Raw genomic sequence first — 50,079 nt, 5'->3', positions numbered from 1 at the left:
CGGCCGGGCTGCGCGCCGCCCGCACGGCCCGGCCCCGCGCGGTTGTCGCCGTCTGGCCGCGGCCAAGCGCGCAGGATCCGGACAAAGCCGGAAACAAATTACGGGAAGCGGGTGGAGTGCGACGGGCCTGCGACGGGCGTGCGACGGGCGCGCAACGCCGGCGCGGCCAGGGTGCGGGCCTTCGGGGACACCAGGACGCCGATGGTCGCCCGGGGTCCGGAGCGGCGGTGCCGGCTCAGCGCGCCTGCAGGAATTCGGTGAACTTGTCCGCCGACATGGGCCGGCCATAGAGGTAGCCCTGCACCTCGTGGCAGCCGTTCTCGATGAGGAAATCGCGCTGCTCGGCGGTCTCCACGCCCTCCGCCACCACGCCGATGCCCAGGCTGCCGCCCACGTTGACCATGGCGCGCACGATGGCGGCATCGACCGGGCTCTGCGTGACGTTGCGGATAAAGGACTGGTCGATCTTGATGCGGTCGACCGGGAAGGTCTTGAGGAAGCTCAGCGATGCATAGCCGGTGCCGAAGTCGTCGCAGGTCAGGGTCACGCCGTCGCGGCGCAGGGTCTGCAGCTGGCCGGAGAAGTCGTCGCCCTGCTGCAGGGCGATGGTCTCGGTGATTTCCAGCTCCAGCCGCTCGGGCGCCAGCGCCAGTTCGCGCAGCACGTGGCGCACCTCGGTCAGCAGCCGGCTTTCGCTGAGCTGCGCGGCGAACAGGTTGATGGCCACGCGCGGCGCGTCGGGAAACGCCAGCGACCACATGCGCGCCTGCGCGCAGGCGGTATGGAGCAGCCACACGCCCACGTCGGCCGCCACGCTGCTGGCGGCCAGTGCGTCGATGAAGCTCGCCGGCGTGAGCAGGCCCTGGGTGGGATGGCGCCAGCGCATGAGCGCCTCGGCACCGACCACGCGGCCGTCGCTCAGGTCGATCTGCGGCTGGTAGAGCAATTCGAACTGGCGTTGCGCGTAGGCGTCGCGCAGCGCCTGCACCAGCGACAGGCGGGTCGTCACGTCGGTGCGCATCTGCGGCTTGAAGAAGCGGATGGTACGGCCGCCGTCACGCTTGGCCCGGCCCAGTGCCAGGCTGGCCGAAGCCAGCGCGTCGGAGGCATTGTCGCCGCCGGCGGGCATGACGCAGGCGCCCAGGCTTGCCAGCACATGATGGCGCCGGCTGCCGTACTCGTGCGGCTCGGACTGCAGCGACAGGATGGCGGCGCTGACGTGGCGCACCAGGGTGGGATCGGCGATGGAGGGCAGCAGCACGGCGAACTCGTCGCCGCCGATCCGCCCGAGCACGGCATCGCGCGGCGAGGCGTCGCGCAGGCGACGGGCCACCCGGCGCAGGATCTCGTCGCCTTCGGCATGGCCGTGCATATCGTTGAAGGCCCGGAAATCGTCGATGCCGAGCAGCAATAGCGCGCAGCGCGGGGCAGCCTCCGTGCGCAGGCGGCCTTCCAGCATACTCAAGAATGCCTGGCGCGAAGCAACGCCGGTCAGCGGGTCGAGGTCCGCGTTCGGCGAGGCGCCGGCCTTCGCCTCTGACCTAGCCACCATCCCTGCCCTGTTTGTGATTGTCGACATCGATCCGATCTGTCAATTTGGCAAGTGTGACTAAAACCAGGAAAAAATCAAGCCGCGTCAAACCATGATATTGCGATATGTTGCGGGACGGCAAATAACATAATCACAAAACGCTAGCCCGCGCCCGCGCCATTGAAATGACAGAAACCTTCCAGTACCCTACGCCGCTATAAGGCGGGCGGGCACCCCGGGGCGCCAGTCTCCGCCTGCGGACCCGCCGCTCATGGCGTCGCCGTGCCAGGTTCACCGCGTCCGGACGCCGCCCGCCACCCTTCCTGCAAGAAAATACAAGAACATCGAATGGGCAACCGCACCGCGACCCTCTGGACCATCCGCACGCGCATCCTGGCAAGCTTTGCCATGATCCTGGCTGTCATATTGCTGACCTTCGTGGTCGCCTACGGCCGGCTGTCGACGATTGAATCCCACACCGTCGCGTTACGCGACGATTCGCTGCCCGGACTCTACTACAGCACCGCGATGCGCGGCGCATGGGGTGAAACCTACGTGCTGGCCTGGCAGAGCATTACCGCGGGCAGCGACGCGGAGCGCCGCACCTATGCCGAGGCCAACACAGCCCTGCGCAAGCGGCTGGATACGCTCGAGCATAAATACGCCGACTCGATCGTCCGCCCGGACGACCGCCAGCGCTTCGAGAAATACAAGGAACTTCGCCGCAACTATGACGAAGTCTCGGCCATGGTGTTCGCCGCCGGCAGCGCCGAGGCCGGCGCCATGGAGGCCCGGCTGCGCGGCCCGATCCATGCCGTTTGGGATGACGGCCGCGCGGCCCTGCAGGCCCTGCTGGAAGACAACAACAAGGTGTCGGAAACCGGCGCCACCAGCATCAGCAACGCCGTAGAGACCGCCAAGATCAGTATCGAAGTCTCGCTGATCGCTGCCTTGCTGGGATCGCTGGTGGCCGGCTACCTGCTGTTCCGCTCCATCACCGTGCCGATGCGCTCGATCGTGACACTGCTGTCCGGCATGCGCGGCGGCGACCTGCGCCAGCGCCTGTCGCTTGAACGCCAGGACGAATTCCTCGAGGTCGAGCAAGGCTTCAACCAGATGACCGGCGAGCTGACCGGGCTGGTCGGCCAGGCCCAGCGCTCGGCCATCCAGGTCACCACCTCGGTCAACGAGATCGCGGCCACCGCCCGCCAGCAGCAGGCCACCGCGACCGAGACGGCGGCCACCACCACCGAGATCGGCGCCACCTCGCGCGAGATCTCCGCCACCTCGCGCGACCTGGTGCGCACCATGATCGAGGTGTCGAGCGCCGCCGAGCAGACCGCCGGACTGGCCGGCACCGGCCAGGTCGGCCTGTCGCGCATGGAAACCACCATGCACCATGTGATGGAAGCCGCCGGCTCGGTCAACGCCAAGCTGGCCACCCTGAACGAGAAGGCCGGCAATATCAACCAGGTGGTCACCACCATCGCCAAGGTGGCGGACCAGACCAACCTGCTCTCGCTCAACGCGGCGATCGAGGCCGAGAAAGCCGGCGAGTACGGTCGCGGCTTCTCGGTGGTGGCCACCGAGATCCGCCGCCTGGCCGACCAGACCGCGGTCGCCACGTACGACATCGAGCAGATGGTGCGGGAGATCCAGTCGGCGGTGGCCGCCGGGGTGATGGGCATGGACAAGTTCGCCGAGGAAGTGCGGCGCGGCATGTCCGAGGTGACCCAGGTGGGCGACCAGCTGTCCCAGATCATCGGCCAGGTGCAGTCGCTGGCGCCGCGCGTGCAGATGGTCAACGAGGGCATGCAGGCCCAGGCTGGCGGCGCGGAGCAGATCAACCAGGCGCTGATGCAGCTCTCCGAGGCGGCCCAGCAGACGGTGGAATCGCTGCGCCAGTCCAGCCAGGCCATCGACGAGCTGACGCTGGTCGCCAACGACCTGCGCACCGGCGTGTCCCGCTTCAAGGTCTGAGCCTTGCGGGCCCGGACCACTTCCCATGAAGCTCTTCCTGCTGTTCCGCATCGGCCCTGACCACTACGCGCTCGACGCCAGCGAGATCGAGGAAGTGCTGCCGCTGACCACGCTCAAGCAACTGCCCGAGGCGCCGCCCTGGGTGAGCGGGCTGCTGGCGCGCGGCGGCGAGGTGGTGCCGGTCATCGACGTCAACGCACTGGCCACCGGCACGCCCGTCGCCCACCGCACCAGTACGCGCACGGTCCTTGTGCACTACCGCCGTGGCGCGGATGCGCCGGCGCGCCTGCTCGGGCTGCGCCTGGAATACGCCACCGAAACCTTGCGCTGCGCCCCCGGCGAGTTCACCGACAGTGGCGTGGACTCCGCGCCGGCGCGCTACCTGGGCCCGGTGCGCGGCGGCGCGCAGGGACTGGTGCAGTGGGTCAAGGTCGACGCGCTGCTGCCCGACGAGGTGCACGCCCGCCTGTTCCCCGGCCTCGCGGCACCATGACCACGGCCAGCCATATCGAAGCGCTGCTCAAGGAGCGCATCGGCCTGGACGCCTGCACGGTGGGCGCCGGCATGATCGAGCGCGCGGTGCGCGAGCGCCTGGCGACGGCCGCGGTGCCCGACCACGATGCCTACTGGAACCTGCTGCACTCGCACCCGGAAGAGCTGCAGGCCCTGATCGAGGCCGTGGTGGTGCCGGAAACCTGGTTCTTCCGCCACCGCGAGGCGCTGCTGGCGCTTGGCCGCTTCGCCGCCATGCGCGTGTTCGGCGGCGCACGCCTGCATGACGGCGAGGGCCCGCTGCGCATCCTCAGCGTGCCCTGCTCCACGGGCGAGGAACCGTATTCGATCGTCATGGCGCTGCTCGATGCCGGGGTGCCCGAGAACCGTTTCCAGGTCGACGCCATCGATATCAGCGCGCGCGCCCTGGAGCGCGCGCGTATCGGCCACTACGGCAGCAATTCGTTCCGCGGCAGCCCGCTGGATTTCCGCGACCGGCATTTCACCGCCGCGCCGGGCGGCTATGCGCTCAACGCCAATGTGCGCGCCAAGGTGCGGCTACTGCGCGGCAACCTGCTGGACCCCATGCTGATGGCGGGCGAGGCGCCTTACCATTTCGTGTTCTGCCGCAACCTGCTGATCTATTTCGATGCGCCCACGCAGCAGCGCTCGCTGCGTGTGCTGGAGCGGGTGAGCCGGCCCGACGCCACGCTCTTCGTGGGGCCGGCCGAAGCCAGCCTGCTGACACGGCACGGCTTTGTCTCGGCCGGCGTGCCGCTCGCCTTTGCGTTCACGCGGCGCGCCCCGCGCCAGGCGGCCCCGCCCAATGAACCCTCGGACGGTGGCGCAGTCCATGCCGCCCCGGCGCCCCGCCTGCCGCATGCGCCGCCTCCGGCGCCGTCCTTCCGCACCTACCAGGCCTCGCTGACGCCGGCCCCCGAGCGGGCGGCCCAGCCGCGGCCGGCGCCCGCCACCAAGGCGCCGGGCAGCGCCGACCCGCTGGCGAAGATCTCGCGGCTGGCAGATCGCGGCGACCTGGCCGCGGCCATCGCGTCGTGCGAGGCATACCTCGATGCGCAGGCGCCGTCGGCCGCCGGCTACTGCCTGCTGGGCGTGCTGTACGATGCCACCGGCCGCCCCGCCGACGCACGCGAGGCCTATCGCCGCGCGCTATACCTCGACCCGGGCCACCAGGAGGCGCTTTACCATATGGCTGCCATCCTCGAGGCGCAAGGCGACGGCGCGGCCGCGGCCCGCCTGAGAAACCGCGCCCAGCGCAATCAACCGACCCGCCATGGCTGAGCCCGCACCGCTCGCGACATCCCACCCCGGCGCCAGCCACGGCACGCATGGCGTCGTCGTCGACGACTGCTGGCGCCGCATCGGCGTACTGGGCGACGGCAGCTGCCCGCTGCTGCCCACGCATATCCACTGCCGCAACTGCCCGACCTACTCGCGCGCCGCGCTGACGCTGCTCGACAACCTGCCCACGGGCGAGGTGAGCCTGCCCGCGGCCGATGCCGCCCGGGCCGGCACCGCCGCGCAGGGCCCGGCCGTTTCCTGCCTGGTGTTCCGCATCGGCGAGGAGTGGCTGGCGCTGCCGGCCGAGGCGCTGGCCGAGGTCACCGCGCCCTGCCCCCTGCACTCGCTGCCGCACCGGCGGCACGCCGCGGTGCTGGGCCTGGTCAGCGTGCGCGGCAACCTGCTGGTGTGCATCTCGCTGGCACGCCTGCTCGGGCAGGACTCGCCCGCGCCCGCCCAGGGCGCCGGCGCGCGCAGCGATGCTGCGTTCGACGCGGCGCACGACACGACCAGCAGCGCAGGACATGGCGCACGCCTGCTGGTGCTGGGCCAGGGCCGCAACGCCTTCGCGCTGCCGGTCGAGGAGATTGCCGGCATCGAGCGCATTGCCGAATCCGCCCTGCAGCCGCTGCCGACCACGTTGTCGCGCACGTCCTCGCGCTATGCCCGCGCGCTGCTGCAAAGCGGCGGGCGCACCGTGGGGCTGCTCGACGCGGCCTCGCTGCAGCAAGCCCTGACGCGGAGCCTGGCATGAATCCCGACCAGTTGCGCGACGCCTCCCTGCTCGAACTGTTCGCGCTCGAAGCGCAATCGCAGGCGGATGTCCTCAATGCCGGCCTGCTCGCGCTGGAGCGCAATCCCGCCGCCAGCGAGCAGCTCGAGGCGTGCATGCGCGCCGCCCATTCGCTCAAGGGCGCGGCGCGCATCGTCGGCCTCGACGGCGGCGTGCGCGTGGCCCATGTGATGGAAGACTGCCTGGTCGCGGCCCAGCACGACGAACTGCTGTTGCGGCCCGTGCATATCGATGCCCTGCTGCACGGCACCGACCTGCTGCTGCGCCTGGGCAGCCCGCCCGGCGGCGATCTCGGCTGGGCCGATCACGCCGGCAAGGCCGAGATCGATGCACTGGTGGCGCGCCTGGAGGCGCTGCTGGCCGGCAAGGCGGTCGACGCCGCGCCGTGGGCAAGCGCGCACGTCCTGCAACAGACGATGCCGGAGCAGGCCGCCAGCGCGGCCGAGCCGCCCGCGGCGCCGGCGCAAGCCACGGCCGAAGCCATGCCGGTGACAACGGCCGCCAGCGCGGACGCGCCGGCCGTGCCGCCGGCCGATGCGCCCATGGACAGGCCCGCCGATGCGCCCCCCGGCATCTTGCCCGCCCACGTCCGGCCCGCCGACCCGGCCGGCGAGGCCGGCGCGCTGCCGGAGACCCAGGAGCGCATGCTGCGCGTGAGCGCCGACACGCTAGACCAGTTGCTGGCATTGTCCGGCGCGGCGATGATCGAGGCCAACTGGCTCAAGCCCTTCGGCAACGCCCTGCAGCAGACCCGGCGCCTGCAGATGCGCGCGCTGCAGGCGCTGGACGCCCTGCAGGCGGCGCTGGCCGGCGGCCAGGGCGGCAACGCAGCCGAAGGCGCCGCCCAGGCCCGGCTGGCCGACGCGCAGCACCTGCTTGCCGAAAGCCACCGGCAGCTCTCGCAGCGCGTCAGCGACCTCGAACAATACGACCACCGCACCGGCCGCCTGTCGCGCCAGCTCTACGACCGCGCGCTGGCAAGCCGCATGCGGCCGCTGGCCGACGGCCTCGCCGGCTACTCCCGCATGGTGCGCGACCTCGGCCGCGCGCTTGGCAAGGCGGTGCACCTCGAGCTGATCGGCGAGAGCACCAAGGTCGATCGCGACATCCTCGAACAGCTCGAGGCCCCGCTGGCGCACCTGCTGCGCAATGCGGTGGACCACGGCATCGAGATGCCCGACGTGCGCCGCGCCGCCGGCAAGCCCGTCGAAGGCCGCATCACGCTCAATGCGCGCCACAACGCCGGGCGGCTGGTCATCGTGATCTCCGACGACGGCGCCGGCGTGGACCTGGATGCCCTGCGCCGCGCCATCGTGCGGCGCAATCTGGCGCCCGAGGAAACCGTCGCCCGGCTGTCGCAGGCGGAGTTGCTCGACTTCCTGCTGCTGCCCGGCTTCAGCATGCGCGAGACCGTGAGCGAAGTATCCGGGCGCGGGGTCGGGCTCGATGCCGTGCAGGACATGATCCGCCAGGTGCGCGGCAGCATCCGCCTGGTGCAGGAAAGCGGGCGCGGCATGCAGTTCCACCTCGAGCTGCCGCTCACGCTGTCGGTGGTGCGCGCGTTGCTGGTGGAGGTGTCGGGCGAAGCCTATGCCTTCCCGCTGGCCTACGTGATGCAGGCCCTCCACCTCGAGCGCCGCGACATCGAGCAATTGCAGAACCGCCAGCACTTCCGCTTCGGCAATCGCCAGGTGGGCCTGGTCAGCACGGCCCAGGTGTTGCAGCGACCGGAGGCCCGGCGCGACGAGGACACCGTGCCGGTGGTGGTGCTGGGCGATCACGAGCGCACATACGGCGTGGCGGTGGACCGCCTGCTGGGAGAGCGTATCCTGGTGGTCCAGCCGCTGGCGGCCTGCCTCGGGAAGATCAAGGATATTGCCGCCGGCAGCATCACCGAGGACGGCACGCCGGTGCTGATCTTCGACGTGGAAGACATGATCCGGTCGGTGGAGAAACTGCTGTCCGAAGGCAAGATCGACCGCATCCGCCGCGGCGGCGCCGTAGCCGCCCCGGTACGGCGCAAGCGCGTGCTGGTGGTGGACGATTCGCTCACGGTGCGTGAACTGGAGCGCAAGCTGCTGGCCAACCGAGGCTACGATGTCACCGTGGCGGTGGACGGCATGGACGCCTGGAACGTGCTGCGCGCGGAATCCTTCGACCTGGTCATCACCGACATCGACATGCCGCGCATGGACGGCATCGAGCTGGTCACGCGCATCAAGCGCGAGCCGCGCCTGCAGCAGGTGCCGGTGATGGTGGTCTCGTACAAGGACAGGGAGCAGGATCGCCAGCGCGGCCTGGAGGCCGGCGCGGACTACTATCTGGCCAAGGGAAGCTTCCAGGATGCCGCGTTGCTCGATGCGGTACAGGACCTGATCGGAGAGGCGCGCGCATGAAGATCGGCATCGTCAACGACTCGCAGCTGGCCGTGGTGGCGCTGCGACGTGTCATCGCACTGGATCCCGAACTGGAAGTGGCGTGGGTGGCCGAGGACGGCGAGAGCGCCGTGCGCATGGCCGCCGCACGCACGCCGGACCTGATCCTGATGGACCTGCTGATGCCGGGGATCGACGGCGTCGAGGCCACCCGCCGCATCATGGCCGCCACGCCATGCGCCATCGTGGTGGTGACCATGGACCTGGGCCGCAACGCCAGCCAGGTGTTCGATGCCATGGGCCACGGCGCGATCGACGCGGTCGACACACCCACGCTGGCGCAGCCGGATTCGCAACTGGCCAGCGGGCCGCTGCTGCGCAAGATCCGCAATATCGGCCGCCTGATCGAAGGGCGCGTCGCGCCCGCGCGCGCGAACGCGACGCTTGCGCGCAGGGCCGGCGCCGAACGGCTGGTGGCGCTGGGTGCGTCGGCCGGGGGCCCGGCCGCACTGGCCGCGGTGCTGGGCGCGCTGCCGGACGGCTTCAATGCCGCCGTGATCGCCGTCCAGCACGTGGACGAAGCCTTTGCCGCCGGCATGGCGGACTGGCTCGACGCGCAATGCCCGCTGCCGGTGCGGCTGGCCCGCGAAGGCGAGGCGCCCCAGCCCGGCACCGTGCTGCTCGCCGGCAGCAACGACCACCTGCGCCTGCTCAGTCCCGCGAAAATGGTCTATACCGAGGAGCCGAGCGACTACCTTTACCGGCCGTCGATCGACGTTTTTTTTGAAAGCGTGGCCCAGCACTGGCGCGGCGATGCGGTGGGCGTGCTGCTCACCGGCATGGGCCGCGACGGCGCGCTGGGCCTCAAGGCCATGCGCGAGCGTGGCTACCTGACCATTGCCCAGGACCAGGCCACCAGCGCCGTCTACGGCATGCCCAAGGCTGCCGCCGCCATCGGCGCAGCCGGCGAAATCCTGCCATTGCGGCAGATCGCGGCCCGCATCGTACGGGCCTGCAACACCAATCCCGGCAACAAGCAGGGTTAGGGAACAGGGCCGCAGCGCACGAGGAACACAATGTCGACAGATACAGAACAGAACTACAGTCAGCGCCCCGAGGAATACCTGGCCATGGTGCTGCTGGTGGATGACCAGGCCATGGTCGGCGAAGCCGTGCGGCGCGAACTCGAGCCCGAGCAGGACATCGATTTCCACTACTGCTCCAAGCCCGACGAAGCCGTGGCGGTGGCCGAGCGCACGCGCCCCACGGTCATCCTGCAGGACCTGGTGATGCCCGGCATCGACGGCCTGACGCTGGTGCGCCGCTACCGCGCCAACCCCGCCACGCGCGATATCCCCATCATCGTGCTGTCCACCAAGGAAGAGCCGATCATGAAGAGCGCGGCTTTCGCCGCCGGCGCCAACGACTACCTGGTCAAGCTGCCCGACACCATCGAACTGGTGGCGCGCATCCGCTATCACTCGCGCTCGTACCTCAACCTGCAGCAGCGCGACGAAGCCTACCGCGCGCTGCGCCAGAGCCAGCAGCAACTGCTGGAGACCAACCTGGAGTTGCAGCGGCTGACCAACTCCGACGGGCTCACCGGGCTGTCCAACCGGCGCTATTTCGACGAGTATCTCGGCGCGGAATGGAGGCGCGCCGGGCGCGAGCAGAGCCAGCTGGCATTGCTGATGATCGACGTGGACGTCTTCAAGGCCTACAACGACACGTACGGCCACGTGGCCGGCGACGAGGTGCTGCGCCGCGTCGCCGGCGTGATCCGCGAGAACTGTGCGCGCCCGGCCGACCTGCCCGCGCGCTTCGGCGGCGAAGAGTTCGCCATGATCCTGCCATCCACCTCGCCCGGCGGCGCCCGCCTGCTGGCCGAGAAGGTCCGCCGCGCCATCGAGTCCATGCAGGTGCCGCACAGTGGCTCGCCGGTAGGACAGTGCGTGACGGTGAGCATCGGGGGCGCGTCCGTCGTGCCCGACGAGAACACGCCGTTCAGCCGCCTGGTGGAGATCGCCGACGCCGGGCTCTACCAGGCCAAGCGCAACGGCCGCAACCAGGCCGTGATGACCGCCTGAGCGTACCGCTCCGGGCGCTGCCGGCGGCCGCGCCCGCTCCCGCTTTCCCTCCCCCTCCACCTCCCCCTCCCCAGCTCTCCCGCACGCCGCGGCATGGCCCGGCCTGCCGCCGCGCCGTCGTCGCGCCGTCGTCGCGATGCCGGCCGCATGTGGAGAATTCGTCCTGTGGGAATTGTCCGACACGCGTTTCGGAGACGGGTCAATTTGCCGGCCCGCATGCCCTGCCTATCGTTGCATTACGGCAGGCGCCGTTGCGCATCCCCTCACAGGGCCGCGGTCCGAGCGGCAGCAAGCCTGACAACGAGCGTGGCAAAGGATGGCCATCCCGTCGCGGGACGGCACGCGCCGGCCACCGGATGATTCACTCACCGGCAAGAAGAGGGCACTCATGAAGCTTTCCAAATCAGGCCTGGTATTAGGCCTTGCACTGGCCGCGGCGGCCGTACTCTCGGCATGTGGCGGCGGCGGCGACGACGGCATCGATGACCGCATCGGCATCAGCAAGCCTTCCGTGCGCGTGATCCATGCCATCCCGGGCGGACCCAATGTCGACGTGCTGCAGAACGGCACCAAGACGTCGTTCCTCAACGAGCCCTACAAGTTCGTCTCGAACTATTTCGACGTCGGAACCGGGGCGCAGCTGTTTGCCTTCAACGTGGCCGGCACCGCAACGCAGATCGGCAGCGCCACCGTCGATGCCCACACCGGCCACAAGTACACCGTGGTCGCGCTGCCCGGCTCCACCGCTGCCGACGTGCTCACCATCGACGACCCGTATGGCAAGGGCCTGCTGTCGGACAAGGCCCGCGTGCGCGGCCTGAATGCCTCGTTCAACGCGCAGAACATCGATATTTACATTACCGTGCCGGCCGCCGATCTCACCGTGGCCACGCCGACGATGGCGGCGATCGGCTACAAGACGGCGAACCCGGCCTCCGGCCAGGACTCGCTCTATCTCGACGGCGGCACCTATCGCCTGCGTATCACCACCGCCGGCACCAAGACCGTGATCTTCGACTCGGGCACGCTGACGCTGGGCAACAATGCCGACTGGCTCATCACGACGATCCCGGTCGACGGCATCGGCGCGCTGGTACCGAACAAGATCAAGGTGCTGGTGGCGCAGTCGAGCACGGGTACCGGCAACGCACAGGAGCTGGTCACGCAGTAACGGCAGCCGGCGACAGGCTTGCGCGCCCAGGGCGCAATGGCGGACTCGTGCGAGGGCCCATGCGGCGGGAAGATCCGGCAGGCGGGTCTTCTCGCCGTTGCTTTGCCTTTGCTTTGCTTTGCCTTGCCTTGGCCTTTGGGCCAGGGAGCCACTTCGATGCGTGCGCCGGGTCATCCGGCGCGCGGGGATGCCGGGGACTATGGCGTCTGTGCGATATCGCTTTGCAGGACATCCAGGTGGGAGAGGTATTTATCCAACTCGTCCTTGCCGCTGTCGGTGATGCAGTAGACGCGGCCACTGCCCTCGACCAGTTCCGCCGTGATCGCGCGCGCGATCATCAGGCTGCGCAGGATCGGCCGCAGCGAGCGGATATTGTTCTCGACTCCGTGGTCGCGCAGGCGCTCGACCAGGGTCAGTACCGTCGACGGGCTCGACTGGACGAACTTGAGGATGTATAGCCGCGAAACGAAGCGGTCCAGCGTTGGAGTTCTCATGCGGCTCCTGTGACGCGCCAGCGGGTGGCGCGATAGAGCTGATCATCATGCGCAGCCCTGCGCTGCGAGCACAGCCGGGCGGGGTTCACTGCGTGCGTGCCAGCCTGGACCGGAACGCGTCTTGCCAAAGAAAACGGGGTGCGCGAGGCACCCCGGATCTTGCGTCTTGCATTGTGCGTGCCGGCACATGGCCGCGCCGGCACGGGGGCTTCTTCGGTACTACTCTTCCTGGAACGCTTCTTCGCGCTTGGCCTTGATCGACGGCAGTGCAACGACGGCGACCAGTGCGGCAGCGGCGATCAGCAGGCCCATCGACAGCGGACGCGTCACGAACACGGTGAACTCGCCACGCGACAGCAGCAGGGAGCGGCGGAAGTTTTCTTCCATCATCGGTCCGAGCACGAAGCCCAGCAGCAGCGGCGCCGGCTCGCACTTGAGCTTCAGGAACAGGTAGCCGATGATGCCGAAGCCGGCTGCCATGAACACGTCGAAGGTCTGGTTGTTGACCGAGTACACGCCGATACCGCAGAACACCAGGATGGCCGGGTACAGGAAGCGGTAAGGCACGGTCAGCAGCTTCACCCAGATGCCGATCATCGGCAGGTTCAGGATGATGAGCATCAGGTTGCCGATCCACATCGAGGCGATCAGGCCCCAGAACAGCGCGGGGTTGCTGGTCATGACCTGCGGGCCCGGCTGGATGTTGTGGATGGTCATCGCACCCACCATCAGCGCCATCACGGCGTTGGGCGGAATGCCCAGCGTCAGCAGCGGGATGAAGGAGGTCTGTGCCGCGGCGTTGTTGGCCGATTCCGGACCTGCCACGCCTTCGATGGCGCCCTTGCCGAACTCATGCGAGTACTTCGAGGTCTTCTTTTCCAGCGAGTACGCTGCGAACGAAGCCAGCGCCGCACCGCCGCCCGGCAGGATACCCAGTGCCGAACCCAGCAGCGTGCCGCGCAGCACCGCGGGTGCCATGCGCCTGAAGTCTTCCTTGGTCGGCCAGAGGTTGGTCACGCGGTCGGTGAAGGTCTCGCGGTCTTCCTTCTGCTCCAGGTTCGCCACGATCTCGGCGAAGCCGAACATACCCATGGCCAGCGCGACGAAGTCGATGCCGTCGGTCAGTTCGGGGATGTCGAACGAGAAGCGCGCGGCGCCAGAGTTCACGTCGGTGCCGATCAGGCCGAGCAGCAGGCCCAGCACGATCATCGCAACCGCCTTCGGCAGCGAACCCGAAGCCAGCACCACGGCGCCGATCAGGCCCAGCACCATCAGCGAGAAGTACTCGGCGGGGCCGAACTTGAACGCCAGTTCCGACAGCGGCGTGGCGAACGCAGCCAGGATCAGGGTAGCCACGCAGCCGGCGAAGAACGAGCCCAGGCCGGATGTGGCAAGCGCCACCCCCGCTCGCCCTCGCCGCGCCATCTGGTAGCCGTCGATGGTGGTCACCACCGACGACGATTCACCAGGCAGGTTGACCAGGATGGCGGTGGTCGAGCCACCGTACTGCGCGCCGTAGTAGATACCGGCCAGCATGATCAGCGCGGCCACCGGGGGCAGCGTGTAGGTGACCGGCAGCAGCATGGCGATGGTGGCCAGAGGCCCCAGGCCCGGCAGCACGCCGATCAGGGTACCCAGCACGCAGCCCAGGAAGGCGTATGCGAGGTTCTGCAGTGTCAGTGCCGTGGAGAAACCCAGCGACAAGTGTTCAAACAATTCCATCTGGCCGACTCCTTAACCAGTAATGAAAGCAGGCCAGACCGGCATCTGCAGATTGATACCGTAGACGAAGGCGCCCATGCTGATCAGCACGAGCACCACGGCGTTGGCCAAGGCACCCTTCCAGCTGAACTCGTGGCTGGCCATCGACGACACCAGCACCAGCACGAACACCGACAGCACCATGCCGAGCGGCTTGAGCAGCAGGCCGAACAGCACCACCGAACCCAGGATCCACAACAGCGTCTTCAGGTCCCAGCGGGCGAGCTGGTCCGCTTCACCCTTTTTCGACACCGAACCGATCAACACGAATGCTCCAAGCAAGGCGAGTACCAGGCCTAGCAGGAACGGAAAATATCCGGGGCCCATCTTTGCGGCAGTTCCCATGGAATAGCCGCGAGCGACCCAGGAAAAGCCCAGACCGACCAGAACGAACATCAGGCCGGAGGCAAAGTCCTTTTGGCTGCGTATGCGCAAAACGATTCTCCTCAAAGTACGTGAAAGCATTCGGCTTCGCAGGCAGGCTCTCGCTTGCGAAGACGGTTGGATCGGCAGGTTTGAACGGCATCTCCTGCAGGATGGATGCAACCTTAGAGAGGCGATCTTTCAGCTTGCTTTCATTTGTCCTGACTTAGGGGTAATCACCGATACGCATCGGATTGTGTCGAATCGAATAAATATCATGTTGTGATGTATTTGCGAAAAACAGGCAAAAACACCCGCGAAAACAGCAGGGAATGACCGGAGGTACGAGGAACGCGTGCGCGTCGCCGACAGCGCATCTGGCTGTGAGGCAGGAAATGCGGGCGCGCAAGAACGCCGCGCGGCAGACAGCGCAGCATCGGCGGGAACGCATCGCGGGACGGCATCGGCGCCGGCCCCGAAGGAACACAGAAGGAGGCACCCAAGGCACCCAGAGGGGCACCGAAAGGCAATTGAAAGGCAACGCCTGGAATCGCTGCCTTGGCCACGGACCGCACGATGCCAGACGGATCTTTCGATTGCCTTTCAGGCCGGCATCCCAGGGCACGCCGCGCGCACCGGGTGCCACGACACCGCCACCCGCGGCCGCGACGCTCAGGGCTCGCGCGGGCGCGCGGGTGCGCCGGCGGTGGCCTCCGCCAGCATGTCTTCTTCGACCGCGGCACCCGCCGTGGTCAGGGCCTCTTCGCATGGCGTGCCCATGCTGGTGTCCGGCGCCTGCGGCGCGAACTCCTGCTCCGGAGGCGCCCCCGCGGGGGTGGCCGGCAGGATATGGCTGGTGCGCCAGTTGCCGAGGCGGTAGTAGGCCACCGCCAGCGTCACCGATACCACCGAGCCCAGCGGAAAGCTCCACCAGATCGCATCGGCGCCGAGGGTACGTTCCAGCACCCAGGCAAATGGCAGCCGCACCACCCACATCGACAGGAACAGGATCACCAGCGGCGCCATCACCGCGCCGGTGGCGCGCACGGTGCCGAACAGCACGATGGTGAAGCCGAACAGGATGAAGGACCACAGCACGATGGCATTGATATGCTGCGCAATGCCGATCGCCGTGCCATCGTCGGGCAGGAACAGGCCCAGCGAATGACGGTTGAACAGGTAGATCAGGCCCACCAGGGCCCCGGTCATCAGCAGGTTGAACAGCAGCCCCACGCGCGTGATGCGCGTCACCCGCTCCCACAGTCCCGCGCCAACGTTCTGCGCGACCATCGACGACACGCTCGCGCCGACCGCCAGCGCGGGCATCTGCACGTAGGTCCACAACTGCGACGCCACGCCGTAAGCGGCCGTGGTCTGCGAGCCATGGCGATTGACCAGCGACATCATCACGATCGCCGACGACGAGATCACCACCATCTGCAGGCCCATCGGCAGGCCCTTGGCCACCAGCGCGCGCAGGATGGCGGCATTAGGACGCAGGTAGCCGAGCTGGCGCCGGCGCAGCGCGAGGAAATGGCGGCGGCGGTAGAGCAGCGCCAGCATCGCCGCCAGGCTTGCGAGCTGCGCGATCAGCGTCGACAGCGCCGAGCCCGCGATGCCGAGTTCGGGGAACGGCCCGATGCCGAAGATCAGCAGCGGGTTGAGCGCCACATCCAGGCCCACCGACAACAGCATGAAATAGAACGGCGTGCGCGAATCCCCCGCGCCGCGCAGCGTCATCATCACGAAGTTGTAGAAATACATGAAAGGCAGCGCCAGGAAAATGATGCGCAGGTAGCTGATTGCCAGCGGCCTGGCGTCGGCCGGCGTATCCATGGCGGCGAGGATGGCCGGGGTGAAGGCGTAGCCCAGCGCCGCCGCCAGCACCGAAAGCAGGACGAAGAACGTCGTGCTGGTCCCCACCACGCGGCGTGCTTCGCCCAGGTCGCGCGCGCCCACCGCCTGCCCGATCATGATGGTGTTGGCCATGCTGATGCCGAACACCACCCCAAGCAGGAAGAACAAGATGATGTTGGCGTTGGAGGTTGCCGTGAGCGCCGCCTCGCCGAGGAAGTGGCCCACCCACACCGAGTTCACCGAGGCGTTGAGCGACTGCAGGATGTTACTGCCCAGCACAGGCAGCGAGAACGTCAGCAAGGTGCGCCCGATCGGGCCGGTGGTCAGCTGCGCTTTGGATTTCGTTGGCATGTCGAGTGCTTGTCTGGTTCTTCTCATTGCGCCCGAAGCAGCTTGCGCAGGCGGGGCGGAACTCCCCCGGGAGCCACTATCCCACAACCCGCCGACGGGTCATGTCGGTAGCCGTCTGTCAGACAGAAAGCCAATTGTAAGCAGTTGTCTGGATCGGGGCACGCGGCGCAAAGCGGGCCGGTCAAACAATGGCGAAATGCGCAACGCCAATGCGCAACACAAGTGGCCCTCGGCACCCCGCAGTCCAGCCGTCGCAACGCCGCCGCGCGGGATCCGAAGGGCCGTACCGATCCATCAACAGTGAGGTCCGATATGTCGCAGAACAAGCCCGTTCACTTCTTGCAAGCTTCCACCGCCCTGGCCGCCGGCCTGCTTTGTGCCGCTGCCTTCGCGCAAACCCCGGCCGCGCCCGCCGATGCCGGCAACACCGCCGTACCCGCCGGCATGACCCAGGTCGAGCCGCCGAAGGATCCCCTGGTGCAGCGCCGCGACGCCAACAAGCAGGCGTCGGACGAATACAAGACCAGGAAGAAGGCCGCCCAGAGCGAGTACAAGCACGATGTGAAGGCCGCCAAGCAGGACAAGAAGGCGGACAAGAAAGCCAACAACGAGGCGATGAAGCAGGAGATGTCTTCCGCCGGCACGGCGCCGAACTGATCCGCGCAAAGGATCTCGCCATACATCCGCCAATGGATACGCCCCGGGCCGGCACCGTCGATCGATGGTGCCGGCCCGGGGCGTATCCGCTCTGGCGATTCTGGCGGTTCTGTCGATTGAGGCGCTGCGCGAAGCTCAGCTTGCGGCCGCAGCGCGATAGGCCGCAATCCGGGCCTTGATCCCCGGCCGCGCCGCGGAGCGGACCAGGTCGGCGAGCTGCCGTGATGCTGCCTCGGCGCCGCCGTCGCGGGTGGCATCGTGAATGGCCGCCAGCGTGCGCATGTCCAGGCGCCGCGCACGCCCGGCAAGCGATGCCACGACGGCGTCGCGCGCCGCCGTGGCATCGCTCTGCGGGTCGGCCTCCAGCAGGCCCGAGGCAAGGCCGCCCGCTATCGCCGCGCCGGCGTCGAACGAGCGCCCGCCGGTGATCCATTCGCGTGCCCGCGAAATACCTGCCAGTTGCGCCAGGCGGGCGCTTCCAAGCACCAGCCCGAAAGCCGCGCCGGGGAAAGCGAAGCTGCTGCCTGCCTCCACCCAGCGCTGCTCGCACGCGGCGACGAGATCGGCCCCCGCGCCCATCGCCCGCCCTTGCACCAGGGCCGCCGTGGCGAACGGCGCCGCATATACGCTCTGCAGCAGCAACTCCACGCGCACGAAGCGCGCGAGCAGGGAATCGTCGCTCTCGGCATCGAGGTCGCCCAGGTCGAAGCCGGTGCAGAAGTGCTTGCCTGCGCCTTCGATGACAAGCAGGCGCGTACCGTCACGATGGCAATCGTCGACTGCTTCCGTCAGCGCCGTCACCAGTTCGCGCGACAGCGCGTTGCCGCGCGCGGGCCGGTTGAGCGTGAGCCGGGTGACGTCGCCCTCCTTGCGCACCAGCAGGATGATGTCCTGGTCCACGCTCACTCCTTCGCCGCCGCAGCCCACAGGTTGGGCACCAGCGCATTCGAGTATCCCGACACGAACGGCTTGGTGGCGCCGCTCGCGGGATCATAGACATGCCGCTGGATGCGGCCGATATTGCCGCCGTACAAGTGCACGCTGACCGAGACACGGTCATCGTATGCATTGCGCACGCGGTGTACATCGCCAAGCGACGGCGACACGGCCGCCACCTGGCCGGCGTGCAGCAGGACTTCGTCGCCATCGGCCACCAGCTGTCCGCCTTCCACGCGATAGTGCTGGTCGATTTCCGCGCCGCGCAGCATGCCGATCAGCCCCCACACCGTGTGATCGTGCACCGGCGTCTGCTGGCCCGGCCCCCAGACGAAGCTGACCAGCGAGAAGCGGTCCAGCGGATCGCCATAGAGCAGGTGCTGCTGGTAGTAGACCGGGTGCGGCCGCGCCATCTCTTCGGGCAGCCAGTCATCCTGCGCCACCAGCCGGGCAAGCGCGGGCGAGGCCTGCGCCAGCACGGCCGCCTCGTCGCTGCCGTCGCGCTCCGCCTGCGTGACCACCCTGCTGATGGTGGCGACGAACTCGCGCAGCCGTTCTATCTTGTCGCTCATATTCGTGTCCTCTCGGCGCTTCATGCGTCCGTGCCGGCGGCGGGCGCGGCGTAGCGCGCCCGCACCGCGGCGTTATGCTCGCCCAGCGCCGGCGGATCGCGGCGGATCGGCAGGCCATGCCCGTCGAAGCGCAGTGGCGAAGCAAAGGTGCGCGTCTGGTGGCCACCCGGCAGCGTCAGCGGGCGGACCCACTCCATATGCTCGACCTGCGGGTCGTCCAGCGCGGCGGCATAGTCGTTGATGCGGGCGTGGGGCACGCCGGCCGCATTGAAGGCAGCGATCCAGTGGTCCACGCCGGCTTCGGCGAAGCGTTCTTCCAGCAATACCTTGAGCGCCGACTGGTTGGCGGCGCGGTCGCGCGTGGTGGCGAAGCGGCCGTCCTGCGCCAGTGCCGGCAATGCCACCACGCGCACCACCTCCAGCCACAGCTTCTGGTTGCCGGCGGCAATGGCGAAGTAGCCGTCGGCCGCGCGGAACGCCTGGTAGGGCGCGTTGCGCGGATGGGCCGAGCCGAGCTTGGCCGGGCTCTTGCCGTTACCGAAGTACTCGCTGGTCTGCAGCGCGGCGATGCCCAGCGTACAGCCGTACATGGGCACGTCGATATGCGCACCCGGCCCGCCGGCGCGCACGCGCGCCAGCGCGCTGGAGATGGCAAAGGCGCCATAGAGGCCCGAGGCGAAATCGGCGAGCGGCACGCCGCATTTCACGGGCGCGCCGTCGGGCTCGCCGGTCACGCTCATCACGCCGGCGGCGGCCTGGATGGTCAGGTCGAAACCGCCCTCGCCCGCGCGCGGGCCGCTCTGCCCGTAGGCCGACACCGAGCAGTACACCAGCCCTGGCTTTGCCTCGCGGAAGCTGGCGTAGCCGAGGCCGAGCCGCTCCATCACCCCGGGACGGTTGTTCTCGATCAGCACATCGGCGTCGAGGACCAGGCTGCGCGCCAGCGCCAGGTCCGCCGGATCCTTGAGATTCAGCGCCACTGACTGCTTGTTGCGGTTGAGCGAGGCAAAGTTCTCCGAGTAGCCATCCGACAGTGGCGGCCATTGCCGCAAGGTGTCGCCGTCGGGCGCCTCCACCTTGACCACCTCGGCGCCCATGTCGGCCAGCAGCATGCCGCAGAAGGGCCCGGCTGCGACGGTACAGAATTCCACCACCCTGACGCCTTGCAGCGGCAGGTCGTGTTGTGCGAGATCACTCATCGGAAAATCCACGGAAAAGGCAAAGCGTTGGCGGCGGGGGCGCGTTGCTGGAATTATAGAAAGGTTGCCAAATACGATACTACTGTTCCACATTTGAGAACAGCAGCACCAGGCAAAGCGGGACGAACCACCGTGGCATCGGCCAGCTTGCGGGGACAGCCTGCGCGGCGCAGCCACGCCGCGCCCGGAGCGCGCCGGGTGCTGCAGATAACCGCCCGACGCGTTAAGCTTGCGGCTTCGTCCAAGAATTCCTGGCCCGGGAAGCAATCGCCCTGGCCTATCTGCGGCACAGGCAGCCCCGAAGTGCCGCGCTCACAACAATCAGGAGAAAGGCATGTACCAGGATCTCGCCCTCTATATCGATGGAGAATTCGTCAAGGGAGGGGACCGGCGCGAGCAGGACGTCATCAACCCGGCCACCCAGGAACTGCTGGGCAAGCTGCCGCACGCCAGCCGTGCCGACCTGGACCGCGCGCTGGCCGCCGCGCAGCGTGCCTTCGAAAGCTGGAAGAAGACCTCGCCGCTGGAGCGCTCGAAGATACTGCGCCGCGTGGCCGAGCTGACCCGCGAGCGCGCCAAGGACATCGGCCGCAATATCACGCTGGACCAGGGCAAGCCGCTGGCCGAGGCGGTGGGCGAGGTCATGATCTGTGCCGAGCATGCCGAATGGCACGCCGAGGAATGCCGCCGCATCTACGGCCGCGTGATCCCCCCGCGCCAGCCCAACGTGCGCCAGATCGTGGTGCGCGAGCCGATCGGCGTGTGCGCCGCCTTCACGCCGTGGAACTTCCCCTTCAACCAGGCCATCCGCAAGATCGTCTCGGCCGTCGGCGCCGGCTGCACGCTGATCCTCAAGGGTCCGGAAGACTCGCCCAGCGCGGTGGTCGCGCTGGCTCAGCTGTTCCACGACGCAGGCCTGCCCCCGGGCGTGCTGAACATCGTGTGGGGCGTGCCGGGCGAGATTTCCACCTACCTGATCGAATCGCCGATCGTGCGCAAGATTTCCTTCACCGGCTCGGTGCCGGTGGGCAAGCAGCTGGCCGCGCTGGCTGGCGCGCACATGAAGCGCGTGACGATGGAGCTGGGCGGCCACTCGCCGGTGCTGGTGTTCGACGACGCCGACATCGAGCCGGCGGCCGAGATGCTGGCCCGCTTCAAGCTGCGCAATGCCGGCCAGGTGTGCGTATCGCCCACGCGCTTCTACGTACAGGAAAAGGCCTATGACAAGTTCCTGGCGCGCTTCACCGAAGTGATCGGCTCGATCAAGGTCGGCGACGGCCTGGACGACGGCACCCAGATGGGCCCACTCGCACATGAGCGCCGCATTGCCTCGATGGAGCAGTTCCTGGACGACGCCAGCCAGCGCGGCGGCAAGGTCGTCGCCGGCGGCTCGCGCATCGGCGACAAGGGCTTCTTCTTTGCCCCCACCGTGGTCACCGACCTGCCCGACGACGCCAAGCTGATGGTGGACGAGCCGTTCGGCCCGGTCGCGCCGGTCACCCGCTTCAAGGACGCCGAGGAAGTGCTGCGCCGCGCCAACAGCCTGCCGTTCGGCCTGGCCTCGTATGTGTTCACCAACTCGCTGAAGACCGCCACGCTGGTGTCCAACGGCCTGGAAGCCGGCATGGTCAACATCAACCATTTCGGCATGGCCCTGGCCGAAACGCCGTTCGGCGGCATCAAGGATTCCGGCATCGGCAGCGAAGGCGGCCAGGAAACCTTCGATGGCTATCTCGTGACCAAGTTCATCACGCAGATCTGAGCCAGGCGGCCCGCGGCCACGCGGGCGCCTCCCCCGCCCGGCGCCGTCAGCGCGCCGGGCTGTCCTTCTTCCCCGCCCCCTTCGTCCCCTTCGCCCCCCTCGTCTCGCTGGCGCCCCGCGCTTGCCGGTAGTCCTGCGCAAACGCCTTCCATTGCGCCTGCGCCACCTCGCACCCATGCCGTGCCAGGCGCAGCACCGGCGCCCGCCAGCGCGCGGCCGCGGCGAATTCCTGCAGCTGCTCGATGCGGTCCGCGGCCTCGTGCCCGCAGCCGCGCAGGTGCGCCCAGGCGGCAACGCGCGCCATCGTCAGCAACACCTCGCGCAGATCGGCGCGTGCGGTGCGCGGCCCGATGTTGACGCGGTCCGCGGTGGGCTGGAGGCCCTTGACGATGTAGGAGGCGGACTCCATGGCCACGGCCGACAGCAACGCCGGCGACGCCGCCTGCATGGCATGCTGGATCTGCACCACGCGCGCGGCTTCGCTGTGCCAGCCCGGCTGTGCCCGCAGCGGCATGCTCTTCCACGCGCTGGGGGCGGCCCGCTTGATATCGACCAGGCGCTGGGCACCGAGGTTGCCGTCCGCATGGGCAAGCACCACGTAGCGCTCCAGGCCGAGGCTGCCCACGCCCGCGATACGGCGCGCGGTGTCGTCGGCAACCAGCCGCCCATGCACGGATTGCCGGTCGAATTCGCCAAGGATGGCGGCCGCGCGCTTGCGCTCGCCTTTGAGCGGCGCCAGGGCGCGCCTGCCGTCGACCAGCAGGCGGCGCTTGCCGCCGCTGCGCACGGTGCGCTCGGCCAGCAGTTCGCCGCGGCGCCGGCGCCGGACCCGGCGCAGCAGCGTGGCGACCATGCCGGTGGCGGTGGCGCGCTCGACCCAGCGCGGCTTGCCGGCGGCCAGTACGCCGGCGTAGGCGTCGAGCATGCCTTCAGCGCCGGCGCGCGCGTCGGCGTCCGACAGGCCAAGCTGGGGCGCAGCGATCATCAGGCTGGAAAGCAGGCGCACCAGGTCCACCGTGAGCGGCGCCACCAGCGCATCGTCGAAGTCGTTGAGATCGAAGTAGACCAGGCCGTTATCGCCCTTGAAGCTGCCGAGGTTTTCCAGGTGGAGGTCACCGCAGACGTAGGTGACAGGCGCTTCGATCAAGGCGGCCTCGCCGCCCACGGCGGCGGCATACAGATGGTTGGTGCCGCGCAGGAAGGCGAAGGGATCGGCGGCAATGGCGGCCAGCTTGCGCGTGAGCCGCTCGGGATCGCGGCCGTGGTTGTAGATCAGGATGGCTTCCGTGGCTGGGTGCATGACGTCCTCTTGGTGACCGGCAACCCGCCAAGTGTACCGCCGGCGCGCCGCGCCGGGCCCCCTAGCGGAAGAACATGCCCCGTAGCAGGAAGGTGTAGTCCGCCTCGGTGGCCATCAGGCCGACCAGCACCAGCAGGCACAGCGGTGGCACCAGAATGGCGCAGATCAGCGCCATGCGCTCCCACGCCATATGCATGAAGACCGCCACGATCAGGCCCGCCTTCATCGCCATGAACAGCAGGATGAGGGTCCAGCGCAGGTAGCCCTCGAAATGGAAATAGTCCACCAGGTAGGACAGCGTGGACAGCACGAACAGCAAGCCCCAGATCTTCAGGTACAGGCCGATGGGATGCTGCTGCCCATGCTGGGCGCCATGGCCCGCGGGCGCGGGATTGGCGGAAGACGGCGTCGACGTAGCCATGACATGCCTTACCAGAGATAGAACAGCGCGAAGATGAACACCCACACCAGGTCCACGAAGTGCCAGTAGAGCCCGGCGATCTCCACGATCTGGTAGTTGCCGCTGGCCTCGTAGCGCCCACGCAGGACCTTGGTGGCCACCACCAGCAGGTAGATCACGCCACAGCTCACGTGCAGGCCGTGGAAGCCGGTGATCATGAAGAAGGTCGAGCCGAACTGCGCCGCGCCCATCGGATTGCCCCAGGGACGCACGCCTTCCTGCACGATCAGCTTGGTCCATTCGAAGGCCTGCATGGAGACGAAGGCCACGCCGAACAGCGCGGTGAGGAACATCAGCGTCGCGCATCTGACGCGGTCGCGCCGGTAGGCGAAGTTCACCGCCATCGCCATGGTGCCGCTGCTGCTGATGAGCACGAACGTCATGATGGCAATCAGCAGCAACGGCACTTCGGTGCCGCCGATGCTCAGGCCAAAGACCTCGCTCGGGTTCGGCCACGGCGCCGTGTTGGCGATCCGCACCGTCATGTAGCCGGTCAGGAAGCAACTGAAGATAAAGGTGTCGGACAGCAGGAAAATCCACATCATGGCCTTGCCCCACGACACCTTGAAGGCCTGCTGGTCCGACGACCAGTCTGCCACCAGCCCGCGCAAGCCGGCCGCCGCGGGGGCAGCCATGGCCGCCTGCGCGGGTGCGGAGGAAACGGGTTGCGATGACATCGGCTCACCTCCTTCGGTGTTGGCCATGACCACTCAGCCGCGGCCGCAGATGAAGCGCACGAGCTCCGGCGTGAGCCAGCCGAGCGCGGCCAGCAGCACCAGCCACACCGCCAGCAGGAAATGCCAGTAGCGCGCGCACAGCGAGATGCGCAGCGTCATGCGCGCCCCGCCCGGCGCCGCGTGCATCGCCAGGGCCCACCCGGCCAGCCCGCCCAGCACATGCAGCCCGTGCATCGCGGTGAGCAGGTAGAAGAAGCTGCCGGCCGGATTGTTGGCCGGCATCACGTGGATGGCGAGCAAGGCCTGCCACGCCCATAGCTGCGAGCAGACAAAGGCGGCCGCCGCTAGGCCGCCCCAGCGCAGCGCGCGATGCGCCAGCGAGAAGCGCCCCGCGCGCGCGGCACGCGCCGCCACCAGCATGGCCGCGCTGCCCGCCGCCAGCAGCGCGGTGGACATCCACACCTGCCAGGGCAGCGCAACCGGGTGCCAGTCCGGTGAATCCATGCGCATGGCGTATGCGGTGATGAACAGCGCGAACAGCGAAGTCACCACCCCCATGAACAGCCACAGGCCGATACTGGCCGGAGCCGGGCCGGTGCGCTGCCGGCCCACATCGCCGGGGCCGGGGCCGCCGCCGCGCTCGCCGCCGCCATCGCTGCGGAAAATCAGGTTCGCGTTCATGCCACGGCTCCGTGACTCGGATGCGGCTCGGGTTCGTTGCCGCCCGCCTCGGGCGGCGCGTTCTGCGCGATGAAATCCTCGCTCGCGCCGGGCACGCTGTAGGCGTAGGCCCAGCGATGCACCACCGGAAGCTCAGGCCCCCAGTTGCCGTGCACGGGCGGCGTCTGCGGCGTCTGCCATTCGAGCGAGGCGGCGCGCCACGGATTAGCGCCCGCCGACCTGCCGTGCCGCACGCTCCATGCCAGGTTGAAGACGAACACCAGCTGCGCCGCGGCCACGACAAAGGCCGCGACCGAGATATAGGCGTTCATGATGTGCGCCGACTCGGGAATGAAAGCGTAATTGTCGTAGGCGTAGTAGCGCCGCGGCATGCCGAGGATGCCGAGATAGTGCATGGGGAAGAAGATGGCGTAGGTGCCGACGAAGGTCACCCAGAAATGCAGCCGGCCCAGCGTGTCGTTGAGCATGCGGCCGGTCACCTTGGGATACCAGTGGTAGAGGCCGCCGAACACCACCAGGATGGGCGACACGCCCATCACCATGTGGAAATGCGCGACCACGAAATAGGTATTGGACAGCGGTATGTCCACGCTGACATTGCCCAGGAACAGGCCGGTCAGCCCGCCAATGACGAAGGTGCTGATGAAGGCGATGGCGAACAGCATCGGCACCGTGAAATGGATGTCGGCGCGCCACAGCGTGAGCACCCAGTTATAGACCTTGATGGCGGTGGGAATGGCGATGATCAGCGTGGTGGTGGCGAAGAAGAAACCGAAATACGGGTTCATGCCGCTGACGAACATATGGTGCGCCCACACCACCACCGACAGCACGCCGATGGCCAGGATGGCCCAGACCATGGTGCGGTAGCCGAAGATGCTCTTGCGCGAATGGACGCTGACCAGGTCGGAGACGATGCCGAACGCCGGCAGCGCCACGATGTACACCTCGGGATGGCCGAAGAACCAGAACAGGTGCTGGAACAGCAGCGGGCTGCCGCCCTTGTAGTTGAGCTGCTGGCCCATCGACACCATGGCCGGCATGAAGAAACTGGTGCCGAGCGTGCGGTCGAGCAGCATCATCACGCCGGACACGAACAGCGCCGGGAAGGCCAGCAGCGCGAGGATGGTAGCCATGAAGATGCCCCACACCGACAGCGGCATGCGCATCAGCGTCATGCCCTCGGTACGCGCCTGCAGCACGGTGGTGACGTAGTTGAGGCCGCCCATGGTGGCCGCCACGATAAAGATCAGCAGCGACACCAGCATCAGGATGATGCCCCACTCATAGCCCGGCGTGCCCGGCAGGATGGCCTGCGGCGGATAGAGCGTCCAGCCCGCCCCGGTGGGCCCGCCCGGCACGAAGAAGCTCGCCAGCAGCACCAGCACGGAAACCAGGTAGACCCAGAAGCTCAGCATGTTGAGGAAAGGGAACACCATGTCGCGCGCGCCGACCATGAGCGGGATCAGGTAGTTGCCGAATCCGCCGAGGAACAGCGCCGTAAGCAGGTAGATCACCATGATCATGCCGTGCATGGTGACGAACTGATAGTAGCGGTTGGCGTCGATGAAGCTGAAACGTCCCGGGAAACCCAGCTGCAGCCGCATCAGGTTGGACAGCAACACGCCGATCAGGCCGACAAAGATGGCGACCAGCGTGTACTGCACCGCGATCACCTTGTGGTCCTGGCTCCAGATATAGCGCGTGAAGAAGCTGCTGGGGCCGTGGGTGTCGTGGTCGGCGTATGCCATTGCGTTTCTCCTCGCGGCTACTTGGCGGCCGCGCCCGATGCGGCGCCCGAAGGAGCGCCCGCCTGCGTTGCGCCGGCCTGCGCGCCATTGGCGCGGATGTAGGCAATCAGCGCGTTCAGTTCCTCTTCGCTCAGGGGCATCTTCGGCATCACCGGCCCGAAGCCCTTGACGAGGCGCGCCTGCGGCTCGGTGATCTCGGTCTTGAGATAGCCGTCGTCCACCTTGGCGCTGCTGCCGTCGGCGAACGTTTCCGTGCGCCCGTACAGGCCCTTCCAGCTCGGGCCCACGCCATTGGTGCCGTCCACGCTGTGGCAGCCGATGCAGCCCTTGCTCTGCGCCAGCGCGCGGCCCTGCTCCGCAAGCGTGTCGGCAGGTGCGCCGGCCACGCCCGCCGCGCCCGCCGTGGCGGCCGGCGCGGGTGTCTTCAGCATGGTCAGGGCAAAGGTGGGCTGGCGCGCCAGCCAGGCCTGGAACGCGGCATCTTCCTCCACCACCACCTTGCCGCGCATGTTGTAGTGGCCCACGCCGCACAACTGCGCGCACAGGATCTCGAACGTACCGACCTTGGTGGGCGTAAACCAGAACGACGTCACCATGCCGGGCACCATGTTCATGCGGGCGCGGAACGGCGGCACATAGAAGTCGTGCAGCACATCCTTCGAGCGCAGCAGCACCTTGACCGGGCGGTTCAGCGGCAGATGCACCTCGGGGCCGGCGACGATGATGTCGTCCTGCCCGCGCGGATCGTCCGGGTTCACGCCCAGCGGATTGGCGCCGGAGACGAAGCGCGCATCGGAAGTACCGAGCTGGCCGCCCTGCCCCGGGAAGCGGAAGCCCCATTGCCATTGCTGCCCCACCACCTCCAGCACCATGGCGTCGGCGGGCGGGCGCACGTACTCGGCATAGACGAACAGCCCGGGCGCCAGCAACGCGATCACGCCGAGCGTGGTCCCCGCGGTGAGCCACAGTTCGAGCTTGCGGTTCTCCGGCTGGTAGGCAGCGCGGGAGCCGGCGCGATGGCGGAAGCGCCAGATGATGTAGCCGACGAAGAGATTGATGACGACGAAGAAGAGGCCGGTAATGACCAGGGTGATGGTCAGCGTGTCGTCCATCTGCTTCCAGTTCGAAGCAAGCGGGGTCGCCCACCACGGGCTCATGAAATGGAAGAGCACCGAAGCGACGACGATGACGACGAGTGCAATGGCAAGCGCCATACCGACCCTCCCCCCCTTTGCGCACGGCCAACGGCTAAAGGACGAACTCAGCGCAAGGCTGAGATAAGCCTAGTGCATGTGGTCCGTCACCGGCAAGGCGTCGTGCAAAGCGCTTTGGGTGCGCCACCACACCGACGTGCTGCGCGCCGTGCGCCACAAGCGCAAACAAAAAGCGGCGAAGGAGAGCCAGGGCCTGCCTTCGCCGCCGTTGGCGCGCGCCGCCCGTGTAGTAGCAATGCGCAACCCCAAAGCGTACCCCGCGAGCCACGCAGCGTTTGCTGCAGCGCAGGGCGTGATGGTGGGCGCGCTACATCGCGCGCCAGGTGCTGTTGTCGAATGCGTGTCTAGTGCGATACATCCTTGTTTTCGAGCTTCCAGTAGGCGATGGCCGCGGTCATCCCGAAGATCATGTGGCCCACCAGCGTGTGCCAGCCGCGCGCATCGGCAAACCAGGCGAAGAAGCGCGTCATGCCGTAGAAGTTCAGCAGGTAGACCACCAGCCCGAAGGCCGCCCCGGTCAGCAGCACCATGCCGATGCTGGAGTCCAGGTGGAACGGCGCGATGATGGCCGCCAGGATCATGCCGAGCACCGCGCCCAGCACGAAGTGGATCACCAGTGCCGCCGTCACCGTGCTTACGCTGAACAGCGAGGTCTGCAGCACTTCCGGACCCATGACGATGGCAGCGATCATGCGCGTGGTGCCCCACGGGTTGACGCCGGCCACCATGGTGGACCAGAACAGCTCGACGACCATCAGCAGCGCCCYGGCCGCCAGCCCGGACACCGCCGCCGCCATCCAGTCAGGCAAACGGCGCACGTAGTGGTGCGATTGCATGTGAAGTTCCATAGCCACCTCCGGATACTGGTTTGCTGCATTTGCGCTGCAGTTTGCGCTGCAGTTGCGCCTCAGTAGCGCTGCCGCCAGTGCCGCGGCCCGCTTGCCGGCCTGGCCTGCATATTTGCTCAGCATAGGATACGCGGGCCTGTTAGTTAGACTGCAAGCGCGCAAAAATGTGCGTGTGGTGGACTACGCGCAACGCGCACGGGTGTGGCGATGTGAGCGGCCCCGTACGCATGTGGCAAGGCAGATACTTGGCGGGGGCGTTCAGCCGTTGATCGCCTCGACGGTGGCGAGCACGCCAAGTTCGCGCAGACTGCGCGTATGCCGTGCAAGTGCCTCGACGAAGACTTCCGAGCCGGCAAGCTCGCCGAAGACCGGGGCGAACGCCGTGATGGCCTCGATACGGGCGCGTTCGCGCGCCGCGGCGCCGTCGACCTGCGCGGCCCGCGCGTGCGCCCCCGCCAGCAGCGCGCGCAGCGCGGGCGCCAGCGGATCGTCGATCGCGTAGGTCGCGCCGTGCTCGTCGCGGCCGTCGAGGAAATGCAGCCAGGCCGCCACGCCGAGCGCCAGCCGCGCGAACGGCGCGCCGGCCAGCAAGCGGTCGCGGATCGGCGCGAGCAGGCGCTGCGGGATCTTCTGCGAGCCGTCCATGGCGATCTGGCCAGTCCTGTGCTGCAACGCGGGATTGGCGAAGCGGACCAGCAATTCGCGCCGGTAAGCGGCGGTATCGAGCCCGGGCAGCGGCGGCAGGGTCGGCAGCATCTCCTGCGCCATCGTCTCGCGCACCAGCGCCCGCATGGCAGGCTCGGCGACGACACGGTCGATGGTCGGCCACCCCGCCACCATGCCGAGATAAGCCATGGTGGAATGGCTGCCGTTGACGAGCCGGTGCTTGAGCGTCTCGAACGGCCGGGCACGCTCGACGAACTGAGCGCCGCCGGCTTCCCAGCGCGGCCGGCCCGCCACGAAGCGGTCTTCCATCACCCATTGCAGGAACGGCTCGCCCACCACCGGCCATGCATCCGCCACGCCGAGCGCCGCGCTGATGCGCGCGGCGTCGCGCGGCGTGGTCCGCGGCACGATGCGGTCGACCATCGCATTGGGGAACCCGCAGCGCCGCGCCACCCAGTCGTGCAGCGCGCCGTCCACGCGTGCGCAGAAGGCCAGCAACAAGCTGCGCAGCGTGTCACCGTTGGCGGCAATGTTGTCGCACGAGAGCAGCGTCAGCGGCGGCAACCCGCGCGCCATGCGCCGCTGCAGGCCGCGCGCGAGATAGCCGATGGCGGTGACCGGCGCGTCCGCGTGCTGCAGATCGTGCGTGATGCCGGGGTCGTCGAAGTTCAGCATGCCGCTGGCGGGCGCGTGGCAGTAGCCTTTTTCCGTCACCGTCAGCGTGACGATGCGCGCATCGGGATGGGCAATGCGCTCCAGCACCGCGCCGGGATCGGCCGGGGCCACCAGCACCGCGATCACGCCGCCGATGACCTGCAGCCGCTCGAAGGCATCGCCGCGTTCGTCGACGCCGCGCAAGGCCAGCGTGTACAGGCCCTGCTGCGGCGCGAGCGCGTCATGCGTATCTGGCTGGCGCAGCGATACGCCGACGATGCCCCAGGCGAGCGCGTCCGGGTCCGGGTCCGGGTCCGGGTCCGCCGTGCCGGCCTGCAGCGCGGCCTCGTTCACCACCGCCTGGTGGGCGCGATGAAACGCGCCGATGCCGAGATGGACGATGCCGCCGCGCAGGCGCTCGCGAGGATAGCCCGGGCGCACCACCTCCGGCGGCAATTGCGCGAGCGTGGCGGGATGAAGCCGCGGCGTGCTCATGATCGGCCTGCTCCTGTCTACCAGTGCCATAGCGTGCCGTCATGGGCAAGCCGGTTGACCGGCAGGTAGGCGCGCTGGTACGGATACTTCGCGGCGAGCGCCTCGTCGATCTCCACGCCGTGGCCCGGCACGTCGCCGGGATAGAGCATGCCCTTGGCGAAGGTGTACGCGTGGGGAAACACGGCGTCGGTCTCCTCGCTGTGGCGCATGTATTCCTGGATGCCGAAGTTGGGCACCCACAGGTCGAAATGCAGCGCGGCGCCCATGCACACCGGCGACAAGTCGGTGGCGCCGTGCGAGCCGGTACGCACCTGATGCAGGGCCGCGAAGTCAGCGATGCGGCGCAGGTGCGTGATGCCGCCCGCATGGACCACGGTGGCGCGGATGTAGTCGATCAGCTGCTCCTGGATCAGCGTCTTGCAGTCCCAGATGGTATTGAATACCTCGCCCACCGCCAGCGGCGTGGTGGTGTGCTGGCGGATCAGGCGGAAGCTCTCCTGATGCTCGGCGGGCGTGGCGTCTTCCATCCAGAACAGGCGGAAGGGCTCCAGCGACTTGCCGAGCCGGCCGGCCTCGATCGGCGTGAGGCGGTGGTGCACGTCGTGCAGCAGGTGCAGGTCCCAGCCCACCGCGTCGCGCACCTTCTCGAACAGGCGCGGGGTGTGGTCCAGGTAGCGCTCGGTGCTCCAGTCGTGTTCGGACGGCAGCGAGCCATCGGCCGGCTCGTAGAACAGGCGGTCGCCCGATACGCCGTACACCTTGTTCAGCCCCGGCACGCCGGATTGCGCGCGCACCGCGCGGTAGCCCATTTCCTTGTAGCGCAGCACCTCGTCCACGGTCGCTTCGATATCGCTGCCGTTGGCGTGGCCGTACACCATCACGCCGGTGCGGCTCTTGCCGCCCAGCAACTGGTACAGCGGCAGGCCCGCGGCCTTGGCCTTGATGTCCCACAGCGCGGTGTCCACCGCCGCGATCGCGCTCATGGTGACCGGCCCGCGCCGCCAGTACGCACCGCGATACAGGTACTGCCAGATGTCTTCCACCTGATGCGGGTCGCGCCCGATCAGGCACGGGATGACGTGTTCTTCCAGATAGCTCGCCACGGCCAGTTCCCGGCCGTTGAGCGTGGCATCGCCGATGCCGGTGAGGCCGTCGTCGGTCTCGATCTTCAGCGTCACGAAATTGCGTCCCGGGCTGCATACGATGACGCGCGCGGCGGTGATCTTCATGCTGTCTCCTGGTGTCGGTGCTGCCTTCCTCGTTTCGTCCCTGCCCTGGGCTTGCTGCCCTACATGACCGCGCCGAGCGACCATGGCACGAACTCGTTCTGCCCGTAGCCGTGCAGCTCGCTCTTGGTCTTGCGCCCCGACGCCGTGGCCAGCATCAGCCGGAAGATCTCCTCGCCCTTGCCGGCGATGGTGGCGCCGCCGTCGACGATATCGCCGCAGTTGATATCGATATCGGCGGCCTGCCGCTGCCACAGTGCGCTGTTGGTGGCCAGCTTGAGCGAAGGCGACGGCGCGCAGCCGTACGCCGAGCCGCGCCCGGTGGTGAAGCAGATCAGGTTGGCGCCACCGGCCACCTGCCCGGTGGCCGAGACCGGGTCGTAGCCCGGCGTATCCATGAACACCAGGCCCCGCGCCGTGACCGCCTGCGCGAACTCGTAGACCTCCACCAGGTTGGTGGTACCGCTCTTGGCCACCGCGCCGAGCGACTTTTCCAGGATGGTGGTGAGCCCGCCGGCCTTGTTGCCGGCCGACGGGTTGTTGTCCATGCTGCCCTGGTTGCGCGCGCAGTAGTCCTCCCACCAGCGGATGCGCGCGAGCAGGCGCCCGGCCACCGCCGGCGACACGGCGCGGCGCGTCAGCAGGTGCTCGGCGCCATAGATCTCGGGCGTCTCCGACAGGATCGCCGCGCCGCCGTGGCGCACCAGCAGGTCCACCGCCGCGCCCAGCGCGGGGTTGGCGGTCAGGCCGGAGTAGCCGTCCGAGCCTCCGCATTGCAGGCCCACGGTGAGGTGGCTGGCGCAGACGGCTTGCCTGTGCACGCGGTCGACATCCGCGAGCAGCTCCTGCACGATGGACACGCCGCGCGCCACCGCGCCGACGGTGCCGCCGCTGTCCTGGATATTGAAGGCATGCAGGCGCGCGCCGGCGCCGGCCAGGCTTTCTTCGGCCAGCAGGCCGTCGATCTGGTTGGTCTCGCAGCCCAGCCCCACCACCAGCACCGCGGCGAAGTTGGGATGGCGCGCATAGCCTGCCAGCGTGCGGCGCAGCACGCGCAGGTTCTCGCCCTCGCTGTCCGTGGCGCATCCTGCGCCATGTGTCAGCGCCACCACGCCGTCTACGTTGGGAAACGGCGCCAGCGCCCCGGGACGGATGTCGCGGCGGAAATGATCGGCAATCGCGCGCGCTACCGTGGCCGAGCAGTTCACCGAGGTCAGGATGCCGATGTAGTTGCGCGTGGCCACGCTGCCATCGGCGCGCACGATGCCGTCGAAACTGGCCGGCGTGTCGACGTAGGCGGTCGCATGCGCGTCGGCGCCCGCGGCATGATCACGCGCGAACTCGCCCATCGCCAGGTTGTGAGTATGCACATGCTGCCCCGGCGCGATGGGCTGGCGCGCAAAGCCGATGATCTGGTTATAGCGGCGCACCGGCTCGCCGGTGCCGATGGCGCGCACGGCAAGCTTGTGGCCGGGCGGCACCAGCGCCGCCACGGTCACGCCTTCGGAGGCGATGACGGTGCCGGGCACCAGCTGCCGGCAGGCGATCACGATATCGTCGGCGGGATGGATGCGGATGACCGTGGGTGCGGCGGGAAGACTGGATTGGCTTGCAGAAGGCATGTGGGCCCCGTCTCAGTTCGACCAGCCGCCATCGATCACCTGCGCCGTGCCGGTGGTGAAGGCGGACTCGTCCGAGCCGAGGTACACCGCCAGCGCGGCGATCTCGGCCGCGCTGCCGATGCGCCCCATTGGCTGGCGCGCCACGAAGGCGGCTTCCACCTCGGCCAGGCTCTTGCCGCCGGCGGCGGCCTGGTCCGCGATGCGCTGGCGCAGCGAGGGCGATTCCACGGTGCCGGGGCAGATCGCGTTGCAGCGGATGCCGTGCCCGACGTAGTCCGCCGCCACCGCCTTGGTCATGCCGATCACCGCCGCCTTGGTGGCGCCGTAGACAAAGCGGCTGGGCGCGCCCTTGATGCTGCCGGCCACCGACGCCATGTTGATGATGGAGCCGTGCCGCCGCGCCACCATGGCCGGCAGGAAGGCGCGCATCATGCTGTACATGGCGCGCACGTTCAGGTTCACCGAGAAATCGAAGGCGGCCTCGTCGCACTCGAGGATGGTGCCGTGGTGCACGAAGCCCGCGCCGTTGAACAGGATGTCGAGCGCGCCGGCCTGGCTGGCCACGGCCCGCACGGCAGCGGCGTCGGTCACGTCCAGTCGCAGCGCGGTGCATCCCGGCAGCACCGACAAGGCTTCGACCGCGGCCTCGTCGATGTCAGCGGCAATCACGCGCGCGCCTTCGCGCAGGAAGGCTTCGGCGGTGGCGCGGCCGATGCCCTGCCCCGCTGCAGTCACCAGGGCAAGCTTGCCCGCGAGTCGTTGGCTCATCTGTCGTTCTCCATCCAGGTTTCCGGCCGGCGGCCGGCAAAGACAATCAGGAAACCAGCGCCCGCGCCACCGTGCGGCGCGCGATCTCGCCCCAGTCCCACTCGATGCCCAGCCCCGGCGTGTCTGGCGCCATGGCATGGCCCGCTTCGATGCGCACGCGGCTGGCGGCGATGTCGTCCAGTTGCGGGATGTACTCCACCCAGGCCGCGTTCGGCACCGCGGCGCACAGCGACACGTGCAGCTCCATGAGGAAATGCGGGCAGATCGCCATGTTGTGGGCTTCGGCCAGGTGCGCCACCTTGAGCCACGGCGTGATGCCGCCGATGCGCGCCACATCGGCCTGCACGATGCCGCAGGCGCCCTGGCGGACGTACTCGGCAAACTGGCCGGGCGAGTACAGCGACTCTCCCACCGCCACCGGCACCGTGGTGGCGGCGGCCAGGCGCGCATGGCCGCCGACATCCTCGGCCGGCAGCGGCTCCTCGAACCAGGCGATGCCGATGGCCTCGAAATGCGGCGCGCGCCGGATGGCTTCCGCCGCGGTGAAGCACTGGTTGGCATCCACCATCAGCTCGAAGCTGTCGCCCACCGCTTCGCGCACGGCGGCCAGCCGCGCCACGTCGTCGCTGGCGCGCGCGTGGCCTACCTTCAGCTTGGCACCGCGAAAGCCCGCCTCGCGGGCGGCCACGGCTTCGCTGACCAGCGTGCCGGCGTCAAGGTGCAGCCAGCCGCCTTCGGTGGTGTAGACCGGCACGCGCTGCTGCGCGCCCCCGGCGGCGAGCCAGAGCGGCTGCGCATCGCGGCGGCAGCGCCAGTCCCACAGCGCGGTGTCGATGGCCGCCAGCGCCAGGCTGGTGATGGCGCCCACCGAGGTCGCGTGGGTGGCGAACAGGAGATCGCGCCAGATCGCCTCGATATGGGCGGGATCGCGGCCGATCAGGCGCGGCGCCAGGTGATCGCGCAGCAGCGCCATGACCGACGAGCCGCCGGTGCCGATGGTGTAGGCGTAGCCGGTGCCTTCGGAGCCGTCGTCGCAGCGGATGCGCACCATCGGCGTTTCCTGCGTGACGAAGGACTGGATGGCGTCGGAGCGCGGCACGCGCGGCGGCAGGTCCACCTGCAGCAGCTCTACCTGGACGATCGTGGCGGCGCTCATTTGCTGCCCACCAGGTTGGGCAGCCACAGGGTGATCTCAGGCACGTAGGTGATGGCGATCAGCGTCAGGAACAGTGGCACCAGCCACGGCAGGATGGCCACCGTGGTGCGCTCCACCGAGAGCTTGGCCACGCGCGCGAGCACGAACAGCACCATGCCCAGCGGCGGGTGCAGCAGGCCGATCATCAGGTTGAGCGTCATCACCAGCCCGAAGTGGATCGGGTCGATGCCGAGCTTGAGCACGATGGGCAGCAGGATCGGCACCAGGATGGTGATGGCGGCGGTGGTGTCGATAAAGCAGCCCACCAGCAGGATCAGCACGTTGGCGAGCAGCAGGAACACCCATTTGTTGTGGGTGAAGCCGAGGATGGCGTCGGTCAGCATCTGCGCCGCCTGGCTGGTCGTCAGCAGCCAGGCGAAGATCGACGCCGCGGTGACGATGAACAGCACCGAGGCGGTGGTCTCGATGGTATCGAGCGTGGCCTTGGCGAGCGAGCGCAGCGTCATGGAACGGTAGCGCACGAGCCCGAGGAAGAGCGCCCAGATCACCGCCGCCACCGCGGCCTCGGTCGGCGTGAACCAGCCCAGCGTCATGCCGCCGATCAGGATCACCGGCGCCATCAGCGCCATCACGGCGGAGAAATCGAAGTACCAGTCGAGCGCCAGCAGCACAACCAGCGCGCTCATCGCCGCCACGTTGGTGGAGACGCCGAAGCGCGTCATCAGCCAGATCGCCAGCGGGAACGCCAGCACCACCGCCACTTCGATGCTGGCATTGGCCAGCAGCTTCCACGAGAACGGCGTGTCGCTGCCCCAGCCGCGGCGGTGGGCGAACCAAGCCACCGTGCCCATCATGAACAGCGTCAGCACCAGCCCGGGCACGATGCCGGCCAGGAACAGCGAGCCGATCGAGACATTGGCCATCATGCCGTAGATCACGAACGGCAGCGACGGCGGGATGATGGGCCCGAGCGTGGCCGACGCGGCCGTCACGCCGACCGCGAACTCGGTCTCGTAGCCGTGGTCCTTCATGGCCTTGATCTCGATGGTGCCGAGGCCGGCCGCATCGGCGATGGCGGTGCCCGACATGCCGGAGAAGATCACCGAACCGATGATGTTGACATGGCCCAGGCCGCCGCGCATCCACCCCACCAGCGCCACGGCGAAGTTGTAGATGCGCCCGGTGATGCCGGCCACGTTCATCAGGTTGCCGGCCAGGATGAAGAAGGGTACGGCCAGCAGCGGGAAGCTCTCCACGCCGGCGATCATGCGCTGCGCCAGTATGACGTCCGGCGCGGTGCCGGAAGCCCAGATGTAGAGCAGCGACGCCACCGCCATCGAGATCGCGACCGGCAGGCCCAGCAGCATCAGCAGCAGGAAGGAAACTATCAGGATCCACATGGAGGCGCGCTCCCGGTTAGTCGTCGATGGTCTCGAACGCCTCGGGGCGCTCCAGGATGGAATAGCCCTGCGTCCAGTTCTGCCAGCACACCTGGCAGGAGCGCAGGAACATCAGCATGAAGCCGGCCAGGACGAGGTAATAGACCCAGCTCTTGCTCCACTCGATGGTGGTCATCGGCTCGTCGCCCACCACCAGGATGTAGCGCCAGACCAGCCAGCCGGCGTAGGCGAGAAAAGCGGTGCGCACGAGATCGACCAGGGTCGACAGCACGCGCGCCAGGCGCTGCGGCAGGTAGCGGTACAGCAGGTCCACCTGGATATGCCGGCTCTTGCGCACGCACATCGCGGCGCCGGCGAATACCACGCCGATCAGGCAGTAGGTGGCCAGTTCTTCGGTCCAGGCCAGCGAATCGTTCATCACGTAGCGCGTGAAGAACTGCAGGAAGACCAGGACCGTCATCAGCCAGAACAGGCCGAGCGTGAACCAGTCCTCGGCGGCGTAGCCGCTCAGGTCCACCGGCTGCCCGTCGGCCTCCTCGAAGCTGTGCACAAGCTCCTCGACCGAAGCCATGTGCGGCGTGCCGTCCGGCGGCGCGGGCTGCGCCGGCGCATCGGCCGTGATCCTGGATTGCATTTCCATCGGTGTGCTCCGCGAATGATTGGTGCTGGCCTGCGTCTGGTGTGCGATCAATCGACTTCTGCCCGGATGACTCGCGGGCGATGTGTCGTCGCCCCGCTCCCACTGTGCGGGAGAGGGGCGACGACACGCGGCAGCCCGGGCGCCCTCTTCCGCGTTTCCTGCCGCGTTTCCCGCCGCGTTCCTTGCCGCGGCGCTCCGGCGCATGCCAGCCTCAATGCACCGCCTGGATCTTTTCCCAGTCGGCCTTGCGATAGCCCTGCGATTCGAAGCTCACGTTCTTGAGCACCGCCTCGCGGTACTCCGGCACGCTGATCTCCGTCACGCTCAGGCCCTTCTGCTTGAACACCGACACCAGCTCCTTCTCGCGCGCGACCACGTCGGCGGTGGCGCGCGTGGCGGCTTCCTGCGCGACGTCGGTGAACATCTTGCGGTCGGCCTCGGGGAGCTTCTTCCACAGGCCGCCGGAGATCACGGTGTTGAGGTGGTCCACGATGTGGCCCGTCATCACGATGTACTTCTGTACCTCGTAGAACTTCTTCGCTTCGATCGTGGTGAGCGGGTTCTCCTGCGCCTCGACCGTGCCGTTCTGCAGGGCAAGGTAGACCTCGGCGAAGGCGATCGGCGAGGTATTGACGCCGCACGCGCGCGGCATGGCCAGGTAGGCCGGCACATCGGGCACGCGCATCTTCAGGCCCTTCATCTCGGTGCAGTGCGAGAAGGGCTTGTTGGAGGTGGACTCGCGCGTGCCGTAGTAGGTGGTGGCGACGATATGGTTACCGGACTTCTCCTCGTAGCCGCGCGTGAGTTCCTTGTAGATGTCGCTCCTGGTATAGGCCAGCAGGTGGCTGGCGTCGCGGAAGGTGTAGGGGTAGTAGGTCACGCCGATGCGCGGGAACGACTTGGCGGCGAAGCTGGAGCCCGAGATGATGATGTCCACCGTGCCCATCGCCAGGCCCTGGTTGATGTCGTTCTCCTTGCCGAGCTGCGAGGCGGGGAAGACATCGATCTGGTACCGGCCGTTGCTGCGTTTCCTGATTTCCTCGGCGGCCCACACCGACCACTTGTGGAAGGGCTCGGAGGTTTCATAGACGTGCGCCCACTTGAGCTTGGTCTGGGCCAGCGCGCTGCCGCATGCGAGCGTGGCCGCGCAGGCCGCCAGCAGCATGGCCGCGGGCAGCAGGGTGGAAGGCAGGCGCAGGGAAAATGGCTTCATGCTCGGTCTCCTTTTCGTTGGGTATGGCCGCGCGCTCTCTTGCGGATGCGCTGCGGCACTCGGGTCTGCTCAGGTCTGCTCGGGTCTGCTCAGGTTTGCTGCATCGATGCGGTGGTGAGTTGCACCTTGGTGCTGCGGGTCTTGTCGGCGGCCAGCCTGAATGCTTCGACGGCCTGCGCCAGCGGCAGCTGCGCCGACAGCAGCGGCCGCACGTCGACCCGGCGCTGCGTGAGATAGCGCACCGCCCAGTCGAACTCGCGCCCGAAGCGGAACGCGCCGACATAGTCCAGCTCGCGCGCCATGATGTCGTTGGCGGGAAAGTGCAGGCCCTCGGCGCTCAGGGTGCCGATCTGCACGATGCGCGCGCCGCGCCGCGCGGCGGCGAGGCAGGTGCCTAGCGCGGCGGCGCTGCCGGCGGCTTCGAGGCAGACGTCGGCGAGTTCGCGCAGCGCTTGCGGGTCGGCCTGGTCGGTGCGGATGCCCTCGTCCGCGCCCACGCTGCGCGCCACCTCGAGCGGGCGGTCGGCGATATCGCAGGCGATGATGCGCGCCGCGCCGGCCAGGCGCGCGGCCATCACCACCAGGCTGCCGATGGTGCCGCCGCCGGTCACGAGCACGGTCTTGCCGAGCAGTTCGCCGGCACGGTTGACACCGTGCAGCGCGACGGAGAGCGGTTCGGCGAAGGCCAGTTCGCCCAGCGAGATATCGGCATCCACCGGCGTGAGTTGCCGCTCGTGCATCAGGAAGTGCTCGCGGAACATGCCCTGCACGTGCGGGTAGACGCTGGCGCTGCCGAGAAAGCGCATGCCGCGGCAGAGGTTGTCGCTCCCGAGGCGGCAGTAGTCGCACTGGCCGCAGGCGTGCGAGGGATTGATCGCCACCTTGTCGCCGGGCGCCACGCGCGTGACGGCGCTGCCGACGCGGGCGACGGTGCCGGCGGCCTCATGGCCCGGCGTCAGCGGCTCGCGGATCACGAAGGCCCCGACCTTGCCGTGGAAATAGTAGTGCAGGTCGGAGCCACAGATGCCGGCTGCGCCAAGGCGCACTTCCACTTCGTGTGGGCCGGGGGCGGCGGGATCGACATGGGAGAAGCGCAGGTCTTCGCTTCCGTGGATATGGCAGACCAGCGACATCACGACTCCTTGGCAGGCTTGCGCGGCTTGCGCCGCGAATTGGGGGAGGGCGCCGGCGCGGCATCGCCGGCGACGGGCGCGGCGCCGGGCCATGCCGCATAGAAGCGCCCGTGCGAGGCTTCGAGGTGCTCGCACATGGCGTCGCGCGCGGCGTCGGGCGATGCCGCGGCGATCGCGGCAACCACCGCGCGGTGTTCGGCGATGGCCGCGCGCCAGCTCGCTTCGTTCTCGAAATGACTGCCGAAGCGGGCGAAGAGCGGGTTATGGCGCTCGTCGAACAGCTCGGCCACCATGCGCTGCAGCACGGCATTGCCGGAGACTTCGGCGATGCGCAGGTGGAACAGGCGGTCACCCTTGGCCGGGATGTGTCCGCTGCCGGCTTCGTCTTCCATGATGGCGATGGCCTCTTCGAGCGCGGCCAGCAGCGCCGGCGTGGCGTGGCGCGCGGCGTTGGCCGCCATCTCGCCCTCGATGGTCTGGCGCGCGCGGATCACGTCCAGCGGCGGCTCGGCCACCACGCTGGCGGCGCGCGCGCGCTCGGGTGGGCAGGCATAGATACCCGAGCCCATGCGCACTTCGACCAGCCCCTCCACCTCGAGCGCGATCAGCGCTTCGCGCACCGACGGGCGCGACACGCCGAGCTGGGCGGCAAGGTCACGCTCGGGCGGCAGGCGCGAGCCGACCGGGAATTCGCCGTTCTCGATCAGCCGGCGCAGCTGGTCGGCGATCTGGCGGTACAGGCGGCGGGGTTCGATCTGCTGCAGGGGCATGTCGGCGCGCAACTCCCGGGAATCCGTTCAGGCCTGAAGGTAAAGTGGCCTGACCAATTTTTAGGTGTTTTTTACGCGGACGACAAGGACAAGTTATGAGGCAGCGCAGCAAGGCCGCGCCTTCCATTGCCCTGGCGCCCTTCTGCGGCGCGAAAAGGAAGAATTGCGGAGCGCACAATGAATTGCCGCGCCAACCGTGCGCGCGGGTGCCGCGTGCCGCTTAGGTGACAACCCCGACGCGATCGGGCTTGGCGTACCGCCGACACTTTCTATACTGGAACAACAAGGAGAGAGACAGGAGACAGCCGTGCTGCACTTCACGTCACATGATCTTGTATTTCTGATCCCGATGGCGCTGGTTGGCATGATCGCCTTCGGCGGGATTCCGTTCACGGCCCGGGCTTTGCGCATCAGTTGCCGCGCGGCCGGCGCGATCTTCGGAGCCCTGCTGGCGGTGGCCCTGCTCGAGGCGCTGCCACTGCTCATCTGAGCACTGCCCGACGCATTGCGCGTTCGAGGGAACTGCGGGCTGACTGTGGAAAGGAGGCCGCGATGACGCTTGGGCTGCTGGCCACCATCATGGTGACTTTGTTGCTGGTCACCGTCGGCGCCGCGATCTGGCGCTGCAGCCATCCGTATCGCATGCGCTATCGCCGCTGTGCCGGACGCAGGCGGCGCGGCGGTATCTGCAAGGAATTGCAGCGTCACTGAGGCAGCGTCACTGAGCCGCCCGCCGGCGGCCGGGCGCCGCACGCCGGACACCAATGCCAGGCGTCAGGCGCTACGCTCCACGGCCTTGCCTGAGCCTTCCGGCTCAGATCTCGATCATCGCGAACTCGCCCTTGCCCACGTCACATTCGGGGCAGCGCCAGTCTTCCGGAATCTCTTCCCAGCGCGTGCCGGGGGCAATGCCGTCTTCCGGCCATCCCTGTTCTTCGTCATAGACCCAGCCGCAAATCAGGCAAACCCAGGTCTTGTAGGCAACGACTTCCTGCAGCAAAACGCACTCCTGTTTTCCATTCCGGGCCAGATCATACAAGCTTTTGGCCGGCAGCGGCTTGCGCCGCCGGCCCGTGGCGCCGGGTGCGCTGCTGCCTTGCCGGCCCTACTGGCGGATGGCGAAGTCGACCCGGTTGGGCGCGCCTTTGTCCTTGATGCCCTCGGCGCTGAGCTTGGGGGCGGTCAGGAACAGGTGGCTGTCCGGTACCTTGGCATCGCGTTCCAGCGCCTGCTTGACCGCCAGCGCACGCTGCTCGGCGAGTTGCCGCAGTTCCACATCGGTCACCGGTGCATTGTCGAGCAGCAGCTTTTCCATCTCCTGAGGCGGCAGCGACTTGGACAGGCCGATCATGTTGCGCGGCTTCTTGAACGATTCGCGCTTGTAGACCGCCTCCAGGTACTTCGGATATTCCTGCGCCGACACCGTCACCTTGGCACCCTGCTCGCCCTCCTCATTCTCTTCGGCCACCGCTCCCTCGCGGGCACTGGTGCGCAGGTCGCGTGCCTTCTGCTCGGCCACGCGCGCGTCGAGCCAGGCCCGGCGAGCGCCGGCCATGTCGGTGGCCGGATCGATGCGGCCGCTGATCTCCAGCCGTAGCGCGGGGCGGTCGGCCAGCGCCTTGCCGAGCGTGGCGATCTTCTCCTTGGCCGCCGGCGTCAGCGTGGCGGTGCCAGGTGGGAATTCCACGTAGCCCAGTTCGTCGCCGCCGCCGCCACCGAAGGCCGAGGCGATCAGCGAAAACGGCGAGGTGATGGCCTTGGTCAGCAGGTTGACGATGACCCGCGCGATCACCCCGCCGATGCTGAACTGCGGATCGGACAGCGAGCCCGACACCGGCAGGTTGATGTCGATCACGCCGTTGCGGTCCTTCAGCAGCGAAACCGCCAGCAGCACCGGCAGCTTGGTCGCGGTGGGGCTGTCGACCTTGTCGCCGAAGGTGAGCTGGTCCAGGTAGAGATGGTTGCGCGCGTCCAGCTTGCCGTTCTCGATCTTGTACGCCACATCCACCGTGAGCTTGCCCTTGGTGATCGGATAGCCGGCGTACTTGGTCGCGTACGGGGTGAGGCGCGTCAGTTCCACGCCGGCGGCCTTGGCGGCGATGTCGAGGTAGAGCTGGTCGGCCAGCGGGTTGAGCTTGCCGTCGATCGTGACCGGGGCATCGTCATCGATGCGCCCGGCCAGGGTCAGGTCGGCGGGGGCCGGATCGGTCGATGTGACCTTGGAGACCGAGCCCTTCATATCGGTCAGGTTGGCCGAGTAGTTGGGCTTGACGAAGAAGTCCGAGAAATTGATGTTGCCCTTCTCCACCGTCACGCCACCGATGCGGACCTGCGGCTTGGCAGCCGCCCTGGCGGCGGCGGGCGCCGGAGCGGGAGCGGCGGCAGGCGCAGAGGCCGGGCTGGCCTGCGTCAGGCTGGTGCTCGGCGCGGCTTCGCCTTTGGCGGCGCCGCCGGCCAGGACATCCTGCAGGTTCAGCCGGCCATTGGCGTTGAGGATCACGCGCGCGTAAAAGTCGGACAGCGCCACGCTGCCCACGCCCACCTTCACCGGCCCCTTCGACTCGTCCATGGCGAAGTCGATGCCGTTGACCGCCAGCGAGCGCCAGCGCAGGAAATCGTCGCCGGTCACGCGGTCCACGCTGCGCACATTGCCGAGCAGCGCATTGCCGGCGAAGCGCGCGGCAATCGGCTTGCCGCTTGGCGCATCCACGCCCAGGCGGCCCTTCACGGTCGCGGTGCCGCCGCGCAGCGCGGCGTTGAAGCGGTCGGCCAGGTAGGGCTGCATCGGTGCCAGGTCGATCTCGCGCAGGTCCAGTTGCAGCTGCACGGCCGGCACCGTGGGCAGCATGGTGCCATCCAGGGCCAGCACGCCGCGGCGGCCGGTCTCGGCCTTGAGCTTGAGCGGAATCGCGCCGCCGGCCATGGGCCACTGCAGCATGCCGGTGGCCAGGCTCACGTTGCGGTACTGGTGGATGACAGGTCGGTCGCGGTTGGCGACGGCCGGCTCGTAGTCCGTCACGCGCACCTCGCCCCCATCGAGCGAGAACTTGCCGAGCTGCGCCTTCCACGGCAGTGACCTGGCCGCCGGCGCGCTCTCCGGCTGGACGGTCTTGGCCGTGGCGACGGCCGTGCGCTGGCTTGCCTTCTGTTCGGACTGCGCCGCCCACAGGCGCGCGCTCTCGAGCAGCTGGCCGCGGTAATCGCGCGTGAGCGCCACCTGCGGCTTGGCCACCACCAATTGGCCGGCCTGGAAGGTATGGCCGGCGAGATCGAACGCGATGTCGTCGAGCGCCACGCGCTCGGCACGCATGACCGGCAGGTTGGCAGTGTCGCTGTCACTGTCGCGTCCACGGGCGCGGCGCGCATCGCGCCGGCGGGCATTGTCGGCGGCATTGCTGGCGGCATTGCTGGCTGCGGCATTGTTGGCCGCGGCATTGCCGGCCGCAGCGCCGCCGGTGGCCAATGCAGGTACCGTGACCGGTTCGCGCGTGCTCAGGTAAAGCGGCGCCAGCTCCACGCGGGACTTGTCCAGCGAGAACGCAAAGGCGGGGCCGCCCCAGGCCATCTTGTAGTGCAGTTCGGCGTTGACGGCGGTATCGCCGAGCTTGGTGCGCAGCTCGGGCGGCCACCACGCGGCAAATCCTTGCGGCCTGACGCCGCTGGCCTGCAGCGTGCCGGCCATGGTGCCGGAACGCAGCGTCAGTTCACCTTCGTGGCTGAGGCTTTGCCCCTCGCCCAGCGCCAGCTTGGCCTGTACCTTGGCAGGCTTGTCGCTGTCGCCGGACAGGCCCGCGACTTCGGCGTCCAGCGGTCCGAGCGCCAGCGTGCCTGGCCCGGAAGCGGCAAGCTCGTCGCGCAGCGCGAGACTGGCTTGCTTGATGCTGATCTGGTCGACCGCATAGGTCCACGGTGCCTCGGCCGGCTGCGGCTGCGCGATGCCCGCCGCCGCGGGCGCCGAAGCGGGCGCGGCTTTCGCGGCCGGCGCGGAGGCCGGCGCCGCGGCGCCGGGTGCGGGAGCAGGCCTTGCCGGCCTGGCTGGCGCCGTGGCGGTGGCCTGCGGCAGGAAGGCCTGGGCCAGGTCGAGCGTGCCATCGGCATGGCGCGTGGCGTTAGCAGCCAGTCCTTCCACCGTCACGCTGCGCAGGTGCGCCTTGTGGCCCAGCGGCTCGATGCGGGTGATATCGACGGCCAGGCGGCCCGCCTTCAGCAGCGGCGAGCCGTCGTGCTTGCGGATATCGGCCTCGCGCAGCGCCGCCGTGCCCGCCAGGAAGATGTCCTGCTTGTCCTTGTCCTGGATAAAGCCAAGCGTCAGCCGCGTATCCAGCAGGCCGCCCTTGATCTCGGCGTCCTTGAGCCTGGGCGCGAATGCCATGTAGCGCGGCAGCTCCAGGGCATCGAGATTCAGGTTCAGGTGCGTCTCGTGCGAGGCGGCGAACGGCAGCATGGTGCCGTCGAGCGCCAGCGCGGAGCCGTTGATGCGCGCGCTCAGCGTGGGCCGCGTGACGATCTCTACGTCGTGCGGCAGGTTGGACAGGAACGGCAGCGTGATGGTGAGGTCGTCCACGCGCTGCGTCTGCTGGAGCAGCTTGTCATCGAACACCAGGCTGCCACCGGTCAGGGCGATATTGTTGACGGAGAAGCGCGCCGGCTCGGACTTGGGCGGGGCCGGCCTGGCGGCGAAGCGCTCCTGGATGTCCGCGTAATTCATGCGGCCGCTGGCATCGCGCGCGAGGTGCAGCGCGGGCCTGTCGATATGCACGGCGTCCACTACCGGCGCCATGTGCCACAGCGAGGCGATGGCGCCGTCGATTTCCGCTTCGCCCAGCGTGAGCATCGGCGTGGTGCCGTCGGGCTCGTAGATGGTGACGTCGGAAACGGTGACCGCCAGCGAGAACGGCCGGACCTGGGCGCCGCCGAAGGTGACCTTGCGGCCGAGCGCTTCGCTGGCCTTTCCGGCCACGAACGACTTGATCAGCGGTGGCCCGCCGAAATACCCGGCCAGGCCGAACACCGCCAGCGCGGCCACGATGCCGCCGGCTACCCGCACGCCAGCCCGGCGGCGCGGCGTGGCGGTTGCCGCCTGCATGGAGAACTTGATTGCCATGTGATCCTGAAGAATTCGACCCCGAAACACCCTCACCCGAAATCCCGTTATTTCCGGGCTGCCGAAAAGCCGCGCACGCTGCGCACGCGGAATTCGCCTGCCGCCAACGCAAGAAGATGCGCTTTTATTATGCGGCTATCCGGCGAATCGGCCACTTTGTGGCCCTGATTTCACTTTTTACCCACATTATGGCAACGGTTCGGGGCAAAGCAAAGGCATTCAAACTAATCTCAAGGCGATTTCAGGACTGCAAATAATCCATTCAACTGGGCTGGTGCCGGCCGGGCCCGCGCCAATCTGGTATTGTTCCGTCTTTGCGAAGCGTCTTGTCGCAAGCCAGCGGCTTATCCGCCACTTCGTGCCTGCTTCTCCCGCGCTGTAACCCTCCGGCCAGATCCCTCCACGTCAACCGTGTTGTGCGCTTCGCATGCGAACTTTTTCCATGCGAGTCTCCTCATGTCGACCATCAGCAGTACTGCCGGAGCAGACGACGCGCGCAGCATCCCGGCGCGCCCCCTGACCGGACAGGATTACAAGACGCTTGCCCTCGCCGCCCTCGGGGGCGCGCTCGAGTTCTACGACTTCATCATCTTCGTCTTCTTCGCCACCGTCATCGGGCAGCTGTTCTTCCCGCCCTCGGTGCCGGACTGGCTGCGCCAGCTGCAGACCTTCGGCATTTTCGCCGCGGGGTACCTGGCCCGCCCGCTGGGCGGCATCATCATGGCGCACTTCGGCGACCTGCTCGGCCGCAAGAAGATGTTCACGCTTTCCATCCTGCTGATGTCGGTGCCGACGCTGCTGATGGGCCTGCTGCCGACCTACCACGCGATCGGCCTGCTGGCGCCCGTGGCGCTGCTGCTGCTGCGCGTGATGCAGGGCGCGGCCGTGGGCGGCGAAGTGCCCGGCGCCTGGGTCTTCGTCTCCGAGCACGTACCGGCGCGCCGCACCGGCTACGCCTGCGGCACGCTGACCGCCGGGCTGACCGCCGGCATCCTGCTGGGTTCGCTGGTGGCCACCGCCATCAACAGCATCTTCACGCCGGCTGAACTCACCGACTGGGGCTGGCGCGTGCCGTTCCTGCTCGGCGGCGTGTTCGGCATCGGCTCGATGTACCTGCGCCGCTGGCTGCACGAGACGCCGGTGTTCGCCGAACTGCAGAAGCGCAAGGCGCTTGCCGCGGAAATGCCGCTCAAGGCGGTGGTGCGCGACCACCGTGGCGCGGTTGCTGTATCGATGCTGCTGACGTGGATGCTGTCGGCCGGCATCGTGGTGGTGATCCTGATGACCCCGACCTTCCTGCAGAAGATCTACGGCTTCGACGCGCGCACCGCGCTGGTGGCCAACAGCGTGGCCACGCTGTGCCTGACCGTGGGCTGCGTGGTGGCAGGGCTGATGGCAGACAAGATCGGCGCCCGCGTGACGCTGTTCGTCGGCGGACTGCTGCTGGCGGTCAGCTCCTATATCTTCTATAGCGTCCTGCACACGCGCCCCGACCTGCTGATCCCGCTGTATGCCGTGGCCGGCTTCTTCGTCGGCACCATCGGCGCGGTGCCGTTCGTGCTGGTCAAGGCCTTCCCGGCGCAGGTGCGCTTCTCGGGCCTGTCGTTTTCGTACAACCTGTCGTACGCGATCTTCGGCGGCCTGACTCCGATGATCGTCACGCTGATGCTCAAGAACGACCCGCTCGCGCCCGCCTACTACGTGGTGGCGCTGTGCGCACTGGGCATGGTGACGGCGCTGTTCGTCAAGGATCGCTCGCTGGCCTGAACCAGCTGTCCCGCTCCGGAAAGGCAAAAGGGCCGCACTTGGCTGTGCGGCCCTTTTTATTTGCCTTGCGGCCGCCACCTCAGCGGCGATGCTGCCTGAAGAATTTCCACATCAGCGCGCTGGCGTCGGGCCCGACCGGCGAGTGATAGGCAAAGTCGCCGTCACCGCCGCTCCACGCGTGACTGAGACCGGCAATCTCGCACACTTCCACCATCTCGCGGTTCCACACGCCGAAGCTGGCCTCGAGGTAGTCGCCGGCAGGCAGGGCCGCGGAAGGCGGATCGACGCGCGCAACGGCGGCGCCGGTACCCGCCGCATCGGCGGGCGGCACTCCGGCATGGTCCGGGTGCCGCTTCGCGTCGCCGTTCATGCGGTCGTCCACGCGTTCGGTCATGCCGTTGTAGGCCAGGAATTGCCGCGCCAGCAGACGTGCGTTGACCGGATTCACCGCATCGTCGGCCATGCCGTGCAGGATGATGGCGGGCATCCTGGGTCCGCCCGGCATGGCGCCGGCGGCATCCAGCAGCATCGCCGGGTCGACGCTGCTGCCATGCAGCATGGCACGCAGGCCGTCGTGCGGGGTATGCCCGGCGCCGACTACCACCCCGGAGTGCAGGCCCACGGCGGCGATCTTGCCGGGATAGCGCAACGCCACGACCGCCGCCATGCTGGCGCCAGCGGACAAGCCGGCCAGGTAGACCTGGTCGGCGCGCACGTCGGGCCGCGTCACCAGTGCATCGATCAGCACCGACAGCGCCTGCGCCTCGCGGCCGCCTTCCGTGGCGCCCAGGTCGAACCATTGCCAGCAGCGCTGCATCTGGCGCCGCAGCGGCTGCTGCGGATAGGCCACGATGAAGCCCTCGCGCTCGGCCAGCGCGTTCATGCGGGTTCCGGCGGCCAGGTCTTCCGGCGTCTGCCGGCAGCCATGCAGCATCACGACCAGCGGCATGGGGCGGCGTGCCCCGCGCGAAGGCACATAAAGCCAGTACGGCAGGTGCGGCACCAGTTCGCCCGGCAATGGCGCCAGGTCGTGGTGGTGAGCGGTCCATTCGCCGGGCAGAGGCTGCCGCGACGGCAGGCGCAAGGGAGCGGGCGAGCGCGCCCGCAGGCGGGGGGACGCCGGGTTAAGAGTTGCGATACGGTCGAACCATGTCTTGAGTTGGCGCACGGACTGCGGCTGCGCCCGGCTGATGTGCCGGAGTTGCGCATGCCAGTCCGCCGAAAGGCTCTTGGCCATGAAGACTCCTGCTGTCTGCATTGTTGCGATGCAGCATAACACAGCCGCCAGGGCGCGCCCGCCGTCGCTTTCCAGCCACATGTCATGCAAGGCAGACATTGCGCCCCGCTGCGTGCAGCAACGCGCGCATGGGGCGCCGCGCTACCGCATCGAAAAAATTTGATCCGGAGCGCAAAAGAACACAGATACACCCGAGTTAGCGGCAGAAGGGCCGTGGTTATACTGCATTGGTGTCAATTCCGGGGAATTGGAGAACGCATGGCCACGTCCGAAGAAGCTATGTCGAGCTGCTCGCTGTGCTTGACGAAGACCCCGAGCGCGTGACGATCCGCCCACCTGGGAAGGCGCCGGGCCGGGTGCCGGGCGGAATGCCTCGCCGGCCAAGGCTTCACTGCCGCCGCACCAGCGTGGCGGGGCCGTGCGCGCGCCGGCGGCGTAGGACAAAGACCGACAGCTTGCCCGCGCAATCGCGGTTATGGTCAGCCCATGCCTCAGTGCACGCAGAAGACGCCAGCCAGCGCTGGTCCTCTGCGCGCGACGGCGCCCGACCTGGTTTCCGGTATCTATCTGTATGCGGGACTCCCCTTTTGCCGCGCGCATCCGCGCGGCGCCACTTGCCTTCCTGATGATCACCGGACTCGCACCGGCAGTCGCTGCGCAAGCGAACACGCCGGCATCGCTCTCCAAGCTGGCCAGGCTCTTGCTCGGCACAGTCGAGGGCAAAGGCACCGGCATGAGCGGGGTCACGCGGCTGACAGGCGGTGGCGCGGACGCCGAACTCGTCGCGGCATGCCAGGAACTGACGCGTGCCGGACCTTTCACGCTCGACAACGCGACCCGCCTGGAGGGCTGCAGCGTTTCGCCCGGCAAGCGGGTGGTATTCCGCCTGAGCCTGGTAGGGGTCGACGCCTCGCGCGAGGGCACCGTGGCCTTCATGGCCAGTGCGGGGCCGGTGCTGGTAAAGGGCATCTGCCGTAACCCGGACGTGCCGGTGCTCGGCCGCATGGGTGTCACGCTGAACTACCGCTACCAGGGCAAGGGCAACCAGCCGGTAGGGGAAGTCACGATTCCGCCGGAGCGCTGCGACAGCAAATGAGGCACGGCAAGGGAGGCACAGGCAAGGCGCTCAGCGTTTTTCCTGGGCACATTCCTGCCGGTACGCTTCGTTGAGCTTCTTGCGGTCGGCCTGGCGTTCGATCATCTGGTGGGTGCTGCCATCGGCGGAAGTCACCGTGGACTTGCCGGCGGACCATTGCGTGCCCGAGGGCAATCCGTTGATCCGGTCGAGCAAGGCCTGGCAGTGCGTGCGCTGGGCCGGCGTCAGGGTACCGTCGGCGGCCGGGCCGGCATTGTCGGTGGCGGGGTCGAGCATCAGCGGCGGCGGTGGCGCGACCATCGGCGCGGGAACCTCCAGCGCGGCGGCGGTGGCAAGCTGGCTGCCAGGCAGCCAGAGTCCCAGCAGGCCAGCCATGACTATCGAAGCCCGTCTCATTTCTCATCTCCACAGTGGGGGCGCTACGCGCCATCCCTGACGATCCTGGCTCATGGGTCGCCAGCACTCAGCGCCGTCAATCGTGCATGGCGGGAAGATCCGGACTTAGCTTCGTTCCTTGC

At 68.2% G+C, this 50,079-nt stretch carries 44 protein-coding genes (1 of these 44 running past the window's edge); 14 read left to right on the top strand and 30 right to left on the bottom strand.

The annotated features are described in order from the left end of the window. Window positions 1-235: 235 nt before the first annotated feature. Window positions 236-1,552, bottom strand: coding sequence for a putative bifunctional diguanylate cyclase/phosphodiesterase (locus tag AB4Z48_RS02485; protein ID WP_441612252.1), 1,317 nt, complete (start codon window positions 1,550-1,552; stop codon window positions 236-238). Between the two features lie 327 nt (window positions 1,553-1,879). Here AB4Z48_RS02485 and AB4Z48_RS02480 point away from each other — a divergent pair, with 327 nt between their 5' ends. The 8 genes from AB4Z48_RS02480 to AB4Z48_RS02445 all read left to right on the top strand — a co-directional run bounded on the left by AB4Z48_RS02480 (window position 1,880) and on the right by AB4Z48_RS02445 (window position 11,731). Then, window positions 1,880-3,511 carry a methyl-accepting chemotaxis protein gene (locus AB4Z48_RS02480; RefSeq protein ID WP_441612251.1) on the top strand — a complete coding sequence of 544 codons (1,632 nt, stop codon included), beginning with the start codon at window positions 1,880-1,882 and terminating at the stop codon, window positions 3,509-3,511. A gap of 25 nt (window positions 3,512-3,536) precedes the next feature. Next, window positions 3,537-4,004, top strand: a complete 468-nt coding sequence (locus tag AB4Z48_RS02475) for a chemotaxis protein CheW (protein WP_441612250.1) — start codon at window positions 3,537-3,539, stop codon at window positions 4,002-4,004. After that, the gene (locus AB4Z48_RS02470; RefSeq protein ID WP_441612249.1) at window positions 4,001-5,305 is read left to right on the top strand and encodes a CheR family methyltransferase; all 1,305 of its coding nucleotides are present in this window, start codon (window positions 4,001-4,003) and stop codon (window positions 5,303-5,305) included. The genes AB4Z48_RS02475 and AB4Z48_RS02470 overlap by 4 nt, the downstream gene beginning before the upstream one ends. After that, window positions 5,298-6,059, top strand: coding sequence for a chemotaxis protein CheW (locus AB4Z48_RS02465; RefSeq protein WP_441612248.1), 762 nt, complete (start codon window positions 5,298-5,300; stop codon window positions 6,057-6,059). The genes AB4Z48_RS02470 and AB4Z48_RS02465 overlap by 8 nt, the downstream gene beginning before the upstream one ends. Further along, the gene (locus AB4Z48_RS02460; protein ID WP_441612247.1) at window positions 6,056-8,494 is read left to right on the top strand and encodes a hybrid sensor histidine kinase/response regulator; all 2,439 of its coding nucleotides are present in this window, start codon (window positions 6,056-6,058) and stop codon (window positions 8,492-8,494) included. Before AB4Z48_RS02465 ends, AB4Z48_RS02460 begins: the two co-directional genes overlap by 4 nt. Next, a complete protein-coding gene (locus AB4Z48_RS02455) occupies window positions 8,491-9,519 on the top strand; it encodes a chemotaxis response regulator protein-glutamate methylesterase (RefSeq protein ID WP_441612246.1) in 1,029 nt (342 codons plus the stop codon). Before AB4Z48_RS02460 ends, AB4Z48_RS02455 begins: the two co-directional genes overlap by 4 nt. Window positions 9,520-9,549: 30 nt before the next feature. Continuing rightward, complete coding sequence (locus AB4Z48_RS02450; protein WP_441612245.1) at window positions 9,550-10,560, top strand: diguanylate cyclase; 1,011 nt, start codon at window positions 9,550-9,552, stop codon at window positions 10,558-10,560. A gap of 388 nt (window positions 10,561-10,948) precedes the next feature. Then, entirely contained in the window at window positions 10,949-11,731 is a 783-nt protein-coding gene (locus tag AB4Z48_RS02445; protein WP_441612244.1) for a DUF4397 domain-containing protein, read from the top strand. 197 nt (window positions 11,732-11,928) lie between these two features. Here AB4Z48_RS02445 and AB4Z48_RS02440 read toward each other — a convergent pair whose 3' ends face one another. From AB4Z48_RS02440 to AB4Z48_RS02425, 4 genes are all read right to left on the bottom strand, one after another. Then, window positions 11,929-12,225, bottom strand: coding sequence for a transcriptional regulator (locus AB4Z48_RS02440; protein WP_441612243.1), 297 nt, complete (start codon window positions 12,223-12,225; stop codon window positions 11,929-11,931). Window positions 12,226-12,444: 219 nt separating this feature from the next. Continuing rightward, complete coding sequence (locus AB4Z48_RS02435) at window positions 12,445-13,947, bottom strand: tripartite tricarboxylate transporter permease (protein ID WP_441612242.1); 1,503 nt, start codon at window positions 13,945-13,947, stop codon at window positions 12,445-12,447. Window positions 13,948-13,959: 12 nt separating this feature from the next. Continuing rightward, a complete protein-coding gene (locus AB4Z48_RS02430; RefSeq protein ID WP_441612241.1) occupies window positions 13,960-14,421 on the bottom strand; it encodes a tripartite tricarboxylate transporter TctB family protein in 462 nt (153 codons plus the stop codon). 600 nt (window positions 14,422-15,021) lie between these two features. Then, window positions 15,022-16,557 (bottom strand): MATE family efflux transporter, encoded by a 1,536-nt coding sequence (locus AB4Z48_RS02425; RefSeq protein WP_441612240.1) that lies wholly within the window; start codon window positions 16,555-16,557, stop codon window positions 15,022-15,024. 339 nt (window positions 16,558-16,896) lie between these two features. On the opposite strand from AB4Z48_RS02425, the gene AB4Z48_RS02420 reads away from it, so the two are divergent. After that, entirely contained in the window at window positions 16,897-17,214 is a 318-nt protein-coding gene (locus tag AB4Z48_RS02420; RefSeq protein WP_441612239.1) for a hypothetical protein, read from the top strand. A 135-nt stretch (window positions 17,215-17,349) separates the two neighbouring features. On the opposite strand, the gene AB4Z48_RS02415 is transcribed toward AB4Z48_RS02420, so the two are convergent. The 3 genes from AB4Z48_RS02415 to AB4Z48_RS02405 are packed head-to-tail and all read right to left on the bottom strand — an operon-like array spanning window position 17,350 to window position 19,921. Further along, window positions 17,350-18,114: an enoyl-CoA hydratase/isomerase family protein gene (locus AB4Z48_RS02415; RefSeq protein WP_441612238.1), complete on the bottom strand. Its 765-nt coding sequence runs from the start codon at window positions 18,112-18,114 to the stop codon at window positions 17,350-17,352. 2 nt (window positions 18,115-18,116) lie between these two features. Beyond that, entirely contained in the window at window positions 18,117-18,722 is a 606-nt protein-coding gene (locus AB4Z48_RS02410; RefSeq protein WP_441612237.1) for a cysteine dioxygenase, read from the bottom strand. A gap of 20 nt (window positions 18,723-18,742) precedes the next feature. Further along, window positions 18,743-19,921: a CaiB/BaiF CoA transferase family protein gene (locus AB4Z48_RS02405; protein ID WP_441612236.1), complete on the bottom strand. Its 1,179-nt coding sequence runs from the start codon at window positions 19,919-19,921 to the stop codon at window positions 18,743-18,745. Between the two features lie 334 nt (window positions 19,922-20,255). On the opposite strand from AB4Z48_RS02405, the gene AB4Z48_RS02400 reads away from it, so the two are divergent. After that, on the top strand, window positions 20,256-21,683 hold the full coding sequence (locus AB4Z48_RS02400) for an NAD-dependent succinate-semialdehyde dehydrogenase (protein WP_441612235.1): 1,428 nt from the start codon (window positions 20,256-20,258) through the stop codon (window positions 21,681-21,683). Window positions 21,684-21,729: 46 nt separating this feature from the next. On the opposite strand, the gene AB4Z48_RS02395 is transcribed toward AB4Z48_RS02400, so the two are convergent. The 17 genes from AB4Z48_RS02395 to AB4Z48_RS02315 form a co-directional block, all read right to left on the bottom strand. After that, a complete protein-coding gene (locus AB4Z48_RS02395) occupies window positions 21,730-22,983 on the bottom strand; it encodes a DUF2252 family protein (protein ID WP_441612233.1) in 1,254 nt (417 codons plus the stop codon). 61 nt (window positions 22,984-23,044) lie between these two features. Next, a complete protein-coding gene (locus tag AB4Z48_RS02390) occupies window positions 23,045-23,404 on the bottom strand; it encodes a cytochrome C oxidase subunit IV family protein (protein ID WP_441612232.1) in 360 nt (119 codons plus the stop codon). A gap of 8 nt (window positions 23,405-23,412) precedes the next feature. After that, window positions 23,413-24,120, bottom strand: a complete 708-nt coding sequence (locus tag AB4Z48_RS02385) for a heme-copper oxidase subunit III family protein (protein ID WP_441612231.1) — start codon at window positions 24,118-24,120, stop codon at window positions 23,413-23,415. Between the two features lie 33 nt (window positions 24,121-24,153). Continuing rightward, complete coding sequence (locus AB4Z48_RS02380; RefSeq protein WP_441612230.1) at window positions 24,154-24,801, bottom strand: bb3-type cytochrome oxidase subunit III; 648 nt, start codon at window positions 24,799-24,801, stop codon at window positions 24,154-24,156. Then, window positions 24,798-26,552 (bottom strand): cytochrome c oxidase subunit I, encoded by a 1,755-nt coding sequence (gene ctaD / locus AB4Z48_RS02375; RefSeq protein WP_441612229.1) that lies wholly within the window; start codon window positions 26,550-26,552, stop codon window positions 24,798-24,800. Before ctaD ends, AB4Z48_RS02380 begins: the two co-directional genes overlap by 4 nt. 17 nt (window positions 26,553-26,569) lie before the next feature. Beyond that, entirely contained in the window at window positions 26,570-27,766 is a 1,197-nt protein-coding gene (locus AB4Z48_RS02370) for a c-type cytochrome (RefSeq protein WP_441612228.1), read from the bottom strand. A gap of 344 nt (window positions 27,767-28,110) precedes the next feature. Continuing rightward, window positions 28,111-28,614 carry a hypothetical protein gene (locus AB4Z48_RS02365; protein ID WP_441612227.1) on the bottom strand — a complete coding sequence of 168 codons (504 nt, stop codon included), beginning with the start codon at window positions 28,612-28,614 and terminating at the stop codon, window positions 28,111-28,113. 258 nt (window positions 28,615-28,872) lie between these two features. Next, complete coding sequence (locus AB4Z48_RS02360) at window positions 28,873-30,429, bottom strand: mannitol dehydrogenase family protein (protein ID WP_441612226.1); 1,557 nt, start codon at window positions 30,427-30,429, stop codon at window positions 28,873-28,875. Between the two features lie 17 nt (window positions 30,430-30,446). Continuing rightward, window positions 30,447-31,658 (bottom strand): D-mannonate dehydratase ManD, encoded by a 1,212-nt coding sequence (manD, locus tag AB4Z48_RS02355; RefSeq protein ID WP_441612225.1) that lies wholly within the window; start codon window positions 31,656-31,658, stop codon window positions 30,447-30,449. Between the two features lie 59 nt (window positions 31,659-31,717). Beyond that, window positions 31,718-33,277: a UxaA family hydrolase gene (locus tag AB4Z48_RS02350; RefSeq protein ID WP_441612224.1), complete on the bottom strand. Its 1,560-nt coding sequence runs from the start codon at window positions 33,275-33,277 to the stop codon at window positions 31,718-31,720. Window positions 33,278-33,289: 12 nt separating this feature from the next. Then, complete coding sequence (locus AB4Z48_RS02345) at window positions 33,290-34,045, bottom strand: SDR family oxidoreductase (protein WP_441612223.1); 756 nt, start codon at window positions 34,043-34,045, stop codon at window positions 33,290-33,292. Between the two features lie 46 nt (window positions 34,046-34,091). Then, the gene (locus tag AB4Z48_RS02340) at window positions 34,092-35,201 is read right to left on the bottom strand and encodes a mandelate racemase/muconate lactonizing enzyme family protein (protein ID WP_441612222.1); all 1,110 of its coding nucleotides are present in this window, start codon (window positions 35,199-35,201) and stop codon (window positions 34,092-34,094) included. Next, window positions 35,198-36,601, bottom strand: coding sequence for a TRAP transporter large permease (locus AB4Z48_RS02335; RefSeq protein WP_441612221.1), 1,404 nt, complete (start codon window positions 36,599-36,601; stop codon window positions 35,198-35,200). The genes AB4Z48_RS02340 and AB4Z48_RS02335 overlap by 4 nt, the downstream gene beginning before the upstream one ends. 16 nt (window positions 36,602-36,617) lie before the next feature. After that, window positions 36,618-37,241: a TRAP transporter small permease gene (locus AB4Z48_RS02330; RefSeq protein WP_441612220.1), complete on the bottom strand. Its 624-nt coding sequence runs from the start codon at window positions 37,239-37,241 to the stop codon at window positions 36,618-36,620. Between the two features lie 211 nt (window positions 37,242-37,452). Next, the gene (locus tag AB4Z48_RS02325) at window positions 37,453-38,454 is read right to left on the bottom strand and encodes a sialic acid TRAP transporter substrate-binding protein SiaP (protein WP_441612218.1); all 1,002 of its coding nucleotides are present in this window, start codon (window positions 38,452-38,454) and stop codon (window positions 37,453-37,455) included. An 89-nt stretch (window positions 38,455-38,543) separates the two neighbouring features. Then, entirely contained in the window at window positions 38,544-39,587 is a 1,044-nt protein-coding gene (locus AB4Z48_RS02320) for an L-idonate 5-dehydrogenase (RefSeq protein WP_441612217.1), read from the bottom strand. Then, window positions 39,587-40,357: a FadR/GntR family transcriptional regulator gene (locus AB4Z48_RS02315; RefSeq protein WP_441612216.1), complete on the bottom strand. Its 771-nt coding sequence runs from the start codon at window positions 40,355-40,357 to the stop codon at window positions 39,587-39,589. The genes AB4Z48_RS02320 and AB4Z48_RS02315 overlap by 1 nt, the downstream gene beginning before the upstream one ends. Before the next feature lie 307 nt (window positions 40,358-40,664). On the opposite strand from AB4Z48_RS02315, the gene AB4Z48_RS02310 reads away from it, so the two are divergent. Both AB4Z48_RS02310 and AB4Z48_RS02305 read left to right on the top strand, forming a co-directional pair. Further along, window positions 40,665-40,847, top strand: a complete 183-nt coding sequence (locus AB4Z48_RS02310) for a hypothetical protein (protein WP_006163669.1) — start codon at window positions 40,665-40,667, stop codon at window positions 40,845-40,847. Between the two features lie 62 nt (window positions 40,848-40,909). Further along, window positions 40,910-41,068: a hypothetical protein gene (locus tag AB4Z48_RS02305; protein WP_441612215.1), complete on the top strand. Its 159-nt coding sequence runs from the start codon at window positions 40,910-40,912 to the stop codon at window positions 41,066-41,068. Between the two features lie 103 nt (window positions 41,069-41,171). Here the strand turns inward: AB4Z48_RS02305 and AB4Z48_RS02300 are convergent, their stop codons facing one another. After that, the gene (locus AB4Z48_RS02300; RefSeq protein ID WP_441612214.1) at window positions 41,172-41,357 is read right to left on the bottom strand and encodes a rubredoxin; all 186 of its coding nucleotides are present in this window, start codon (window positions 41,355-41,357) and stop codon (window positions 41,172-41,174) included. Between the two features lie 105 nt (window positions 41,358-41,462). Continuing rightward, window positions 41,463-45,461 (bottom strand): DUF748 domain-containing protein, encoded by a 3,999-nt coding sequence (locus AB4Z48_RS02295; RefSeq protein WP_441612213.1) that lies wholly within the window; start codon window positions 45,459-45,461, stop codon window positions 41,463-41,465. A 456-nt stretch (window positions 45,462-45,917) separates the two neighbouring features. Between AB4Z48_RS02295 and AB4Z48_RS02290 the strand changes: the two genes are divergently transcribed. Beyond that, the gene (locus tag AB4Z48_RS02290) at window positions 45,918-47,228 is read left to right on the top strand and encodes an MFS transporter (RefSeq protein WP_441612212.1); all 1,311 of its coding nucleotides are present in this window, start codon (window positions 45,918-45,920) and stop codon (window positions 47,226-47,228) included. 79 nt (window positions 47,229-47,307) lie between these two features. Here AB4Z48_RS02290 and AB4Z48_RS02285 read toward each other — a convergent pair whose 3' ends face one another. Further along, window positions 47,308-48,465, bottom strand: coding sequence for an extracellular catalytic domain type 1 short-chain-length polyhydroxyalkanoate depolymerase (locus AB4Z48_RS02285; RefSeq protein WP_441612211.1), 1,158 nt, complete (start codon window positions 48,463-48,465; stop codon window positions 47,308-47,310). A 571-nt stretch (window positions 48,466-49,036) separates the two neighbouring features. On the opposite strand from AB4Z48_RS02285, the gene AB4Z48_RS02280 reads away from it, so the two are divergent. Next, window positions 49,037-49,561 (top strand): hypothetical protein, encoded by a 525-nt coding sequence (locus AB4Z48_RS02280; protein ID WP_441612210.1) that lies wholly within the window; start codon window positions 49,037-49,039, stop codon window positions 49,559-49,561. A 30-nt stretch (window positions 49,562-49,591) separates the two neighbouring features. Here the strand turns inward: AB4Z48_RS02280 and AB4Z48_RS02275 are convergent, their stop codons facing one another. Next, window positions 49,592-49,957: a hypothetical protein gene (locus AB4Z48_RS02275; RefSeq protein WP_441612209.1), complete on the bottom strand. Its 366-nt coding sequence runs from the start codon at window positions 49,955-49,957 to the stop codon at window positions 49,592-49,594. Window positions 49,958-50,062: 105 nt separating this feature from the next. After that, a protein-coding gene (locus tag AB4Z48_RS02270) for a transposase (protein ID WP_441612208.1) crosses the window boundary here: on the bottom strand, window positions 50,063-50,079 show its 3' portion. It continues 277 nt past the right edge of the window; the window shows 17 of its 294 coding nt (coding positions 278-294); its start codon lies off the right edge, out of view — the gene reads right to left on this strand; it ends in the stop codon at window positions 50,063-50,065.

The sequence above is a fragment of the Cupriavidus sp. 2TAF22 genome, assembly GCF_052115045.1.
Taxonomy (GTDB): Bacteria; Pseudomonadota; Gammaproteobacteria; order Burkholderiales; family Burkholderiaceae; genus Cupriavidus.
Note: the sequence above shows the minus strand (reverse complement) of the source record. Positions and strands in the feature narration are given on the sequence as shown.

Coding starts and splice junctions, on each gene's coding strand:
- AB4Z48_RS02425 (WP_441612240.1), bottom strand. CDS start 16,557: ATGCCAACGAAATCCAAAGCGCAGCTGACCACCGGCCCGATCGGGCGC.
- ctaD (WP_441612229.1), bottom strand. CDS start 26,552: ATGGCATACGCCGACCACGACACCCACGGCCCCAGCAGCTTCTTCACG.
- AB4Z48_RS02350 (WP_441612224.1), bottom strand. CDS start 33,277: ATGCCTTCTGCAAGCCAATCCAGTCTTCCCGCCGCACCCACGGTCATC.
- AB4Z48_RS02455 (WP_441612246.1), top strand. CDS start 8,491: ATGAAGATCGGCATCGTCAACGACTCGCAGCTGGCCGTGGTGGCGCTG.
- AB4Z48_RS02295 (WP_441612213.1), bottom strand. CDS start 45,461: ATGGCAATCAAGTTCTCCATGCAGGCGGCAACCGCCACGCCGCGCCGC.
- AB4Z48_RS02380 (WP_441612230.1), bottom strand. CDS start 24,801: ATGAACGCGAACCTGATTTTCCGCAGCGATGGCGGCGGCGAGCGCGGC.
- AB4Z48_RS02385 (WP_441612231.1), bottom strand. CDS start 24,120: ATGTCATCGCAACCCGTTTCCTCCGCACCCGCGCAGGCGGCCATGGCT.
- AB4Z48_RS02290 (WP_441612212.1), top strand. CDS start 45,918: ATGTCGACCATCAGCAGTACTGCCGGAGCAGACGACGCGCGCAGCATC.
- AB4Z48_RS02320 (WP_441612217.1), bottom strand. CDS start 39,587: ATGTCGCTGGTCTGCCATATCCACGGAAGCGAAGACCTGCGCTTCTCC.
- AB4Z48_RS02345 (WP_441612223.1), bottom strand. CDS start 34,045: ATGAGCCAACGACTCGCGGGCAAGCTTGCCCTGGTGACTGCAGCGGGG.
- AB4Z48_RS02400 (WP_441612235.1), top strand. CDS start 20,256: ATGTACCAGGATCTCGCCCTCTATATCGATGGAGAATTCGTCAAGGGA.
- AB4Z48_RS02470 (WP_441612249.1), top strand. CDS start 4,001: ATGACCACGGCCAGCCATATCGAAGCGCTGCTCAAGGAGCGCATCGGC.
- AB4Z48_RS02330 (WP_441612220.1), bottom strand. CDS start 37,241: ATGGAAATGCAATCCAGGATCACGGCCGATGCGCCGGCGCAGCCCGCG.
- AB4Z48_RS02325 (WP_441612218.1), bottom strand. CDS start 38,454: ATGAAGCCATTTTCCCTGCGCCTGCCTTCCACCCTGCTGCCCGCGGCC.
- AB4Z48_RS02410 (WP_441612237.1), bottom strand. CDS start 18,722: ATGAGCGACAAGATAGAACGGCTGCGCGAGTTCGTCGCCACCATCAGC.
- AB4Z48_RS02360 (WP_441612226.1), bottom strand. CDS start 30,429: ATGAGCACGCCGCGGCTTCATCCCGCCACGCTCGCGCAATTGCCGCCG.
- AB4Z48_RS02405 (WP_441612236.1), bottom strand. CDS start 19,921: ATGAGTGATCTCGCACAACACGACCTGCCGCTGCAAGGCGTCAGGGTG.
- AB4Z48_RS02485 (WP_441612252.1), bottom strand. CDS start 1,552: ATGGTGGCTAGGTCAGAGGCGAAGGCCGGCGCCTCGCCGAACGCGGAC.
- AB4Z48_RS02460 (WP_441612247.1), top strand. CDS start 6,056: ATGAATCCCGACCAGTTGCGCGACGCCTCCCTGCTCGAACTGTTCGCG.
- AB4Z48_RS02465 (WP_441612248.1), top strand. CDS start 5,298: ATGGCTGAGCCCGCACCGCTCGCGACATCCCACCCCGGCGCCAGCCAC.
- AB4Z48_RS02395 (WP_441612233.1), bottom strand. CDS start 22,983: ATGCACCCAGCCACGGAAGCCATCCTGATCTACAACCACGGCCGCGAT.
- AB4Z48_RS02450 (WP_441612245.1), top strand. CDS start 9,550: ATGTCGACAGATACAGAACAGAACTACAGTCAGCGCCCCGAGGAATAC.
- AB4Z48_RS02435 (WP_441612242.1), bottom strand. CDS start 13,947: ATGGAATTGTTTGAACACTTGTCGCTGGGTTTCTCCACGGCACTGACA.
- AB4Z48_RS02305 (WP_441612215.1), top strand. CDS start 40,910: ATGACGCTTGGGCTGCTGGCCACCATCATGGTGACTTTGTTGCTGGTC.
- AB4Z48_RS02280 (WP_441612210.1), top strand. CDS start 49,037: ATGCGGGACTCCCCTTTTGCCGCGCGCATCCGCGCGGCGCCACTTGCC.
- AB4Z48_RS02475 (WP_441612250.1), top strand. CDS start 3,537: ATGAAGCTCTTCCTGCTGTTCCGCATCGGCCCTGACCACTACGCGCTC.
- AB4Z48_RS02315 (WP_441612216.1), bottom strand. CDS start 40,357: ATGCCCCTGCAGCAGATCGAACCCCGCCGCCTGTACCGCCAGATCGCC.
- manD (WP_441612225.1), bottom strand. CDS start 31,658: ATGAAGATCACCGCCGCGCGCGTCATCGTATGCAGCCCGGGACGCAAT.
- AB4Z48_RS02285 (WP_441612211.1), bottom strand. CDS start 48,465: ATGGCCAAGAGCCTTTCGGCGGACTGGCATGCGCAACTCCGGCACATC.
- AB4Z48_RS02370 (WP_441612228.1), bottom strand. CDS start 27,766: ATGGCGCTTGCCATTGCACTCGTCGTCATCGTCGTCGCTTCGGTGCTC.
- AB4Z48_RS02340 (WP_441612222.1), bottom strand. CDS start 35,201: ATGAGCGCCGCCACGATCGTCCAGGTAGAGCTGCTGCAGGTGGACCTG.
- AB4Z48_RS02445 (WP_441612244.1), top strand. CDS start 10,949: ATGAAGCTTTCCAAATCAGGCCTGGTATTAGGCCTTGCACTGGCCGCG.
- AB4Z48_RS02480 (WP_441612251.1), top strand. CDS start 1,880: ATGGGCAACCGCACCGCGACCCTCTGGACCATCCGCACGCGCATCCTG.
- AB4Z48_RS02390 (WP_441612232.1), bottom strand. CDS start 23,404: ATGGCTACGTCGACGCCGTCTTCCGCCAATCCCGCGCCCGCGGGCCAT.
- AB4Z48_RS02335 (WP_441612221.1), bottom strand. CDS start 36,601: ATGTGGATCCTGATAGTTTCCTTCCTGCTGCTGATGCTGCTGGGCCTG.
- AB4Z48_RS02275 (WP_441612209.1), bottom strand. CDS start 49,957: ATGAGACGGGCTTCGATAGTCATGGCTGGCCTGCTGGGACTCTGGCTG.
- AB4Z48_RS02440 (WP_441612243.1), bottom strand. CDS start 12,225: ATGAGAACTCCAACGCTGGACCGCTTCGTTTCGCGGCTATACATCCTC.